General features: G+C 72.7%; 54 protein-coding genes (1 of these 54 running past the window's edge). 24 read left to right on the top strand and 30 right to left on the bottom strand.

Annotation, left to right across the window (positions count from 1 at the left end):
• The 9 genes from AMK19_RS12230 to AMK19_RS12190 all read right to left on the bottom strand — a co-directional run.
• Positions 1-615 carry the 5' portion of an ABC transporter ATP-binding protein gene (locus AMK19_RS12230; RefSeq protein WP_073811007.1) on the bottom strand. It extends 459 nt beyond the left edge of the window, so the window shows 615 of its 1,074 coding nt (coding positions 1-615); the start codon lies at positions 613-615; its stop codon lies off the left edge, out of view.
• Positions 616-679: 64 nt separating this feature from the next.
• Entirely contained in the window at positions 680-1,657 is a 978-nt protein-coding gene (locus AMK19_RS12225; RefSeq protein WP_073811005.1) for an ABC transporter permease, read from the bottom strand.
• Between the two features lie 81 nt (positions 1,658-1,738).
• Complete coding sequence (locus tag AMK19_RS12220; protein WP_158071898.1) at positions 1,739-3,502, bottom strand: ABC transporter substrate-binding protein; 1,764 nt, start codon at positions 3,500-3,502, stop codon at positions 1,739-1,741.
• An 89-nt stretch (positions 3,503-3,591) separates the two neighbouring features.
• On the bottom strand, positions 3,592-4,629 hold the full coding sequence (locus tag AMK19_RS12215) for an ABC transporter permease (protein ID WP_073811003.1): 1,038 nt from the start codon (positions 4,627-4,629) through the stop codon (positions 3,592-3,594).
• A 495-nt stretch (positions 4,630-5,124) separates the two neighbouring features.
• Positions 5,125-6,861 (bottom strand): ABC transporter family substrate-binding protein, encoded by a 1,737-nt coding sequence (locus AMK19_RS12210; protein ID WP_158071897.1) that lies wholly within the window; start codon positions 6,859-6,861, stop codon positions 5,125-5,127.
• 246 nt (positions 6,862-7,107) lie between these two features.
• Positions 7,108-9,366, bottom strand: coding sequence for a peptidoglycan binding domain-containing protein (locus AMK19_RS12205; RefSeq protein ID WP_073811000.1), 2,259 nt, complete (start codon positions 9,364-9,366; stop codon positions 7,108-7,110).
• Positions 9,367-9,653: 287 nt separating this feature from the next.
• On the bottom strand, positions 9,654-10,109 hold the full coding sequence (locus AMK19_RS12200) for a DUF6113 family protein (RefSeq protein WP_198953310.1): 456 nt from the start codon (positions 10,107-10,109) through the stop codon (positions 9,654-9,656).
• On the bottom strand, positions 10,106-11,014 hold the full coding sequence (mshB, locus tag AMK19_RS12195) for an N-acetyl-1-D-myo-inositol-2-amino-2-deoxy-alpha-D-glucopyranoside deacetylase (protein WP_073810998.1): 909 nt from the start codon (positions 11,012-11,014) through the stop codon (positions 10,106-10,108). The genes AMK19_RS12200 and mshB overlap by 4 nt, the downstream gene beginning before the upstream one ends.
• Before the next feature lie 67 nt (positions 11,015-11,081).
• Positions 11,082-11,276, bottom strand: a complete 195-nt coding sequence (locus AMK19_RS12190; RefSeq protein ID WP_073810997.1) for a DUF2304 family protein — start codon at positions 11,274-11,276, stop codon at positions 11,082-11,084.
• Positions 11,277-11,521: 245 nt separating this feature from the next.
• Between AMK19_RS12190 and AMK19_RS12185 the strand changes: the two genes are divergently transcribed.
• The 5 genes from AMK19_RS12185 to AMK19_RS12165 all read left to right on the top strand — a co-directional run bounded on the left by AMK19_RS12185 (position 11,522) and on the right by AMK19_RS12165 (position 17,302).
• The gene (locus AMK19_RS12185) at positions 11,522-13,639 is read left to right on the top strand and encodes a S9 family peptidase (protein WP_073810995.1); all 2,118 of its coding nucleotides are present in this window, start codon (positions 11,522-11,524) and stop codon (positions 13,637-13,639) included.
• Between the two features lie 121 nt (positions 13,640-13,760).
• The gene (locus AMK19_RS12180; RefSeq protein ID WP_073810994.1) at positions 13,761-14,714 is read left to right on the top strand and encodes an ABC transporter ATP-binding protein; all 954 of its coding nucleotides are present in this window, start codon (positions 13,761-13,763) and stop codon (positions 14,712-14,714) included.
• Positions 14,711-15,433 carry an ABC transporter permease gene (locus tag AMK19_RS12175; RefSeq protein ID WP_073810992.1) on the top strand — a complete coding sequence of 241 codons (723 nt, stop codon included), beginning with the start codon at positions 14,711-14,713 and terminating at the stop codon, positions 15,431-15,433. The genes AMK19_RS12180 and AMK19_RS12175 overlap by 4 nt, the downstream gene beginning before the upstream one ends.
• 8 nt (positions 15,434-15,441) lie before the next feature.
• Complete coding sequence (locus AMK19_RS12170) at positions 15,442-16,674, top strand: sensor histidine kinase (protein WP_083646788.1); 1,233 nt, start codon at positions 15,442-15,444, stop codon at positions 16,672-16,674.
• Positions 16,675-16,684: 10 nt separating this feature from the next.
• Positions 16,685-17,302 (top strand): response regulator, encoded by a 618-nt coding sequence (locus AMK19_RS12165; RefSeq protein WP_073810991.1) that lies wholly within the window; start codon positions 16,685-16,687, stop codon positions 17,300-17,302.
• 147 nt (positions 17,303-17,449) lie between these two features.
• On the opposite strand, the gene AMK19_RS12160 is transcribed toward AMK19_RS12165, so the two are convergent.
• Complete coding sequence (locus AMK19_RS12160; RefSeq protein WP_073810989.1) at positions 17,450-18,319, bottom strand: transglutaminase-like domain-containing protein; 870 nt, start codon at positions 18,317-18,319, stop codon at positions 17,450-17,452.
• Positions 18,320-18,370: 51 nt separating this feature from the next.
• The gene (locus AMK19_RS12155; protein ID WP_073810987.1) at positions 18,371-19,375 is read right to left on the bottom strand and encodes a GNAT family N-acetyltransferase; all 1,005 of its coding nucleotides are present in this window, start codon (positions 19,373-19,375) and stop codon (positions 18,371-18,373) included.
• A 127-nt stretch (positions 19,376-19,502) separates the two neighbouring features.
• Between AMK19_RS12155 and fdxA the strand changes: the two genes are divergently transcribed.
• Positions 19,503-19,829 (top strand): ferredoxin, encoded by a 327-nt coding sequence (gene fdxA / locus AMK19_RS12150; protein WP_073810985.1) that lies wholly within the window; start codon positions 19,503-19,505, stop codon positions 19,827-19,829.
• Positions 19,830-19,846: 17 nt separating this feature from the next.
• Positions 19,847-20,992, top strand: a complete 1,146-nt coding sequence (dapC, locus tag AMK19_RS12145) for a succinyldiaminopimelate transaminase (protein ID WP_073810983.1) — start codon at positions 19,847-19,849, stop codon at positions 20,990-20,992.
• Between the two features lie 69 nt (positions 20,993-21,061).
• Here dapC and AMK19_RS38605 read toward each other — a convergent pair whose 3' ends face one another.
• Both AMK19_RS38605 and AMK19_RS12135 read right to left on the bottom strand, forming a co-directional pair.
• On the bottom strand, positions 21,062-21,772 hold the full coding sequence (locus tag AMK19_RS38605) for a hypothetical protein (protein ID WP_073810981.1): 711 nt from the start codon (positions 21,770-21,772) through the stop codon (positions 21,062-21,064).
• Between the two features lie 352 nt (positions 21,773-22,124).
• A complete protein-coding gene (locus AMK19_RS12135; protein WP_073810979.1) occupies positions 22,125-23,078 on the bottom strand; it encodes a hypothetical protein in 954 nt (317 codons plus the stop codon).
• Between the two features lie 159 nt (positions 23,079-23,237).
• Here AMK19_RS12135 and dapE point away from each other — a divergent pair, with 159 nt between their 5' ends.
• Positions 23,238-24,311 carry a succinyl-diaminopimelate desuccinylase gene (gene dapE / locus AMK19_RS12130; protein ID WP_073810977.1) on the top strand — a complete coding sequence of 358 codons (1,074 nt, stop codon included), beginning with the start codon at positions 23,238-23,240 and terminating at the stop codon, positions 24,309-24,311.
• Positions 24,312-24,404: 93 nt separating this feature from the next.
• The gene (locus tag AMK19_RS12125) at positions 24,405-25,187 is read left to right on the top strand and encodes a TIGR00730 family Rossman fold protein (protein ID WP_073810976.1); all 783 of its coding nucleotides are present in this window, start codon (positions 24,405-24,407) and stop codon (positions 25,185-25,187) included.
• A 31-nt stretch (positions 25,188-25,218) separates the two neighbouring features.
• Here AMK19_RS12125 and folP read toward each other — a convergent pair whose 3' ends face one another.
• Positions 25,219-26,031: a dihydropteroate synthase gene (gene folP / locus AMK19_RS12120; protein WP_073811674.1), complete on the bottom strand. Its 813-nt coding sequence runs from the start codon at positions 26,029-26,031 to the stop codon at positions 25,219-25,221.
• Between the two features lie 197 nt (positions 26,032-26,228).
• On the opposite strand from folP, the gene AMK19_RS12115 reads away from it, so the two are divergent.
• Together AMK19_RS12115 and AMK19_RS12110 are read left to right on the top strand one after the other, a co-directional pair.
• Positions 26,229-26,666 carry a DivIVA domain-containing protein gene (locus AMK19_RS12115; RefSeq protein ID WP_073810974.1) on the top strand — a complete coding sequence of 146 codons (438 nt, stop codon included), beginning with the start codon at positions 26,229-26,231 and terminating at the stop codon, positions 26,664-26,666.
• Positions 26,663-27,235 carry a DNA-3-methyladenine glycosylase I gene (locus AMK19_RS12110; protein ID WP_073810972.1) on the top strand — a complete coding sequence of 191 codons (573 nt, stop codon included), beginning with the start codon at positions 26,663-26,665 and terminating at the stop codon, positions 27,233-27,235. Before AMK19_RS12115 ends, AMK19_RS12110 begins: the two co-directional genes overlap by 4 nt.
• A gap of 136 nt (positions 27,236-27,371) precedes the next feature.
• On the opposite strand, the gene AMK19_RS12105 is transcribed toward AMK19_RS12110, so the two are convergent.
• Positions 27,372-28,172 carry an enoyl-CoA hydratase/isomerase family protein gene (locus AMK19_RS12105; protein ID WP_073810971.1) on the bottom strand — a complete coding sequence of 267 codons (801 nt, stop codon included), beginning with the start codon at positions 28,170-28,172 and terminating at the stop codon, positions 27,372-27,374.
• 303 nt (positions 28,173-28,475) lie between these two features.
• Between AMK19_RS12105 and AMK19_RS12100 the strand changes: the two genes are divergently transcribed.
• Positions 28,476-28,643, top strand: coding sequence for a DUF3117 domain-containing protein (locus AMK19_RS12100; protein WP_014137929.1), 168 nt, complete (start codon positions 28,476-28,478; stop codon positions 28,641-28,643).
• 135 nt (positions 28,644-28,778) lie between these two features.
• Here AMK19_RS12100 and AMK19_RS12095 read toward each other — a convergent pair whose 3' ends face one another.
• Positions 28,779-29,456 carry an O-methyltransferase gene (locus tag AMK19_RS12095; RefSeq protein ID WP_380467724.1) on the bottom strand — a complete coding sequence of 226 codons (678 nt, stop codon included), beginning with the start codon at positions 29,454-29,456 and terminating at the stop codon, positions 28,779-28,781.
• Between the two features lie 247 nt (positions 29,457-29,703).
• Here AMK19_RS12095 and sigE point away from each other — a divergent pair, with 247 nt between their 5' ends.
• The 4 genes from sigE (at position 29,704) to AMK19_RS12075 (ending at position 32,651) form a co-directional block, all read left to right on the top strand.
• Complete coding sequence (gene sigE, locus AMK19_RS12090) at positions 29,704-30,411, top strand: RNA polymerase sigma factor SigE (RefSeq protein ID WP_143200207.1); 708 nt, start codon at positions 29,704-29,706, stop codon at positions 30,409-30,411.
• Entirely contained in the window at positions 30,408-31,229 is an 822-nt protein-coding gene (locus tag AMK19_RS12085) for a zf-HC2 domain-containing protein (RefSeq protein ID WP_073810968.1), read from the top strand. The genes sigE and AMK19_RS12085 overlap by 4 nt, the downstream gene beginning before the upstream one ends.
• A 131-nt stretch (positions 31,230-31,360) precedes the next feature.
• A complete protein-coding gene (locus AMK19_RS12080) occupies positions 31,361-31,783 on the top strand; it encodes a sec-independent translocase (RefSeq protein ID WP_073810966.1) in 423 nt (140 codons plus the stop codon).
• A gap of 211 nt (positions 31,784-31,994) precedes the next feature.
• Positions 31,995-32,651, top strand: a complete 657-nt coding sequence (locus tag AMK19_RS12075) for a hypothetical protein (protein WP_073810965.1) — start codon at positions 31,995-31,997, stop codon at positions 32,649-32,651.
• Between the two features lie 71 nt (positions 32,652-32,722).
• Here AMK19_RS12075 and AMK19_RS12070 read toward each other — a convergent pair whose 3' ends face one another.
• From AMK19_RS12070 to AMK19_RS12055, 4 genes are all read right to left on the bottom strand, one after another.
• The gene (locus AMK19_RS12070; RefSeq protein WP_073810963.1) at positions 32,723-33,883 is read right to left on the bottom strand and encodes an Mrp/NBP35 family ATP-binding protein; all 1,161 of its coding nucleotides are present in this window, start codon (positions 33,881-33,883) and stop codon (positions 32,723-32,725) included.
• A gap of 56 nt (positions 33,884-33,939) precedes the next feature.
• On the bottom strand, positions 33,940-34,572 hold the full coding sequence (locus AMK19_RS12065) for a DUF1003 domain-containing protein (RefSeq protein WP_083646717.1): 633 nt from the start codon (positions 34,570-34,572) through the stop codon (positions 33,940-33,942).
• Positions 34,562-35,845, bottom strand: coding sequence for a magnesium transporter MgtE N-terminal domain-containing protein (locus tag AMK19_RS12060; RefSeq protein ID WP_083646716.1), 1,284 nt, complete (start codon positions 35,843-35,845; stop codon positions 34,562-34,564). Before AMK19_RS12060 ends, AMK19_RS12065 begins: the two co-directional genes overlap by 11 nt.
• Positions 35,846-35,959: 114 nt before the next feature.
• Positions 35,960-36,487, bottom strand: a complete 528-nt coding sequence (locus tag AMK19_RS12055) for a hypothetical protein (protein ID WP_073811670.1) — start codon at positions 36,485-36,487, stop codon at positions 35,960-35,962.
• 121 nt (positions 36,488-36,608) lie between these two features.
• On the opposite strand from AMK19_RS12055, the gene AMK19_RS12050 reads away from it, so the two are divergent.
• Positions 36,609-37,529 carry a DMT family transporter gene (locus AMK19_RS12050; protein ID WP_073810960.1) on the top strand — a complete coding sequence of 307 codons (921 nt, stop codon included), beginning with the start codon at positions 36,609-36,611 and terminating at the stop codon, positions 37,527-37,529.
• Positions 37,530-37,548: 19 nt separating this feature from the next.
• Here the strand turns inward: AMK19_RS12050 and corA are convergent, their stop codons facing one another.
• Positions 37,549-38,664: a magnesium/cobalt transporter CorA gene (gene corA / locus AMK19_RS12045; RefSeq protein WP_073810958.1), complete on the bottom strand. Its 1,116-nt coding sequence runs from the start codon at positions 38,662-38,664 to the stop codon at positions 37,549-37,551.
• A 436-nt stretch (positions 38,665-39,100) separates the two neighbouring features.
• On the opposite strand from corA, the gene AMK19_RS12040 reads away from it, so the two are divergent.
• Positions 39,101-39,751 carry a suppressor of fused domain protein gene (locus AMK19_RS12040; RefSeq protein WP_083646714.1) on the top strand — a complete coding sequence of 217 codons (651 nt, stop codon included), beginning with the start codon at positions 39,101-39,103 and terminating at the stop codon, positions 39,749-39,751.
• A gap of 7 nt (positions 39,752-39,758) precedes the next feature.
• Here AMK19_RS12040 and AMK19_RS12035 read toward each other — a convergent pair whose 3' ends face one another.
• The 6 genes from AMK19_RS12035 to AMK19_RS12010 all read right to left on the bottom strand — a co-directional run bounded on the left by AMK19_RS12035 (position 39,759) and on the right by AMK19_RS12010 (position 46,625).
• Positions 39,759-40,379 (bottom strand): MarC family protein, encoded by a 621-nt coding sequence (locus tag AMK19_RS12035; RefSeq protein ID WP_073810957.1) that lies wholly within the window; start codon positions 40,377-40,379, stop codon positions 39,759-39,761.
• A gap of 56 nt (positions 40,380-40,435) precedes the next feature.
• Positions 40,436-41,284 (bottom strand): PHP domain-containing protein, encoded by an 849-nt coding sequence (locus tag AMK19_RS12030; RefSeq protein WP_073810955.1) that lies wholly within the window; start codon positions 41,282-41,284, stop codon positions 40,436-40,438.
• Positions 41,285-41,306: 22 nt separating this feature from the next.
• Complete coding sequence (locus tag AMK19_RS12025; protein WP_043915920.1) at positions 41,307-41,945, bottom strand: DUF6758 family protein; 639 nt, start codon at positions 41,943-41,945, stop codon at positions 41,307-41,309.
• Between the two features lie 246 nt (positions 41,946-42,191).
• Entirely contained in the window at positions 42,192-42,335 is a 144-nt protein-coding gene (locus tag AMK19_RS36490; RefSeq protein WP_167349416.1) for a hypothetical protein, read from the bottom strand.
• Positions 42,336-42,754: 419 nt separating this feature from the next.
• Positions 42,755-43,597, bottom strand: coding sequence for an alpha/beta fold hydrolase (locus AMK19_RS12015; protein WP_073810952.1), 843 nt, complete (start codon positions 43,595-43,597; stop codon positions 42,755-42,757).
• 532 nt (positions 43,598-44,129) lie between these two features.
• Positions 44,130-46,625 carry a DEAD/DEAH box helicase gene (locus AMK19_RS12010; RefSeq protein ID WP_083646713.1) on the bottom strand — a complete coding sequence of 832 codons (2,496 nt, stop codon included), beginning with the start codon at positions 46,623-46,625 and terminating at the stop codon, positions 44,130-44,132.
• 495 nt (positions 46,626-47,120) lie between these two features.
• Between AMK19_RS12010 and AMK19_RS12005 the strand changes: the two genes are divergently transcribed.
• Complete coding sequence (locus tag AMK19_RS12005; RefSeq protein ID WP_073810950.1) at positions 47,121-47,846, top strand: ferritin-like fold-containing protein; 726 nt, start codon at positions 47,121-47,123, stop codon at positions 47,844-47,846.
• Between the two features lie 28 nt (positions 47,847-47,874).
• Here AMK19_RS12005 and AMK19_RS12000 read toward each other — a convergent pair whose 3' ends face one another.
• From AMK19_RS12000 to AMK19_RS11990, 3 genes are all read right to left on the bottom strand, one after another.
• A complete protein-coding gene (locus AMK19_RS12000) occupies positions 47,875-48,147 on the bottom strand; it encodes a hypothetical protein (protein WP_073810949.1) in 273 nt (90 codons plus the stop codon).
• Between the two features lie 121 nt (positions 48,148-48,268).
• Positions 48,269-48,496: a DUF3107 domain-containing protein gene (locus tag AMK19_RS11995; RefSeq protein WP_073810947.1), complete on the bottom strand. Its 228-nt coding sequence runs from the start codon at positions 48,494-48,496 to the stop codon at positions 48,269-48,271.
• A gap of 139 nt (positions 48,497-48,635) precedes the next feature.
• Complete coding sequence (locus AMK19_RS11990; RefSeq protein ID WP_073810945.1) at positions 48,636-49,292, bottom strand: TetR/AcrR family transcriptional regulator; 657 nt, start codon at positions 49,290-49,292, stop codon at positions 48,636-48,638.
• A gap of 227 nt (positions 49,293-49,519) precedes the next feature.
• On the opposite strand from AMK19_RS11990, the gene AMK19_RS11985 reads away from it, so the two are divergent.
• From AMK19_RS11985 to AMK19_RS11965, 5 genes are all read left to right on the top strand, one after another.
• Entirely contained in the window at positions 49,520-50,473 is a 954-nt protein-coding gene (locus AMK19_RS11985; protein WP_073810944.1) for an alpha/beta fold hydrolase, read from the top strand.
• Positions 50,474-50,751: 278 nt separating this feature from the next.
• Complete coding sequence (locus tag AMK19_RS11980; protein WP_158071896.1) at positions 50,752-52,203, top strand: glycosyltransferase; 1,452 nt, start codon at positions 50,752-50,754, stop codon at positions 52,201-52,203.
• A gap of 328 nt (positions 52,204-52,531) precedes the next feature.
• Positions 52,532-53,476, top strand: a complete 945-nt coding sequence (locus AMK19_RS11975; RefSeq protein WP_073810942.1) for an NAD-dependent epimerase/dehydratase family protein — start codon at positions 52,532-52,534, stop codon at positions 53,474-53,476.
• 162 nt (positions 53,477-53,638) lie between these two features.
• The gene (gene moeZ / locus AMK19_RS11970) at positions 53,639-54,817 is read left to right on the top strand and encodes an adenylyltransferase/sulfurtransferase MoeZ (RefSeq protein ID WP_073810941.1); all 1,179 of its coding nucleotides are present in this window, start codon (positions 53,639-53,641) and stop codon (positions 54,815-54,817) included.
• A gap of 175 nt (positions 54,818-54,992) precedes the next feature.
• Positions 54,993-55,931 carry an NAD-dependent epimerase/dehydratase family protein gene (locus tag AMK19_RS11965; protein WP_073810937.1) on the top strand — a complete coding sequence of 313 codons (939 nt, stop codon included), beginning with the start codon at positions 54,993-54,995 and terminating at the stop codon, positions 55,929-55,931.
• Positions 55,932-55,949: the final 18 nt, after the last annotated feature.

Below are 55,949 nucleotides of genomic sequence, written 5' to 3'. Positions count from 1 at the left end.
GGTGACGTCCAGCGCGGTGGTCGGCTCGTCGGCGATGACCAGCTTGGGGTCGCAGACCAGCGACATGGCGATCATGGCGCGCTGGCGCATACCGCCGGAGAACTGGTGCGGGTAGTCGTCGACCCGGGTGGTGGGCTGCGGGATGCCGACCTTGGTCAGCATCTCGATGGCCCGGTCCCGGGCCTCCTTCTTGGAGGCGCCGGTGTGCTTCTGGAAGGTCTCGCCGATCTGCTTGCCGATGGTGTGGTACGGCGACAGCGCGGTCAGCGGGTCCTGGAAGATCATCGACATGGTCTTGCCGCGGAGCTTCTCCAGCTCGCGGTTGGGCGCACCGACCAGTTCCTGCCCGTCCAGCTTGATGGAGCCGGTGATCTGGGTCCGGTCCGGGTTGTGCAGGCCCAGGACGGCCAGGTTGGTCACCGACTTGCCGGAGCCGGACTCACCGACGATGCCGAGGGTGCTGCCCGGCTCCACGTCGAAGGAGAGGTTGTCCACGGCCCGGACCACGCCGTCCTCGGTGCTGAAACGGACCGAGAGGTCGCGGACTGAGAGGAACGGCTTGTCGCCGCCGCTGCCGGCGGGCGAGGCCCCCTCGGGCTTGGCCTGGGTGGTCATGGACTGGGCTCCTCGGTGCGGTACGTGAGGTCGGGACTGCTGGGTCGGCCTGGGGTGCGGCCGGTCAGGCCAGGCGGATGCGCGGGTCGATCAGGGCGTAGACCGCGTCGACGATGATGTTGAAGAAGACGATCAGGGTGGCCGCGACCACGGTGACGCCGACCAGCAGCGACAGGTCGGAGTCGTAGAAGGACTGGATCGCCAGCTGGCCCAGGCCGTGCAGGCCGAAGGTGGTCTCGGTGATGATGGCGCCACCGAGCAGCACACCCAGGTCGATGCCGAAGACGGTGACGATGGTGCCCATCGCGCCGCGCCAGGCGTAGCGCATGAAGACCGAGGTGCCGGACATGCCCTTGGCCCGCGCCGTCCGCACGTAGTCCTCGGACAGCTGCTCGACCATCGAGGACCGGGTCATACGGGTGTAGTTGGCGGTCCAGATCAGCGAGAGCACGATCCACGGCACCAGCAGGCCACTGGCCCAGCCGAGCGGGTCCTCGGTGAACGGGACGTACTTCGGCAGTTCCAGCAGGTTGGTGCTGTAGCAGAGCGCCCACAGGGCGAGCGGGCCGGCCACGTAGATCTGCAGCGAGGAGGCCAGCAGCGAGGCGGCGCTGGCGATCTTGTCGGCGGCCTTGCCCTGCTTGTGGGCGGCCAGCATGCCGGTGCCGATGCCGAAGATCAGGAAGATGACGGCGGAGCCGACGGTCAGCGACAGGGTGGTCGGGAAGCGGTCCGCGAGCAGGCCGCCGACCAGCTCCTTCTTGTCGAAGGAGTAGCCGAAGCACGGGGCGGAGCACTGCACGTTGTTGAAGGTGCCGCCGGTGAAGATGGTGCTCAGCCAGTTCCAGTACTGAGCCAGCGTCGACTGGTCGAAGCCCATCTCGTGCCTGATCATGGCGAGCGTCTCGGGCGTGCAGGTCTTGCCGCAGTAGAGCCGCGCCGGGTCCGCCGGGATCGCAAAGAACAGCGCGTAGGTGACCATGGAGACGATCACCAGAATGACGAGAGCGCCGAGTGATCGGCGGACGAGGAATCGGAGCATCGGACGGGCTCTCCTGATCGGGGAGGGGCACCGGCAGGTCGTGCCGGTGCCCCACCGTGAGCTACTGCTCGGTGATGACTACTACTTGACGTAGATGTTGAGCGGGGACTGCAGGCCGGCCAGGCTGTCGTACTTGACGCCGCCGAGGCCGGAGCCGTACAGGCTCAGCGAGCGCTGGTACACGTCCGGGATCGCGTACGCCTTGTCCTGGAGCTTCTTGTCGATGGCGGCGAAGGCCTTGCCCGCCGCGACCGGGTCGGCGATCTTGGCGGCGGCGTCGATCGCGGCGTTGATCTCCGGGTCGTCCACGTGGCCGTAGTTGGAGGCGCCGTCAGCCATGGCGCGACCGTCCCAGACCGGCTGCAGCGCGGTGTAACCGGTCGGCCAGTCGGCACCCCAGCCACCCCAGTACAGGTCGTACTCGTTGTTGAGCAGACCGATGACGTCGTAGTACGTCTTCGGGTCGATCGGCTTCGGGACGAAGTTGAAGCCGGCCTTGGTCATCGCGTCGCGGATGGCCTCGGTGACCTTCTGCTGCAGCGGGGTGTTGTTGAACGCGTACGTGATGGTGGTGTTCAGCGCGTTCGCGTCGGTCAGGATCTTCTTGGCGGCCTCCGGGTCGCCCTCCGGCTTCTTGTTGATGCCGTAGGCGTCGTACGACTCCCAGCCCATGACGCTCGGGCTCATGTAGGAGGTCGCGTAGTCACCGTAGGAGGAGCCACCCTGCAGCTGACGGGTCTGCTGGTGCGGGAAGGCGCGGACCATGGCCTCGCGGATCTTCTGGTCCTTGATCCGGGTGTTGTTGATGTAGTAGTAGTCCACGTACGGGGTCAGGCCCTGGAGGGTACGCGGCTTCAGCTTCTCGTCGTTCTTCACCTGGTCGATGTACGCCGGGAAGACGGTGTTGTGGAACGAGAAGGCGGTCTTGTCGTCGCCGTTGTCCGCCATGAAGCGCTCGGTGGACTGCTGCGCCTGGACACCGAACGTCATGTGCCACTTGTCCGGGTAGGCGTTCCGGATCGGGTCGGTGGACGCGTCCCAGTTGGGGTTGCGCTCCAGGTCCAGCGAGCGGTCGGTGACGTGCTCGGTGATCTGGTACGGGCCCGAGGAGTACGGCTTCTTGTCGTACTCCTCCTTGGTGTCGTGGGCCTGCGGCACGACGCCGTAGCCGGCCATCGCCAGGGTGAAGTTGGCGTCCGGGTGGACGTCCGCGAAGGTGATGACCACGGTCTTGGCGTCCGGGGTCTGCACCGCGTCCAGGTGCTGGCCCTCGTACGGGCCCTGGTACGCGTCGCGGTACTTGTCGCCCGAGATCCAGCTCTGGATGTAGGTCGGGCCGGACTTGATGAACTTCGCGTAGGTGCGCTCGATCGAGTACTTGACGTCGGCCGAGGTCAGCGCGGAGCCGTCCTGCCACTTCACGCCGTCCTTCAGCGTGAACTTCCAGGTCTTGCCACCGTCGGTGGTGGAGCCGGTGTCGGTGGCGAGGTCACCGACCAGCTTCTGCGAACCGTCGGCCATGGTCTTGTAGCCCGTCAGCTGACGGGTGAAGAGCAGCGAGACCTCGGCGTTGGTGTTGATGTAGATCTGGCCCGGGTCCAGGTGCGAGAAGTCGTCGCGGTCGATCATGTTGACCGTGCCGCCCTTCTTCGCGTTGGGCTCGGCGATGGCCGGACCCTTCGAGTCGTCGGCGGAGCCGATCGTGATCGCGGTGGTCTTGACCGGCTCCTTGGAAGCGCCGGGGGTGCCGCTTCCGTTGGAGTGGCCGCTGGAGCACGCCGTGGTGACGGTCAGGGCCCCGGCCACCAGAACGGCGGCCGCGAGCCGCATCTTGCGAGAGCTCATCTTCATCCTGCCTGGGGTTAGGTGAGTGGAAATCTTCGTGGGTGTGCCCGGGGCCTGGCTTTCCCATCCCCCCGGAGTCTTGGGGTCTGCTAGCGGCTGGTCTTCGGGTCGAAGGCGTCCCGGACGGAGTCGCCCAGCAGGTTGAAGGCCAGAACGAACACCACCATGGCGAGACCGGGGAACAGCAGGAAGGTGACGTCGGTCCGGAGGTAGCTCGCGGCGTCGGCGATCATGCGGCCCCAGTCCGGGGTCGGCTCGGAGACGCCCACACCCAGGTAGGACAGACCCGCCTCGGCGGTGACGAAGGCCGGCAGCGCGAGGGTGGACTGCACCAGGATCGGCGTCCACAGGTTGGGCAGGATCTCCTTGAAGATGATCCGCATCGGCGAAGCGCCGGTGACCTTGGCGGCCTCGATGAACTCGCGCTCACGCAGCGAGAGGGAGACACCGCGCAGGATGCGGGCCAGACCCATCCAGCCGAGCAGCGACAGCACGATGGTGACGGCCACGAACGGCAGCCACTCCGGGATCTTCTCGTTGGGGGCGACCAGCAGGCTGGTGACCACCGGCATGGTGGCGATCAGGAAGATCTGCGACGGGAACGACATCAGGACGTCGATGACCCGGCCGATGAAGTAGTCGATCTTCCCGCCGAGGTAGCCGGCCGCGATGCCGAGCGCGACACCGATCACGGTGGTCAGCACCGAGGTGGCGACGGCGATGATCAGCGAGGTGCGGATGCCGTAGACCAGCTGCGTCAGGATGTCGCGGCCGAGGCCCGGCTCCAGGCCGAACCAGAAGTCGCCGCTCATGCCGCCGTTGGGGGCCACCGGAAGACCGGAGTCGGTCAGCAGCGTCGGGTCGTTCTGGCCGTAGTGGGTCTGCGGGTCCTTGCCGTAGATCATCGAGATGACCGGCGCGAGGACCGCCACGAGGACGAAGAACAGCACGACACCGGCGCTCACCACGCCCGTGCGGTCGCGGAGGAAGCGGCGCCACATCAGCTTCCCGGGAGAGAGGCCGCGGAAGCCGGAATCGGTGGGCGCGTCGGCGGGGGCGTTGTCCGCGAGGTCCGACGTGGACCCGGGGGTGTCCCCGCCCGTCGTGGCCCCAGTAGGCGTCGTCATGGTGCTAAAGCTCCCGACCGTGGTCCGTGCAGAAGCAAGGAGTAAGAACTTGGATGAATGGACTCTTGCAAGTCGTTTATCGAACGTCAAGAGTTCCTCAGTTGTCGGCGGCCCATTTCCAACTTCGTGCTGGAATGTCAACCACTTCGTAGTTCCTGAACTCTTGACAGCCTCCGGTCGAGACGGTCAAAACCGGACAAACGTGATCAAGGCTCGTTCACGTGTCCGTAACGATGAACTGTCAGGTCCGCTATCAGGACGGCTACTTCGGCGAGGCGACCGCACGACGCGCGTAGACCGCGTGTCCGTTTTGAGGCTCTTCAGGGGAAATGAGGTCGGCAATTGAGTGTCCGATTATCGGACACCTCCGTTTTCGGGCATGCCGGAGCGAATTCATGGGTAGGGGGCACCCAATTCGGGCGGCGGGCACGCCGCCGGCCGTCTGGCAATTTCCCGCCATTGGCGGGACTTCGCCGTGCGGGCGTTGCTGAAGCGTTACTTCAGTAGGCCGATGTTCTCGTAGACGAGGTCGCCGAGCCCGGGTGCGCCGAGGTTGGCGATGTTCTTGCGGACGCCGTAAATGGCAGGCCGCTGGTACAGCGGAACCAGTCCCGCCACCTCCCACGCCTCGGCGTCGGCCCGGTTGAGCGCCGTCGTCTCGTCGTCGGCGGTGTCGGCCTTGGCGGCGTCCGCCATCGCCCGGTCGAGCACCTTGCTGCCGACCTGCGACCAGTTGGTGCCGGAGTCCTGCTGGAAGGTGCTGATCGAGTTGGAGACCGGGAAGGGGGTGCCCATCAACGCGAACGCGGTCAGGTCGAAGTCGTGCTTGTTCACGAAGCTGTCGAAGAAGTCGCCGGCCGGCACGGTCTGCACCGTGACCTTCACCCCGACCTGTCCCAGCATCCGGGTGACCAGCGCGCTCTCGTTGGCGGCCAGGTTGTTGTCGGCCGGCGCGACGAACCGCAGCGCCAGCTCCTTGCCGTCCTTGGTGCGGACGCCCGAGGGCCCGAGCTTCCAGCCCAGCGAGTCGAGGGACGCCTTCGCGGCGTCGGGGTCGAAGCGGCTCAGGCCGTTCGAGTTGTCCTGGTAGCCGTGCTGGGACGGCACCAGGAAGTGGTTGTTCATCGGGACGTACGGCCAGTCCAGGCCGGTCAGGTCGGTCCGGGTGATCTCGGCCCGGTCGATCGCCATGATCAGCGCCTGACGGACCTTCGGGTCGCCGAGCAGCGGGCTGCGGCCGTTCAGCACCAGGTGCCGCAGGTTCGGCCCGCCGGCCCGGCGGGCCTCGCCGTCCGCAGTGGAGTTGATGGTCCGGTAGCCCTCGACGTTGGGCCCGTTGTTGTAGTAGTCGACCTCGCCGGCGGCGAACGCCTGCGGCATCTTCCCGGTGTCCAGCGCCTTGAAGACGATCCGGTCCAGCAGCGGCCGGTCGCCCCACCAGTCCGGGTCGGCGACCACCGTGACGGTGCGGGCCGCCGGGTCCATCCGCTCCACCTTGAACGGGCCGGCGGTGACCGGGAAGCGGCCCTTGAAGGAGGTGTTGAACAGCTCCGGGGTGGCGATGTACTTCGCCGGCAGCAGCGGAGCGTTGCCGGCGTTGTTGAACATCGCCTGCCACTCCGCGTACGGCTCCCGGAAGGTCATCACGGCCTGGTGGTCGTCCTGGCCGCGGACCACGCTCTCCACCTGGTCGAAGCCGTTGGTGGAGGCGGTCCGGTACGCCGGGTCCTGGCCGCTCAGCGCCTGCCACTCCGCCTGCAGGTCGCGCCAGGTGATCGGGGTGCCGTCGGACCAGTGGGCCTTCGGGTTGAGCGTCCACACCACGGTCTGCTTGCCTTGGCGGAGCTCGCTCTTCACGTCGGTCAGGTAGGCCGGGTTCGGGGACTGCGTGCCACCCGCGTCGGAGCGCCAGAAGGTCGGCAGCAGCGCCTTGATCACGTCGATGGTGGAGGCCTCGGAACCGTCCGCCTGGAGCGGGTTCCACTGGCCGGAGTACTGGTCGATCGCCCAGTTCAGGGTGCCGCCCTGGCGCAGTGCCGTGCGCGGCTTCGCGTTCAGCGCCTGCTGGGTCATCCGGGGTGCCTCGCCGCCGGTCGCCGCCGCCGGGCTCCCGTCCGAACCACCGCCCGAACCGCCGGAGCCGGCGCAGGAGCACAGCGCGAAGGACAGCGCTGCCACCGACGCGGTCAGGGCGAGGAGGTGGCGGCTACGTGGAACGGTGGGTCTCGGCACGCGGCACATCTTGCGTACCGGTACATCAGCTTGTCGACCAGCGGCCGATCAAGTCTTGATAACGCGTCGCGGCACCCGGTGCCGCGGACCGGTTTGTCCCGTTCTGTGACGCCATTGGCGAGGACTCGCCAGCAGACCGAAGGCCGGGGCTCCGCGTGCGGAGCCCCGGCCGGGTACGGGTGCTGACGATAAATCAGGCGATCGGGCCGGTGGGCCCGATGAGCCGGGGCAGGCCGGTCGGGCCGGTCAGGCCGGGAACTTGTACGCCCGGTCCTTGCCCGTCTTGGCGATACTCTGGCCGATCGCGTCCGCCACGTCCTGCGCGGTGATCGCCGTCGGCTGGCCGTTCTTGGTGGTCTTCACCTTGTCGAAGGTGGTGCCGACGGACGTGGCCAGAACGTCCAGGTCCCACTTCAGGGTGACCGTGCCGGACGCGTCCGGGGCCAGCACCAGGGCCTTCGCCGCGGTCTTGCCGCCGAAGGTGAACTGCACCGGCTTGGCGCCGGGGCCCGCGCTGATGATGACGTTGCCGTTCAGCACCTGCTTGCCGAGGGTGCTCGCGGCCGCCTTCAGGGCGTCCTCGCCGACCTTCGGCTGGGCGTCCGTCAGCGGCAGCGTCACCTCGGCGTCCGGCTTGCCGGCCGCGCGGTCCCGGTAGGCCTGCTCGACCTTGTCGGCGGCCGAGGAGGAGTCCAGCCCCTGCCCGGCCTTGCCCGGCACCACCTCGGTGCTGGTCTCGGTGAAGCGGACGTAGCCCTCCTGCAGGCCCTGCCCGGACTTCGCGGCCAGGTCGTCCAGCGCCGCCTTCAGCTTCGCCTTGTCCACCCGCACCTGCGGCTCGACGGCCTTGCCGCCGCCGGTCAGCGAGGAGAGCACCTCGACCGGGTTGTAGCTGTGCTTGGTCAGGCCGTCCACGGTCGCCGTGGTGTCGAAGCTCAGACCGGCGCTGGCCGGGTCCAGAGTCACCGACTGCTCGCCGATCTTCAGCCGCAGCGGCTGCAGCCCGGCCTTGCCGACCGAACCGTCCAGCGCCGTCACCGCCTGGTCGCGGGAGTCGCCGCCGATGTCCGTGCCGAGCACCGTGGTGCCCTTCGGGATGTCGGACTGGTTCATCATCAGGCCCGCGCCGTACGCCGCCGCGCCCAGGAAGATCACGCCGCCGACGCCCGTCACCATCAGCTTCTTGAGGCGGCCGCCGCCGCGCTTGGCGGCCTTCGGCGCGGGCTCGTCGTCGTCCTCCTCCACCGGCGGCGGCGGGTCGTTCGGGACCGCGCGCTTGGGCGTCGCCGCCCGCGGGCCGCCGGGGAACGGCTGGGCCTCGGGCAGGTCGGCGAAACGGCCGCCGCCGTTGCCGTTGCCGGCCGCCGGGCGGGGGCGGTCGGCAGCATCCTGGCCCGGGGTCTGACGCTGCGGCGGCTGCGCGGCGTTCAGGAACAGCTGGGTGGTCGGCGGGTCAGCGGCTATCGCACCGCCCGCGGGCGGCTCCTCGCCGGTGATCGGGTCGAAGCCGCCGATCTGGGTGTCCTCCGGCTCCGCGCCCGGGGCGCCGGCGGCCGGCTGGGCCGCGAACGGGCCCTGGCCGCCCGGGAACGGGGCGCCCTGGCCGGCCGGCGCGCCGCCGCGCTGCGGACGGGCCGCGCCCGGGGCCTGGGGCGTGAACGGGTCCTGGGCGCCGTTGAACGGTGCGCCCTGCGGGTGCTGGTGCGGCGCGGCGCCCTGCGGCTGCGCGGCGAACGGGTCCTGAGCGGCCATCGGCTGCTGCTGTCCGGCCTGCTGCGGCTGCTGCGGCTGCTGCTCGGCCGCCGCGAACGGGTCCTGACCCGCCATTGCCTGCTGCTGCCCGGGCAGCGGCATCTGCTGGGTCTGCTGCGACAGCTGCTCGGCGACGAACGGGTCGGCCGGGGCGAACGGCGAGGCGGGCGCCCCGGACGGGCGCGGCGCGGCAGCCTGCGGGCGCTCGGCCGGGCCGCCCGCCGGGCCGCCCGCCATCGGGGCCGCGGGGGCGGTCCGCTCGGCCGGCGCGGGTGCCGCGCCGGGCTCCTGACGGCTCTTCTGCCGGGGCTTGAACCACTCGCCGGTGGACTCCGACTCGGAGGCCTTCGGCGCGGCCGGCTCCTGCCACTCCGGCGGCAGGTTCGGCGGGGTGGCCGCGGCGCGGCCCTGGCCGGCGTCCATCACGCCGAGCACCGGGTCGCCGGCCCCACCGCGGTGGCGCGGACCGGCCGGCTCGGCGGCCTTCTCGTCCTTGACCTTGCTCTGCACCACGACCGGCGGGATCGGCCGGGACCCGGGGATGTTGATCCGCACCCGGGTGGTCAGCGTGGTCTCCGTCTTCGGCACCTCGGCCTCGTCGGCGCGCGGGCCGGGAGCGGTCCGTGCGGCGGCGGCCGGGTCCGGAAGCCCACCGGGCAGGCCGGTGCCGTACGGCGGGGTGCCCGACGGATACGCGTCGGGTGCGCCGCGGCGGGGCTGCGGGTGGGCGTTGTCAGATTCGCGGCTGCTCAATGCTGCTCTGCTCCGGGTTCGCGGCCGGGCCGGCTGGGCCGTCCGCTGCGTATGGGGCGGGTCGGGCCGCCGTACGGCGGCGTGCGGGCCGAACGGCCCCGGGGACATCAGCTGTTCACATGTCGGCTGCGGCAACGCCCCGTCACGCGAGTGGTGCCGAAGGTACCGTCCTGCCCACGAGGGCCGGACGGTGGGGGTGGCCCGCCGAGGCACCACCATACCGACTGCGAATCCGCCCCGTCGGACGACCGGAGGATCCCAATGGTCCGAATCCCCCCGGTATGGGGCTAGCGGTCGCCGTCCTTGACAGTCCGTCGGGGCTCCGGCGCCGGTACGCCGAACAGGAACCCGGAGCGGGTCGGCAGGGTCGCGCACACCACGCCGAGCATCGAGCCGCCGAACAGGTAGGCGTACGCGCTCGCGGTCGCGGCAAGCACCACGTCGCCCTCCGGACGGGGCGCCAGCAGCACCGCCAGCACCACGAACCAGCCGGCCAGCGGCACGCCCGCGCCGAGCTTGGTGCCGGTCACCCGCAGGCCGCCGTAGAACAGGCCGAGGCAGGCCAGCAGGGCCAGCAGCACGCCCACCGGCGGCCACAGGGCCTGCACGAAAGCTCCGCAGGCGGAGAGCGCCGCGCCCAGCAGGAACAGCACCGCGTAGAGGCCGATCCGGACGCCGCGCGGCGGGAGCGGCTCGGCCAGGCGGTCCTCGCGGCTGCCGAGGAAGGGGTGCAGGAACTTCACCGGGCCACCCCGGTCGCCACTCCGGCGAACAGGTCGCTCTCCGGGCCGCCAGGGCCGCCAGGGCCGAGCGCGCCGTGGACCAGCTCGTAGTACTCCGTGGCCAGCAGCGGCTGGCCCAGGTCGTTGCTGAGCGCGAAGTGCTGCCCGTCCACCACGATCTGGGTCGCGTGCGCCCGCATCGCGGCGGCCTTCGCACCGGCGTGCGCGGCGTTGTCGAGCGCCGTGGTGACCACCCGGTCGTCCACCACGCCGGGGATCTGGTCGACCGGCGCGGCGCCCTTGAACGGGGCCTCGGCGGCCGTCCGGCGCAGCCCGGCCTCGATCACCGAGCGGGGCATCCGGTTGTAGTAGACCTTGGCGACCTGCCAGGGCTCGCCGAGCTCCGGGCGGAAGGCCGGGTCGGCGGCCAGCCGGTAGCCGCGCAGCGCCACCCGGTGCGCCTGGATGTGGTCGGGGTGGCCGTAGCCGCCCTGCTCGTCGTACGTCACCAGCACCTGCGGGCGGACCTCGCGGATCACCGCGACCAGGTGGCCGGCCGCCTCGTCCACGTCGGCCTGCCAGAAGCAGGACGGGTCGTGGTTGTCCCGCACGCCCATCATCCCGGAGTCCCGGTAGCGGCCCGCGCCGCCCAGGAAGCGATGGTCGGTGACCCCCAACTCGCGCATCGCGGAGGCCAGTTCGCCGATCCGGTGGGCGCCGAGGGTGTTGTCCCGGTCCTGCGCCAGGTGGGCGAGCTCCGGCGGGATCACCTCACCGCCCTCGCCCAGGGTGCAGGTCACCAGCGTGACCCGGACGCCCTCGGCGGCGTACCGCGCCATGGTGGAGCCGTTGTTGATCGACTCGTCGTCGGGGTGGGCGTGCACCAGCAGCAGCCCGCGCTCGTCGGCCGGGGGTACGGAGGTCATGCCCGGCAGCTTACGGCCTGCCCGGAGCGGACTCCCCGGACAGGCCGTGGCGGCACGCGGGCGGCGCTCAGAGCCTCAGGCTGTTGATCATCCCGGCCAGGTTGGCCGTCACCTCCTGGATCGACGGCGCGACCGAGCTGGACGCCAAATAGAAGCCCAGCAGGGTGCACACCAGCGCGTGGCCGAGTTTCAGGCCGGACCGGCGGACCAGGAGCCAGACCACGAACAGCATCAGGACAGCGACGGAGACGGACAAAGCCATGACGGCTCACACCCTTCCTCGGGTGCGCCGCCCCCGGGGGAGGGGCAGCGGGCGAACGATGGTCAACAGATACCCGATCGGTGACCGGAGGGTGACGTTCCGTGAGCCTCCCCGGGGTGTCGCGACGGCCTCGTTCGGGTACAGCGCCCCCGGTCAGGGGCGGTCCGAACGGCCGTACGTCGCGGTTCGGGACGGCTGCGCCGTACGAGTGAGGGGCCGGCCGGGCAGGGCTTAGTCTCGGCGCCATGACCACCGAGAAGCCGCACGACACCTTCCCCCGGCAGTACGCGCGCACCAACCGGTTCACCACCGGCGCGCCCCGGTCGTTCACCGTCTCCCCGGACGGCGCCCGGGTGCTGTTCCTGCGCTCCCGCGGCGTCGACGCGCCCGCCAACCTGCTGTGGAGCCTGGACGTCGCGACCGGTGTCGAGACCGTGCTCGCCGACCCGGCGGTGCTGCTCGGCGGCGGCGCCGAGGAGCTGTCCGCCGCCGAGAAGGCCCGCCGTGAACGCAGCCGGGAGACCTCCGCCGGAATCGTCGGCTACGCCCTGGACGCCGCCGGGCGTGCCGCGGTGTTCGTCCTCTCCGGCCGGCTGTTCGCGGTCGACGTGGAGACCGGCGAGGCGCGTGAACTTCCCTCCGCCGCACCGCTGTTGGACCCGCGGCCGAGCCCGGACGGCAGCCACGTCGGCTATGCCACGCCGGGTGGCGAGCTGCGGGTGACCGCCCTCGACGGCAGCGGCGACCGGCTGCTCGCCGGGCCCGACGGCGAGAACGTGACCTGGGGGCAGGCCGAGTTCGTCGCGCAGGAGGAGATGGGCCGCGACCGCGGCCACTGGTGGGCCCCCGACGGCAGCGCGCTGCTCGCCGCCCGGGTCGACGACACGCCGGTGCGCCGCTGGTGGATCGCCGACCCCGCCAACCCCCAGCGACCGCCGGTCGAGATCGCCTACCCCGCGGCCGGCACCCCCAACGCCGAGGTCGGCCTCTGGCTGCTCGGCCTGGACGGCACCCGCACCGAGATCCGCTGGGACCGCGCCGCCTACCCGTACCTGGCCCGCGTGCACTGGTCGGCCGGCGGCCTGCCGCTGCTCCAGGTGCAGGCCCGTGACCAGCGCGAACAGCTGGTGCTTGAGGTCGAGCCGAGCACCGGCGCGACCACCGTGCTGCTCGCCGAGCGGGACGAGGACTGGCTGGAGCTGTTCGACGGCGTCCCGGTGCGGCGCACCGACGGGCAGCTGGTGCGGATCGCCGACCAGGACGGCGTCCGGGTCCTGATGATCGGCGAACAGGCCGTCACCGACGCCGAGTTGCACGTCCGCGCGGTGCTCGGGGTGGACGCCGAGCAGGTGCTGTTCTCGGCCTCCTGCGGCGCCGCCGAGTTCGAGCGCCGCGCGCCCGGCTGGCTCGGCGTCTTCGCGTACGGCCCGGACGGCGTGCGAGAGCTCGGCGACGGCGCGCTCGGCGCAGTGCGCGGCGGCGGCACCACCGTGCTCACCACCGCCGACCCGCTCCGCCCCGGCACCGTCGTCCAGGTGCTGCGGGACGGCGCCGAACCGCTGGTGATCGCCTCCCACGCGGCCACCCCGCTGCTGACCGCCCGCCCGCTGTTCCGGTTCGCCGGCGAGCGGCGGATCCCCTGCGCGGTGCTGCTTCCCACCGGCTACGACCCGGACACCGACGGGCAGTTGCCGGTGCTGATGGACCCGTACGGCGGCCCGCACGGGCAGCGCGTGGTGCAGGCCCACAACCCGCACCTGACCTCGCAGTGGTTCGCCGACCAGGGCTTCGCGGTGATCGTCGCCGACGGGCGCGGCACCCCCGGGCACAGCCCCGCCTGGGAGAAGTCCATCAACCGGCGCACCGCCGAGATCACCGTCACCGACCAGGTCGACGCGCTGCACGCGCTCGCCGAGGAGTTCCCGCTCGACCTCGGCCGGGTCGCCATCCGCGGCTGGTCCTACGGCGGCTACCTGGCCGCCGCCGCCGTGCTCCGCGAACCCGACGTGTTCCACGCCGCGGTGGCCGGCGCGCCCGTCACCGAGCACGACCTGTACGACACCCACTACACCGAGCGCTACTACGGCGACCCCGCGGTGGAGCCGGAGGCGTACCAGGCCAACTCCGTGGTGGCGCTGGCGCCTTCGCTGCGCCGACCGCTGATGATCGTGCACGGCCTGGCCGACGACAACGTCGTCGTCGCGCACAGCCTGCGGCTGTCCACCGCGCTGCTCGCCGCCGGCCGCCCGCACACCGTGCTGCCGCTGTCCGGGGTCACCCACATGACGCCGCAGGAGGACGTCGCCGAGAACCTGCTGCTGCTCCAGGTGCGCTTCCTGAAGGACGCCCTGGGCATGGCGTAACGGGTGCGCCCGTGACATCCGTCATGCGGACGTCACGACGGTGCACACTGCCGCCGACACCCCCGTTCCGAGGAGTCTTGAGGAGTCGCAGAGAAACGGCTCCGAAGGGACTGAGAGACAGATGGGTACGGGAACGGGGGAGGTCGCGGCCTTCCGGAACGTCAGCAAGAACTACGGCCGGGTGAAGGCGGTGAACGGGCTCGACCTGGTCCTGCGGCCGGGCGAGACCGTCGCCCTGCTCGGCCCGAACGGCGCCGGCAAGTCCAGCAGCCTCGACCTGCTGCTCGGCCTGCGCGAACCCGACAGCGGCACCGTCGAACTGTTCGGCGGCGCCCCGCGCGACGCGATCACCTCCGGCCGGGTCGGCGCGATGCTGCAGAGCGGCGGCCTGATGAGCGACGTCAAGGTCCGCGAACTGGTCACCCTCGCCTGCAAGGTGCACCCCAAGGGCCACACGCCCGACGAGGTGCTGACGACCGCCGGCATCACCGAGATCGCCGACCGCCGCGTCGACAAGCTCTCCGGCGGCCAGGAACAGCGCGTCCGGTTCGCCCTCGCGGTGGCCGGCGCCAACGACCTGATCGTGCTGGACGAGCCCACCACCGGCATGGACGTCTCCGTCCGCCGACAGTTCTGGGACGCCATGCGCGCCCAGGCCGCCGCCGGCCGCACCGTGCTGTTCGCCACCCACTACCTGGAGGAGGCGGACTCCATCGCCGACCGCGTCCTCGTCCTGCACAAGGGCCGACTGATCGCCGACGGCACCTCCGCCGAGATCAAGGCCAAGGCCGGCGCCCGCCGGATCGGCTTCGAACTGCACCCCTCCGACGGCGGCCGGCTCGACGAGGCCCTGCTGCGCTCCCTGCCCGGCACCGTCGGACTCGACATCGGCACCCGCACCGACGGCGTGCACACGGTCCGGATCCGCTCCACCGACGCCGACGCGGGCGTCGCCGCGCTCTACAAGGCCGGCCTGTACCCGCGCGGGCTGGAGGTCACCAGCCTCGGCCTGGAGCAGGCCTTCCTGACCATCACCGGCGAGCAGGACAAGGACGACGAGGAGAGCGCGCGATGACCACCCTGATCAAGCTGGAGATCCTGCGCACCCTGCGCAACAAGCGGTACCTGATGTTCACCGTCCTCTACCCGGCCCTGCTGTACGTGTTCTTCATCAGCGCCTACGGCAGCGGCGGCACAGTGGCCGGCGGCGTCTCCGTCAAGTCGTACTTCATGGTCTCGATGGCCACCTTCGGCGCGGTCGGCGCCGTCCTCACCGGCTCCGCGCAGCGGATCTCGCTGGAGCGCAAGAGCGGCTGGACCCGCCAACTGCGGCTCACCGCACTGCCCGGCCACGCCTACACCATCGGCAAGATCGCCGCCTGCGCCGTCACCACGCTGCCCGCCATCGCCGTGGTCTTCGCGATCGGCGCGATCGAGGGCGTCGACCTCACCGCCGTCCAGTGGCTCGGCCTGGCCGCCGCCCTGTGGCTCGGCAGCTTCGTGTTCGCCGCGCTCGGCGTCGCCCTCGGCTACGCCGCCCAGCCGGACGCCGTCCAGCCCGCCGTGATGATCGTCTACATGCTGATGGCGCTGTTCGGCGGCACCTGGTTCCCGGTCAGCGACTCGCTGAAGACCTACGCCCGGTTCAACCCCGTCTACGACTACAACCAGCTGGCCACGTTCATCCACGGCCAGGCCGTCGCGACCTCCGCCGTCCTCGCCCTCGCCGGCTTCCTGGCGCTGTTCGCCGCCGCCGCGGCCTACCTGTACCGCAAGGACGCGCAGCAGGCATGATGGCCCGCATGCAGACCACCGGCCCGGCCCGCCGCCCCGACCAGTACGGGGAGGACGGGCCGGACGGCCGTTGGACCACGTACCCGGGCGCGCCCGTGGAGACCCGCCGGCAACTGCTCGCCAAGCTCGCCTGGACTTCCGTCTGGGCGGTCTACCTGGCCTACCCCGTCCAGGACCTGGCGACCGGTCAGCACACCCCCGCGGCGACCACCGCCGGCGCCGTCCTGCTGGCCGTCTTCCTCACCGCCTACCTGTCCCTGGTGGTGATCCGCCACCACCCGGGCGTCCGGCAGACCAAGCGCTACCTGCCGCTCGGCCTGATGGCCGCGATCGCCGTCGGCACCTCGTACGCCCTCGGCGAGGCCTGGCTGACCCTGTTCACGTATACCTCGGTGTGCGTCGCGGTCCTGCTGCCCGGACGGCTCGGCCCCATCGGCGTCCTCGCCACCACCGGCCTGTTCGCCGCGGTCGGGATCACCAGCCACGCCGACCTCGGGACCTTGGTCAGCATCGGCCTGCCCTGCGTGCTGGCCGGACTCGCCATGCTCGGCATGCAACGACTCGTCGCCACCATGCGGGAGTTGCGCGAAGCCCGGACCGCCGTCGCCCACCTCGCCGCCTCCGAGGAACGGCTGCGCCTCGCCCGCGACCTGCACGACCTGCTCGGCCACTCGCTCTCGCTGATCGCCATCAAGAGCGAACTCACCGGCCGCCTCATGGATGCCGGGAAGGCCACCGAGGCCCGCGCCCAGGTCGCCGACATCGAACAGGTCGCCCGGCAGTCCCTCACCGACGTCCGGGAAGCCGTCAGCGGCTTCCGCCGCCCCACCCTGGCCGTCGAACTCGCCGCCGCTCGCACCGCGTTGAGCGCCAGCCAGATCGAACTCGACGCCGACCCCCGGCTGCTCGACGAACGCCCCGGCCTCGGCACCGACGAATCCGTCGCCCTCGCCTGGGCCCTGCGCGAAGCCGTCACCAACATCGTCCGGCACGGCGTCGGCGCCACCCGCTGCACCGTCCACCTCGACGAGACCTGGGAGGACGACGGCCGCCACGCCGTCCTGGACATCGTCGACAACGGCCCCGGACCCGGCAAGTCCCTCCCCGGCAACGGCCTCTCCGGCCTGCGCGAACGCCTCGAACAGGTCGGCGGCCGCCTCGACGCCGGCCCCGCCGACCGCGGCAAGGGCTTCCGCCTGCGCGCCCTCGTCCCGCTGCGACCCGGCCCCACCGGGGAATAGGCTGCGCCCCGTGACGGACGGACAGGTACGCGTACTCCTCGCCGAGGACCAGGGCATGGTGCGGGAGGCGCTCGCCGCGCTGCTCTCGCTGGAGGACGACCTCGACGTCGTCGCACAGGTCGCCCGCGGGGACGCGGTGGCGGCGGCGGTGGTCGACTCCCGGATCGACGTGGCGGTGCTCGACATCGAGATGCCCGGCATGACCGGCATCGACGCCTGCGCGGAGATCCGCCGTGTCCGGCCGCAGACCAAGGTCGTCATCGCCACCACCTTCGGCCGGCCCGGCTACCTGCGCCGCGCGATGGAGTCCGGCGCGGACGCGTTCCTGGTCAAGGACGCGCCGGCCGCGGAGCTCGCCGACGCGATCCGGCGGGTGCTGCGCGGCGAGAAGGTCATCGACCCGAAACTGGCCGCGGCGGCCCTCTCGGAAGGGCCCAACCCGCTCACCGCCCGCGAACGCGACGTCCTGGCGGCAGCGGCGGACGGCGCGGTCAACGCGGACATCGCGGCCCGGCTGCACCTCTCCGAGGGGACGGTGCGGAACTACCTGTCGATGGCGATCCAGAAGACCTCGGCGCGCAACCGCGCCGAGGCGGTGCGGGTCGCGAGAGAAAAAGGTTGGCTGTAGGAGAACAACCAGGGGCGCGGGGAACCGCGCGAAGCGGAAGGCGCCCCACCGCAAGATCGCGACGCAGGACAATGACCTGCACGTGATCGCGACCTTGCGGACGTGGTGTGCGCTGGTCGCGCAGTTCCCCGCGCCCCTGGCGGTGCTTCAGTTCAGCCGGTGCCGCGAGGCTTTCGCTTCCTGGCGGACGCGCCTCGCGCTGTCCGGGTCGAAGGCGTCGAGGATTTCCGCGTACGCGTCCATCTCCGCGGCGCCGCCCAGGAAATCGCCGGTCTTGACGAGCAACTCGGCGCGTTCGAGGCGGAGTTGGGCGGGGTGGCGGGGGAAGAGGAGGGCGAGTTCGGTGGCCCAGAGCTGGGTGCGGGCGTGTTCGGGGCGTTCGGCGGCCCAGTGGCGGATGTTGGCGAGCACGCGCAGCACGGTGTCGAGGGGCTGGGCGGGGGTGAGCAGGTCGGGGGTGAAGCGGCCGCCGGCCGCGGCGACCAGGCGTTCGATGTCGGGGACGTCGAGGATGCGGCCGCCGTGGAAGGGGTCGGCGAGGACGTAGTCGTCGCCGCTCGCGGGGCCGCCGACGGCGACGATGAAGTGGCCGGGCAGGGCGATGCCGTGGACGGTCAGGCCGGCTCGGGCGGCGACCGCGGACCAGACCAGGGAGAGCATGATCGGCAGCCCGCGGCGGCGCCGGAGGACCTCCGGGAGCAGGGAGGATTCGAGCCGCAGGTAGTCGGACTGGCGGCCGTGGAAGCGTTCCCGGCCGCCGAGCACCGCCGCGAGCAGCGCGGCGGTCTCCTCGGGGCTGCTCGGGCGGCGTTCGGCGACGGCCTGGCGGATGGCGGCGGCGTGCCGGTCCAGGGCGGTCCGGCAGGCGCTCAGGACGGCGTCCAGGTCGGGCGGTTCGGCGCTGTCGCCGGGGTCGCCGAGGGTGTGCTCGGCGGCGGCGAGCAGGCACAGCAGCACCGGGTCGGGGTCTTCGGCCCGGGCTTCGTCTCGGAAGCGGATTCTGCTCTGCTCGGTCACTGCGGCCTTCGGTTCGGCAGCGGGGTCGTGGCTCGGTTCTGGTGGTGCACGCTACCGCTGGGAGAGGCGGGCGTAGTGGTAAGTGTGACTGGTCGTGAAGCCCTGCCGGTCGTAGAGCGCCTGTGCGCCGTGGTTGTCGGCCTCGACCTGCAGGTAGGCGCCGGTGGCGCCCTCCTCGGCGGCGCGGGCGGCGAGCACGGCCATCACGGTGGTGGCCAGGCCGCGGCGGCGGGCGGCCGGGACGACCTCGACGGCGGAGAGTCCGGCCCAGGCGCCGTCCACGACGATGCGGCCGATGGCCAGCGGGGTGCCGTCGGGGCCGGGCACGTGGGCGAGCCAGACCGAGGGGCCGCCGTGCAGGACGGCGCTCGCGGCGGACTCCAGGGCCGGGTCGTCGCCCACGCGGCGGTACAGCGAGAGCCAGTCGCGGTCGGCGGTGCGGGAGAGCCGGACCTGCCGCCAGCTGTCCGGGGCGGCCGCCCCGGTCAGTGCGCCGAGCGGGGCGGTGCGGACCGTGGTCGGGGCCAAGTGCTCGCCCAGGCCGTCGAGTTCGGGTGCCGAGGAACCCTCGACCACTTCGATGTGGGCGGGCAGGCCGCGGGCCGCGTACCAGTCGCGGACGGCGTCCAGCGCCTCGTCCAGCGGCAGGCCCGGGTCGCCGAGCGCCTGCACCGAGTTGGCGCGCCGGGTGAAGCCGGCCGAGGCGCGCAACAGCCAGTCGCCGAGCGGCTGCTGTTCGATCGCGGGCCAGCCGCGGCCGGCGGTGCGCTGGAGTTCGGCGGGGGTGGCCCCGGGCACCGGGACGTTCCGGGCCGGGAACGGCGGAACCGGCTTGCCGGCGACCACCAGTTCGGACCCGAAGTGCGCCGACACGCCGCCGCGGGATTCCACCGTCAACCCGTCGTCGTCCCAGGAAGTGAGCACGCCGATCACATCGCGGAACACCGGCCGTCCGTCCGCCACGCCGTCAACACGCCGTACCGAGACGCGTCTTCCCACGTCAGACGGGTCTATCCGGACCTCCGGACGGTCCCTGAGCGGCTTTCCGCCGACCATCAAGCACACCTCCTGTGCATTTGCGTCCCCCGACCCGCGATACTAGGTGCGGGCATCGACGACGCCGCGCGCACCGCGCGACCGAGTAAACAGTAGGGCGGCAGCCCTTCCGAGGAGGAACGACAGCGTGACCTACGTCATCGCGCAGCCTTGTGTCGACGTGAAGGACAAGGCGTGCATCGAGGAGTGCCCCGTCGACTGCATCTACGAGGGCCAGCGCTCGCTCTACATCCACCCGGACGAGTGCGTGGACTGCGGTGCGTGTGAGCCGGTGTGCCCCGTCGAGGCGATCTTCTACGAGGACGACACTCCGGAGGAGTGGAAGGACTACTACAAGGCGAACGTCGAGTTCTTCGACGATCTGGGCTCGCCCGGCGGTGCCTCCAAGCTCGGCCTGATCGAGCGTGACCACCCGTTCATCTCGGCCCTGCCCCCGCAGAACGCCGACCACTGATCGGTGGCATCCACGCTGTGAGCACCAACGACAGCACGCACGCGCCGTTCCCGGGCCACCCGGGGGCGGCGCGCCGCGTATCCGACCGCCTGCCGGTCTTCCCGTGGGACAAGCTCGAGCCGTACAAGCGCACCGCCGAGAGCCACCCGGACGGGCTGTGCGACTTCTCCGTCGGCACCCCCGTCGACCCGGTGCCGGAGCTGATCCAGCAGGCCCTGGCCGCGCACACCGACACGCCCGGCTACCCGACCGTGTGGGGCCCGCTCGCCCTGCGCGAGTCGATCGCCGGCTGGCTGAACCGCCGGATGGGCGCCGAGATCGGCCCCGAGGCGGTGCTGCCCACCGTCGGCTCCAAGGAGCTGGTGGCGTGGCTGCCCGGCCAGCTCGGCCTCGGCCCCGGCGACCAGGTCGCCTACCCGAAGCTCGCCTACCCCACCTACGAGGTCGGCGCGCTGCTCTGCGGCGCCGAGCCGGTCGCCTACGACGACATCGACGAGCTGGACGGCAGCAAGGTCCGGCTGCTCTGGCTCAACTCGCCGTCCAATCCGACCGGACGGGTGCTCGGCGCGGACGAGCTGCGCCGCGCCGTCGCGTGGGCCCGGGAGCACCGGGTGCTGCTGGTCAGCGACGAGTGCTACCTCGAACTCGGCTGGGAGGCCGAGCCGGTGTCGGTGCTGAACCCGTCGGTGTGCGGCGGCGCCCACGAGGGGCTGCTGGCCGTCCACTCGCTCTCCAAGCGCTCCAACCTCGCCGGGTACCGGGCCTCGTTCGTGGCCGGTGACGCGGTGGTGGTCCGCGAGCTGCTGGAGATCCGCAAGCACGGCGGCATGATCGTGCCCGCGCCGGTGCAGGCCGCCACCGCGGTGGCGCTCGCCGACGACGCGCACGTCGCCGAGCAGCGGGAGCGGTACGCGAAGCGGCGCGGTGCGCTGCGGGCCGCGCTGGAGGCGTACGGGTTCCGGATCGAGCACTCCGAGGCGAGCCTGTACCTGTGGGCGACCCAGGACAAGCCGTGCTGGGAGACCGTGGCCGAACTCGCCGAGCTGGGCATCCTGGTGGCCCCCGGCGACTTCTACGGCCCGGCGGGCGACCGCTTCGTGCGGGTGGCGTTCACCGCCACCGACGAGCGGGTGGCCGCCGCCGTGGAGCGCCTCAAGCGCTGACGCGCGGGTATGCGGAAGGGGCGGAGCCGGTCGGCTCCGCCCCTTCCGCGTGTGGGCGTGCGGTGGCGATCAGCCGATCGGCAGGCCGCCGCCCAGCAGGCCGCCCAGCGGGGTGCCGGCGAGCAGGCCGCCCAGCGGGCTGCTGCCGCCGCCGAGCGAGGGCATCGCGCCCAGGCGGTTGGCGGACTCGTGCTCGGCCAGGCCGGCCACGGCGCCGGTGACGGGCAGCGACTTGGCGGCGGCGAGGACCGGGTCGAGCTTCTCGGCGACGGGCAGGCTGTGCGCCAGCCGGTCCACCGGCAGGCCCTTGGCCACGGTCTGCATCGGGGTGGCGGTGGCCTTCTGGGCGGCCGGGAGGACCTTGTCGGTGACCGTGGGGCCGACCTTCTGCTCGACGGTCGGGACGACCCGGTCGGACAGCGTGCCGAGCGCACCGGTCAGCTCGCCCGCCTTGGCGGCCGGGCCGAGGTGGCCGAGCGCGTCGTCGGTGGACGGCAGGGTGTGCGCGACGGTGCTGCCGGCCGCGTCGCCGGCCGCAGGGCCGCCCGCCGCGAGGGCCGCGCTGCCGGTGGTGCCGACCATCTGGCCGAGCTCGTGGGTCGCCCCCTGCACCGTGTCGCCCGAGTTGGGGACGTTGGCCAGCTTGGTCACGCCCGCGCCCAGGTCGGTCTGCGGGACCACCTCGGTGGCGGAGGCGGCACCGGCGGCCGCGAGCGGCGCCGCGGTGGCGGCGACGATCAGCGCGGCCTGGGCGATCCGGCGCGTGAGGGGGAGGGACATGGTGCTCCTAAGAGGTGAGGTCTACGGTCCGCCGGGCGGACGGCCGGGACAGCTGTCCGGCTCGCCCCACGGGCGACGTGTATGACCGCAAGAGCACCGGGAAGGTTTCGGCCGGTCAAGGTCAAGGGTTGGCAAAGATCGGACGATCCGCTTTCCGGCAAACCGTGCGGATCGTCCACGATCGACGTGCTGAAGAATCGTCACTTCCCTTGGCGGGGAAGGAATTCGCCGGGCGCCGGACGGGCCGGCGTGTCGGCTCTCGGCCGAGTGCCGTGCCGTCAGCGGGAGTTGACGCGAATCACCCGGTGGGCCGTCACCCGCGCATCTGTGCGTCAACGCACGGTCGGTGCCGTCACTTCTTCTTCGCCGGGGCGCCCAGCGTCACCAGCACCCGGTCCGCCGGGGCGTTCGGCAGCGGCTTCCAGCCGTCGTTGGGGCGGTCCACCCGCCACACCTTGCCGTCGTAGGCGACCTGCCCGATGCCCAGGTCCGCCGCCCGCGCCACCGACCACTGGGCCAGCGCCCAGCCGGTCTGCTGGGTGCCGCCCGCGCCCGCCGTGCTCGCGGTCGGCTGCGGGGTGAACGCCAGCACCTCGCGCGGGTCCTTGGGCGCCCGGTCGGCGCCCGCCACCGTCACCGCCTTGCCGAACTCGCGGCGCACCCGCTCCGAGACGCCGGTGGCCGGCGGGGCCGCCGCGTCCGGCTGCGGCAGCTCGTGCACCACGCAGTTCAGCGACGCCGGCTCACGGCCCATCAGCACGGTCGCCAGCAGCGTCGCGTTGTTCTCGTGCTTGGCGTACGCCTGCGGGTAGCCGCTGCGCTGCACCTGCTGGGCGGCGTCGGTCAGCGGCATCTGCGCGTAGCCGTTCACCTTCACCAGGGCGTCCAGGAACTTGTTGGTGGCGTACACCGGGTCCATGATCTGGTCGACCGTGCCCCAGCCCTGCGAGGGGCGCTGCTGGAACAGGCCCACCGAGTCCCGGTCGCCGCCCTCCAGGTTGCGCAGCTTGGACTCCTGTATGGCGGTGGCCAGTGCGATCGTCACCGCCCGCTCGGGCAGGCCGCGGGACATCGCCACCGCCGTGATGGTCGCCGCGTTCGCCGCCGCGCCCAGTTCCAGCTTGCCGGAGCCCGCTGCGGTGGCGACCTTGCACCCCTCCTCCGGGACGCTGATCTTGTCCCGGTTCAGCCACACCACCAGGCCGCCGACCACCGACAGCGCCAGCAGCCCGACCAGGATTCGCCACCACGGCCGCCGACGGCGCTCGGACGCGCCACCCCCCGGGTACTCGGCGTCTGTGGCCACGGTCGCCCCTCTCCTCGTCGTCCCTCGTCGTCCTGTCGCGGCGGTCCGAATCGGGTCCGCGCCGTTCGCGGACACCGTAACCGCTCGGACGGTCGTACGGGTCCGTGCGGTTGCGTGCCCCGCTGCCGGGCCGTCCGGCCGCTCGGTAGGGTGGCGGCCATGAGCAGCCCGAACGAGCCCCTCGACCTGACCCTCGACGGCGGGACGCTGACCGCCCGCCTCGTCGACTTCCCGTCCGTCAGCGGCGAGGAGACCGCTCTCGCCGACGCGGTCGAGGCCGCGCTCCGGGCCTACCCGCACCTCACCGTCGACCGGTTCGGCAACAACGTGGTCGCCCGCACCCACCTCGGCCGGGCCCAGCGGGTGGTGCTCGCCGGCCACCTGGACACCGTCCCGATCGCCGACAACGTGCCCTCGCACGTCGAGGGCGACCTGCTCTACGGCTGCGGCACGTCCGACATGAAGTCCGGCGTCGCGGTCCAACTCCGGCTCGCCGCCACGGTGGTGGATCCCAACCACGACGTCACCTACGTCTTCTACGACAACGAGGAGGTGGAGGCCGAACGCAACGGCCTCGGCCACCTCTTCGCCACCCACCCCGACTGGTTGGCCGGCGACTTCGCCGTCCTGATGGAGCCCAGCGGCGCCGTCGTCGAGGGCGGCTGCCAGGGCAGCCTGCGCGCCGACATCACGCTCACCGGCGTCCGCGCCCACGCCGCCCGCAGCTGGCTCGGCGACAACGCCATCCACAAGGCCGCCGAGGTGCTCCGCCGGCTCGTCGAGTACACGCCGCGACGGGTCGTCATCGACGGCCTGGAGTACCGCGAGGGCCTGAACGCCACCCGCATCGACGGCGGCGTCGCCGGCAACGTCATTCCCGACGAGTGCCGGATCCACGTCGCCTTCCGGTTCGCCCCCGACCGCAGCCTGGAGCAGGCCGAGGCCCACCTGCGGGAGGTCTTCGAGGGCTACCAGGTCGACATCGTGGACGCCTCCCCGGCCGCGCTGCCCGGCCTCTCCCAGCCCGCCGCCCAGGACTTCCTGGCCGCCGTCGGCGGCGAGCCCCGGGCCAAGTTCGGCTGGACCGACGTCGCCCGGTTCTCCGCGCACGGCGTCCCCGCCGTCAACTACGGCCCCGGCGACCCGAACCTGGCCCACAAGCGCGAGGAGCACTGCTCGCTGACCGCGATCGCCGACGTCGAGGCGCGACTGCGGGCCTGGCTCACCAAGTAGCTTGTCGGAGCGGCATGTCCGCGCCCGGTGGTGTCGCACAGCCGTTTTCCGTTGTTCCTCGGAAAGTTGCCTTGTCAGGCGTAGGGTTTCGTCATGACAGCCAACGGAGAAGGACACGTCCGCAGGACCAAGAAGCCGTGGCCCGAGAAGCGCAAGGGCCCGGTGCTGCTCCGGCGGGACCAGGTCGAGACGGAGACGACGGACCAGCGGCTGCTGGACACCACCGGGCCGACCGACTGGTTGCACACCGACCCGTGGCGGGTGCTGCGGATCACCTCGGAGTTCGTCGAAGGCTTCGGCGCGCTCGCCAAACTCCCCACCGCCATCAGCGTGTTCGGCTCCGCCCGGACCGCGGTCGGCTCGCCCGAGTACGAGGCCGGCGTGGAGATCGGCCGGGCCCTCGCCGAGGCCGGCTACGCGGTGATCACCGGCGGCGGCCCCGGCGCGATGGAAGCCGCCAACAAGGGCGCCACCGAGGCCGGCGGGCTGAGCGTCGGCCTCGGCATCGAGCTGCCCTTCGAGCAGGGCCTCAACGAGTACGTCGACCTGGGCCTGAACTTCCGCTACTTCTTCGTCCGCAAGACGATGTTCGTGAAGTACTCCCAGGGCTTCGTGGTGCTCCCCGGCGGACTCGGCACCCTGGACGAGCTGTTCGAGGCGCTCACCCTGGTGCAGACCCGGAAGGTCACCCGCTTCCCGGTCATCCTGTTCGGCAGCGCCTACTGGGGCGGGCTGGTGGAGTGGCTGAAGAACACCCTGGTCGCAGAGGGCAAGGCCGGCCCGCAGGACCTCGACCTGTTCCACGTCACCGACGACGTCGCCGACGTGCTCAAGGTCCTGGAGGACGCCCGCAAGCCGCAGGGGACGGAAGCGTAGCCGCCCCCGACGGCCCGGGCCGGCCCGCCGGTCAGGCCAGCCCCCGGCGGGCGACCGCCGGGGGACGGGTGCCGCGGATCGACGCCACCATGTCCAGCACCTGACGGGTCTCCGCGACCTGGTGCACCCGGTAGACCTGCGCGCCCAGCCAGGCCGAGACGGCGGTGGTGGCCAGCGTGCCGAGCAGGCGCTCGTCCACCGGCTTGTCCAGCGTCTCGCCGACGAAGTCCTTGTTCGACAGCGACACCAGCACCGGGAACCCGGTCGCCGTCATCTCCGGCAGCCGACGGGTCGCCTCCAGCGAGTGCCGGGTGTTCTTCCCGAAGTCGTGGCCCGGGTCGATGATCAACCCGTCGCGGCGCACGCCCAGTTCGAGCGCCCGCTCGGCCAACCCGACGGTCACCGCCAGGATGTCCGCCATCACGTCCTCGTACCCCACCCGGTGCGGACGCGTCCGCGGCTCCGCGCCGCCCGCGTGCGTGCACACCAGGCCCGCGCCGTACCGGGCCGCGACCTCCGCGAGCTTCGGGTCGAAACCGCCCCACGCGTCGTTCAGCAGATCCGCGCCCACCTCGCAGACCGCCTCGCCGACCTCGTGCCGCCAGGTGTCCACGCTGATCACCGCGTCCGGGTGGCGCTTGCGCAGCTCCGCCACGAACGGCACCGTGCGCCGCAACTCCTCCTCGACGGTGACCTCTTCGCCCGGGCCGGCCTTCACCCCGCCGATGTCCAGGATCGCCGCGCCCTCCGCCATCGCCCGGTCCGCGGCGGCGAACGCGGCCTCGTCGGCGAAGGTCGCCCCCCGGTCGAAGAACGAGTCCGGAGTGCGGTTGACGATCGCCATCACGAGCAGCTCGTCCGGACCGAACTCCCGCGTGCCGAGGCGTAGTGCCACCGGTGTCTCCTCCTCAGCGCTCCCGGGTGCAATGATGGGCCCCGGCCTGTACGGGACCATGATCCCACCTGATCCCGCCAGAGGGCCGAAGCCGACGGGAATTGCCGGGGACGACCGGGCGACCGGGGACTGACGGAGGACAGCTCGTGTTCTGGGTGATCGTGGTTGCGATGGCCGTGGTCGTCGGTGGCGCCGCACTGGTGGCGCTGGGCGGCGGCGGATCCCTTCCGGAGGCGGAGCACGACCGCGTCACCGCCCGCCTCCCGCAGGACCGCCCGCTCAGCCGCACCGACGTCGACGACCTGCGCCTGCCGATGGCGCTGCGCGGCTACCGGATGGACGAGGTCGACGACGTCCTCGACCGGCTCGGCGCGGAACTCGCCCTCCGCGACGCGAGGATCGCCGAACTGGAGGCGGTCGGCGCGGTGCGCGGCTCGGTCGAGGCGACGGGCGCGGCCGGCGGGGAGCCGCTGCCGGGGCTGGAGTCGTTCACGGCGGTGCTGGAGAAGAAGCCCTCCGTCGAGGACTCCTCCGAGGACTCCTCCGAAGGCTCCTCGGACGCCGAGAAGAGCGACCACTCGTGACCACCGGCGCGGTGCTCGGCGGGGACGGGCTGCTGCGGTGCGGGTGGGGCGACTCGGCGGACGACTACCGGATCTACCACGACACCGAGTGGGGCCGCCCGGTCCACGGGGACCAGGCCCTGTTCGAACGCATCTCGCTGGAGGCGTTCCAGTCCGGGCTGTCCTGGATCACCATCCTGCGCCGACGCGAAGGCTTCCGGGCGGCGTTCCGGGACTTCTCGATCGAGCAGGTCGCGGAGTTCGGGGACGCCGACGTGGAGCGGCTGCTGGCCGACACCGGGATCATCCGGAACCGGGCGAAGATCCTGGCCACAATCGCCAACGCACGGGCGGCACTTGAGCTCGGCCCCGGCGAACTGGACACCCTGGTCTGGAACCACGCGGGCGACCCGACCCGGCCCGCGCCCCGGACGCTCGCAGAGGTCCCGGCGGTGACGGCGGAGTCCACCGCGCTGTCGAAGGCCCTGAAGAAGAACGGCTTCCGCTTCGTCGGCCCGACGACCGCCTACGCACTGATGCAGGCATGCGGCCTGGTGAACGACCACCTGGCCGACTGCCACGCGCGGTAGGCCGCCCGAGCAGCCACGGCTCGCCGTCCACGGACCTACCGAGAGTGCCGTTCCCCTTCGCGCACTTCCCCGCGCCCCTGGCTTCGCCAGGAGTGCGGGGTGAGAATGGCGTGAAGGGAGCTCCACCCCTTGGGAGTTACTTGCCGACGAAGGCGGGCTTCTGCTTTGCCACGAAGGCGTCCACGGCGATCCGGTGGTCCTCGCTGTTGCCGGCCATGGTCTGCAACTCCTCCTCCTTGTCGAGGAGTTCGGTCAGCGAGTGGGACGCGCCGTAGGCCAGGGACTCCTTGATCGCGCCGTAGGCGACGGTGGGGCCGTCGGCGAGGGTGAGGGCGAACCGGTGGGCGGTGGTGGCGAGTTCGGCGGCGGGGACGACCCGGGTGGCGAGGCCCAGCGCCAGCGCCTCTTCGGCGCGGACGGTGCGGGGGAGCATGAGGAGCTCGGTGGCGCGGGCGTGGCCGACCAGGCGGGGGAGGGTCCAGGAGGCGCCGGAGTCGGTGGTGAGGGCGACGCCGGCAAAAGAGGTGTTGAAGCCGGCGGTGTCGGCGACGATCCGGAAGTCGCAGGCGAAGGCGAGCGAGGCGCCGGCGCCGGCGGCGATGCCGTTGACGGCGGCGACGGTGGGCTTGCGCATCCCGGCGAGGGCGCGGACCAGCGGGTTGTAGTGCTCGGCGACGGTGCGCAGGGCGCTCTCGCCGGTCTCCTGCTGGTGGTGGAGCAGTCCGAGGTGCTCCTTGAGGTCCTGGCCGACGCAGAAGGCCTTCTCGCCGGCGCCGGTGAGCAGCACGGCCCGGACGTCGGGGTCGGTGGCGGCGGTGGTGACGGCGTCCCGGAGGGCGACCTTGGTGGCGACGTCGAGGGCGTTCATGGCGTCGGCGCGGTCGATGGTGAGGACGGCGAGGGCGCCGTCGCGGTGGTAGCGCACGGTGTCGGACATCGGTGAGGGCTCCCGGGTCGCGGTGGGCTGGCGGTGGGCTGTCGTGGGCACAGCATGCCGGAGTGCGGCCGGGTGGGGGAGTGTGAGGTGGCGCACCTCCGGAAGGCGTGTCGGAGTGCGACGGGATGCGGCTTTCGGCTGGTAATCGCTGCCTTGATGCAGGTTCGGGAGGCTTGGCGCAGAGAGTGATGTTGGTCATCGAGCGGTCGCATGCGGGATAATGGCTTCCGATCAATGCGTTCGATACCGGCGGTGGACGGACTGCCGGTGCGTACCTGAACGGTTGCAGGAAGGGGAACGAGCATGGCGGCCATGAAGCCGCGGACGGGTGACGGCCCGCTGGAGGTAACCAAGGAGGGGCGGGGCATCATCATGCGCGTTCCGCTCGAAGGGGGCGGGCGCCTGGTGGTCGAGCTGACGCCGGACGAGGCCGATGCTCTGGGCGAGGCGCTGAAGAAGGCCTGCGGCTGACTCAGGCAGGTACTGCCACTCGCACATCCCGGGCGCTCCGGGAGTGTTCGACGGGCCCGGTCCCCCGGTTCGCGGGGAGCGGGCCCGTTCCGCTGCCCGCGAACCGGGGGACCGGGCCCCGGCGGCGGCCCGTGCTCAGCGTTTGACCGCGCAGAGCAGGCCGTCGCTGACCGGCAGCAGCGCGGGCAGCAGGCTGTCGCCCTGCTCGCGGATGTCGGCGACCAGGTCGCGCACGGCGCGGGTCTGCGGGTCGTCGAGTTCGGGTTCGGCGAGCCGGCCCTCCTGGAAGACGCCCTCGAAGCAGACCACGCCGCGCGGCCGGAGCAGCCGCATCGCCTCGGTGAGGTGGAAACCGGAGTCGGCCGGGTCGCCGTCGCAGAACACCAGGTCGTACTGGCCGTCGGCGAGTCGCGGCAGCACGTCGCGGGCCCGGCCGGGGATGAAGCGGGCCCGGTTGGCGGCGAACCCGGCGGCCAGGTAGGCCTCGCGGGCGTACTGCTGGCGGACGGGTTCGGAGTCGACGGTGGTGAGCACGCCGTCGGGCCGCATGCCGCGCAGCAGGTAGACGCCGGACACGCCGGTGCCGGTGCCGATCTCGACCACCGCCTTGGCGTCGAGCGCGGCGGCCAGCAGGCGCAGGGCCGCGCCGCCGCTGGGGCCGATCGCGCGTATGCCGGTGCGGGCCGACTGGGCCCGGGCGTAGGTCAGCACCGCGTCCTCGCCGATGTAGGTGTCGGCGAGGGCCACTCGCTGGGGCCCGAACTCGGTGATGGCTGCCTCTTCCGGAGCGCCGATGTCGATGGAAGTCGACAAATTCCAGCGACAGACTACTGGCCGTCCGGGAACCGCGTTCGACGGCTGGCCGTTGAGTTGTCGTGGGTGGCCGGACCACCTGCGGCGGCCGCTGTTCGACCGCTCTTATCCGGGCTTGACGTGTGAGGTGGATATGGTGGTGGCTCTGCTGGGCAGAAGAGCCGACCGAGGAGGTGTGGCCGAGGGCGACGTCCCTGTGCAGCGGCACTCCCGCGGCACCACGTCGGCCCGTACGCCGAAGCCCGTGATGAACCAGTCTGTGCACTCCCCCCTGGACAAGTCGGCCGCAGCCGACGACTCGGTGGCCGAGACCACCGGCACGCTCGCGTCCTTCGCGGAGGGGCCCGACGCGCAGAGCTGGACGCCGCCCAGCTGGGAAGAGATCGTCGAGGCGCACAGCGCCCGGGTCTACCGCCTGGCGTACCGGCTGACGGGCAATCAGCACGACGCGGAGGACCTCACGCAGGAGGTCTTCGTCCGGGTGTTCCGCTCGCTGTCCACCTACACCCCCGGCACGTTCGAGGGCTGGCTGCACCGGATCACCACCAACCTGTTCCTGGACATGGTCCGCCGCCGCCAGCGGATCCGCTTCGACGCCCTCGCCGAGGACGCGGCGGAGCGCCTGGCCAGCCGTGAGCCCAGCCCCGCCCAGCACTTCAGCGACACCCACTTCGACGCGGACGTGCAGCAGGCGCTGGACACCCTCGCCCCGGAGTTCCGTGCCGCCGTGGTGCTGTGCGACATCGAGGGCCTCTCGTACGAGGAGATCGCCGCCACCCTCGGGGTGAAGCTCGGCACCGTCCGCAGCCGGATCCACCGCGGCCGCTCGCACCTGCGCGCCGCCCTCAAGCACCGGGCGCCGAACGCCGCCGCGGGCCGTTCGCGCCGGGGCGGCTCCGCCGACCCCGTGCCGGTCGGCGCCGAACCGGCCGGTAGCGACCGGAGGGGGTCATGAGCGATCACGCCCCCGAGCGCGCGGACGCCAACGGCCGCTCGCGCTGGGCGTCGCTGCGCCGTGCCGAGCAGACCCCGGCGGGGTCCGAGCTGCGGCCCGTGGCGGTCCGTCCGGTCGAGCCGGCAGCCGAGGAGCACCACCACCTCGGCGACCGCCTCACCGCCTTCCTGGACGGCGAACTCGGCCACGACGCCCGCGAGCGGGTGCAGGCCCACCTGGCGACCTGCCCGGAGTGCCTGGCCGAGGCGGAGGGCGCCCGCGCGGTCAAGCGGACGCTCAGCAGCGCCGTGATGCCCGGCCCGTCCGCGGGGCTGATGGCCCGGCTGATGGCCGTGGCCGCGCTGCCGGAGGACGATTCGGACCCTGAAGGGCCGTCGGGTGCCGTGTTCGGCGGCAGCCGGCTCACCGGCGGCTCCTTCGGCCGGGGCGCGGGCTTCGGCGGCGGCGCGCTGGGCGCCGACGCCCCGATACCCGGGATCGACCCGCGGGCCGGCCTGTTCGGCTCCCGCCCGTCCGCCGTGGCGCGTCCGCTGGCTGCGCTCGCCGAACTTCCGACCCCCCGCCAGGCCCCCGCACGGGGGCGTCGGCTGGTGTTCGCCGCCGCCGGGGCGTTCTCGGTCGCGGCGGTCACCCTCGGCGGCCTCACCGCAGGTCAGTCCGGTCCGAACCGGCCCACCAGCGTCACCCCGGTCGGCGGGGCGATCGTCCCCGTCAACGCGCAGCAGCAGGCCGACATCCCGGACTATCCGATGCGCGCCCGCCTGCAGTCCAGCCCGCAGCCGTCGCCCAGCGGTGACCCGCGGCAGTTGCTGCGCTAGCCTGCCTTCACCGGCACGTCGTCGATGCCGGTCACCCGGGTGGTCTTTACCACGGATTCACCTCCGGGAGACCGGGAAACGGCCGCCCGCGTTTACCCTTGGTTCAGCGTTGTCGGGTGCTGGGAGTTCAGGTGTTCGGAGACATAGGCGGACTCGAGGTCCTGACCATCGTGATCATGGCCATTGTGATCTTCGGTCCGGACAAGCTCCCGAAGCTGATCCAGGACACCATGGGCTTCATTCGCAAGATCCGCTCCTTCGCGGACAACGCGAAGGAGGACATCCGCAGCGAGCTCGGACCGGATTTCCAGAACTTCGACTTCGAGGACCTCAACCCGAAGACCTTCGTCCGCAAGCAGCTGCTCGGCGACGGCGAGGACCCGCTCGGACTGAAGGACCTCAAGGACAGCGTCGACATCAAGTCCGCGCTGAACGGCGAGCCCACCCGCACTCCGACCGCCTCGGTCGACTTCTCCAAGCCGGCCGCCCCGGCGAGCAGCGGCCCGGCCCTCTCGGCCGGCGAGCGTCCCCCGTTCGACCCGGACGCCACCTGACCGACCGGCCCCCCGCACGACCCCGACGCCCCGCCCGGCAGGCGGGGCGTCGTCGTTCGCGCCGCTATCGTGTCCTCTACCTCCCCGGAGGCGGGCGCTGTGCGGTCCGTCACGCCAGGCCGTGTCCGGCCCGGTTCTTCCGGACGGAGGGGCCGCGGTGCGCCACCATGGAGCCCGCCCGTGGCAGGAGCACAGCCGAGGAGGCCCCGCAGTGGACGCCACGCAAACGACCGCAGACCCCGCCGCCACGCGTCGGCCCGCCGCCGACCCCCTCGCCGCCTACCGCGCCGCCGACTTCCCCTGGTACGGCCTCGACGAGGGCTGGACCGGCCGCCGCTGGCTCGGCCAGGTCGGCAACGGCCAGAACCCGCGCCCCACGCCGTCCGACACCCCCGACTACGGCACCCTCGGCCACGGCGACGAACCCGCCCGCGGGCCCGAACCCCGCGACACCCGGCGCTTCGCGGTGGTGGTCACGGTGGCCCGCCGCGAGGTACGCCGCAGCGCCGACAACACCGGCATCCTGGAAGCCACCTCCGCGTCCTCCGCCGCCTGGCTGGCCGGCGCCGGCCTGCTCGCCGCCACCTGGCCCGGCAACCTCGACCGCACCCTGCGCCAGCACTGGCTCGACCAGCAGTCCACCCTCGCCTGGGACTTGGCCGACGACCTCGAAGGCCCCGCCTGGTCCTCCCTCACCCTCCCCGTCAACGGCGTCCCGCAGCCCTTCCGCTACCGCGAGTCCGAGTACGGCTGGGTCCTGGCCGGCGAGGCCCCCGGCGTCCTCATCGGCGCCTACGGCCGCTCCGTCTCCGCGTACGGCATCGGCTTCACCACCGTCCCCGACCTGGAGACCTACGACGGCCGCTAGGGTCTGGCGGCTCCGGAAACGTGAACGGCCCCGGGCGGGTGCCCGGGGCCGTTCGTCGTGCTGAGGATCCGTCAGAACTTGTTCTTCGGGGTCAGGCCCAGGGAGAGGCCGGACAGGCCGCGCTGGCGGCCGGAGAGCTTGCCGGCGATGGTGCGCAGGGCGGCGCCGGCGGGGGAGTCGGGGTTGGAGAGGACGACCGGGCGGCCGTCGTCGCCGCCCTCGCGGAGGCGGACGTCGATCGGAATGGAGCCCAGGACGGGGACGGTCGCGCCGACCGAGCGGGTGAGGGCGTCCGCGACGGTCTGGCCGCCGCCGGTGCCGAAGACGTCGATCATCTCGTCGCAGTGCGGGCAGGGCATGCCCGACATGTTCTCGATGACGCCGACGATCTTCTGGTGCGTCTGCAGGGCGATGGTGCCCGCCCGCTCGGCGACCTCGGCGGCCGCCATCTGCGGGGTGGTGACGATCAGGATCTCGGCGTTCGGGACGAGCTGCGCGACCGAGATCGCGATGTCGCCGGTGCCGGGCGGCAGGTCCAGCAGCAGGACGTCCAGGTCGCCCCAGTACACGTCCGCGAGGAACTGCTGCAGCGCGCGGTGCAGCATCGGGCCGCGCCACACCACCGGGGCGTTGCCCGGGGTGAACATGCCGATCGAGATGACCTTCACGCCGTGCGCCGCCGGCGGCATGATCATGTCCTGCACCTGGGTGGGCCGGCCCTCGACGCCCAGCATGCGGGGCACGCTGTGGCCGTAGATGTCGGCGTCCACCACGGCGACCTTCAGCCCGTCCGCGGCCAGCGCCGCCGCCAGGTTGACCGTCACCGAGGACTTGCCGACGCCGCCCTTGCCGGACGCCACCGCGTACACCCGGGTCAGCGTGCCCGGCTTCGCGAACGGGATCTCCCGCTCCGGGGCGCCGCCGCGCAGCAGCTGGGAGAGCTCGCGGCGCTGCTCGTCGCTCATCACGTCGAGCTCGACGGAGACTGCGGTGACGCCGGGAACCGCGGACACCGCGTCGGTGACCCGCTGGGTGATCGTCTCGCGCATCGGACAGCCCGAGACGGTGAGGTACACCGCGACCTTCACCGCGCCGCCGTCGCCGATCTCGACGGATTTCACCATGCCGATCTCGGTGATCGGACGGTTGATCTCCGGGTCGTGGACGGTCGCCAGGGCATCCTGGACGGACTGCTCCGTCACCCCGGCCGCCACCTCTGTCTCGTTGGCCATGTGTTGATGGTACGGCGCTGCGCCCCGCCCCCGACTCGCCGGTAGCGTGCCGCGGGTCACAACGGGTCGGCGGGCTCCCGGCGTTCCTCGATCTCCCGGAGCAGCGACTGCAGTTCGGACCGGATGCTGCTCAGTTCAGAAGTGATGAAGGCGCGCGTGGCGACCTCGCCGAGGCCCTGGCGCAGGGCGGCGACCTCGCGGGTCAGGTACTCGGTGTCGGCGATGTTGCGGTCGCTGCGGGCCCGGTCCTGCTCCATGTTGACGCGGTCGCGGTCGTCCTGGCGGTTCTGCGCGAGCAGGATCAGCGGGGCCGCGTACGAGGCCTGCAGCGACAGCACCAGGGTGAGGAAGATGAACGGGTAGCTGTCGAAGCGGGCCGAGGTCGGGAGCAGGGTGTTCCAGGCCACCCAGACGATGATCACCACCGTCATCCAGACGATGAACCGTCCGGTGCCCAGGAAGCGGGCGATCCGTTCGGACAGCTTGCCGAACGCCTCCGGGTCCCACTCCGGCAGCCTCATCAGGCCGGGGCGGCCGGTGCGCGGCTGGTCCAGCCGGGTCCGCGAGGCCGGGGGCAGGCCCGGCCGCTCCTCGCGGCGGACGCGCTGCTTGCGGCTGCGCAGCTCCCGCAGCTCGCCCTGGATCCGCTGGCCCGGCGAGTCGTGCTGGCGCTTGCGGTCACTGTCCATCGGACACCTCGTGGGGGGGAATGCCGTGCGCCGAGCCCTCGCGCCAGTCGTCCGGCAGCAGGTGGTCCAGCACGTCGTCCACGGTGACCGCGCCCAGCAGGTGGTCGTCCTCGTCGACCACGGGCGCCGCCACCAGGTTGTACGTGGCCAGGTAGGAGGTGATCAGCGGCAGCGGCGTGTTCGGCGGCAGCGGGTCGAGGTCGTCGTCCACGATCGAGCCGACCAGCGTGTACGGGGGTTCGCGCAGCAGCCGCTGGAAGTGCACGGTGCCCAGGTAGGTGCCGGTCGGGGTCTCGTTCGGCGGGCGGCACACGTACACCTGCGCGGCCAGCGCCGGCTTGGTGTCGGAGACCCGCACCCGGGCCAGCGCCTCCGCGACCGAGGCGTCCGGTTCCAGGACGATCGGCTCGGTGGTCATCAGACCGCCCGCGGTGTCCTCCTCGTAGGACAGCAGCCGGCGCATCTCCGCCGCCTCGGCCGGCTCCATCAGGCGCAGCAGCCGCTCGGCGTCCTCCTCGGGCAGCTCGGAGAGCAGGTCGGCGGCGTCGTCCGGGTCCATGGTCTCCAGGATGTCGGCGGCCCGTTCCTCCTTGAGCTTGCCGATGATCTCCACCTGGTCGTCCTCGGGGAGCTCCTCCAGGACGTCCGCCAGCCGGTCGTCGTCGAGGGCCGCCGCGACCTCCGCGCGGCGCTTCGCCGACAGGTGGTGCATGACGTTCGCCAGGTCGGCGGCGCGCAGCTGCTCGAACGTCGCGAGCAGGTTGGCCGCGCCCTGGCCCTCCTCGGCGAGCGAGAAACCGGTGACGGCGGACCAGTCGAGCAGCACCTGCTCGCCCTTGGCCTTGCGGAGCCGGGACGCCGGCCTGCCGAGCTGGACGAAGACCTTGTCGATCTCCCACTCGCGCAGGCGGGTCTGCACCATCGCGACGTCCAGCACCGTCACCTCGTCGGAGGTCTTGGTGCGGGTGACGGTGCGGTCGAGCAACTCGGCGAGGACGAGGGTCTCGGACGGGCGCTGCTCGAAACGACGCATGTTCAGCAGGCCGGTGGAGAGCACCTGGCCGGACTCCAGGCTGGTCACCCTGGTCATCGGGAGGAAGATCCGGCGGCGGCCGATCACCTCCACCACCAGCCCGAGAACCTTGGGCGGGCTGCCGCCCAGCCGCAACGAGACCACGACGTCGCGGACCCGGCCGACCTGATCGCCGTTCGGGTCGAAGACCGCGACCCCGGAGAGGTGGGAGATGAACACCCGGCTGCTTGGGCCCGCCAATTCGACTCCCTCGGAGGAAACGGACATAGCCACCCAAATCTAGCGGGTGACTGCGCGACGAGGGCGAGTCGGGGCGGCAGGTCATCGGGGTGCCGCGAGCTTTCCGGCGGGCGTCTACCGCTTCTTCTTGAAGAGGAGCTTGGGGAGGCCGGCCGGGATCGGCTTGCGGGTGGTGGCCGGGCTGGGCATGGGGGCGGCGGTGAGGGCGGTGTCGGGGTGGGGCGTGAGGGGGCCGGTGGGTTCGAGGCGGAGGATGCGGCACTCGCGGGCCCAGCGGTCGCCGATGGTGTCGGTGTCGGGGGCGTTGAGGCGCTTGCCCTTGAGCTCCTCGACGGCGCCGTCCCAGGCGGGGCTGCCGGGGGCGACGGCGGTGACCGCGGCGGTGAAGGCGACGAGGCGGCCGCCCTTGTCCTTGCTGCGCAGGGTGAGGGCGGCGGTGGCGCCGGCGGCGAGGCCGTGCAGGGGCTGTTCGGCGCCGTCGCCGACGACGATCACGGCGCCGTCGTGCCAGGCGTGCCAGAGCGGGCGGGCGTGCGGCTGTCCGGCGGGCTGCACCCAGAGCAGTCCGGACTTCTTGGCGGCTTCCTCCACCACGGCCCGGTCCAGGAAGTCTGCCGCGCTCGCGGTCGTCGTACGCTCCATGCCGCACAGCGTACGGCCTGCCCGGTGGGCGGACGGTCCCATCCCCCGGGACGACAGTTCCATGACGGCCGGACAGCCCTTACGGTGTATCCGCCCGTCCGTCGTCCGCAGAGGGAGAACCGTGCCCGCCGTCACCACGACCGCCCCCGCCGCGCCCGCGGCGGTCGATCAGCGAGGGGCGCTGCCGCGCACCGACCTGCTGCTGCTGGCGGTGTCGATCGCGGGCATCTCGCTGTCCGCGCCACTGATCAGCGCGACGGCCGCGCCCGCGCTGGCGATCGCGTTCTGGCGCAACGGCATGTCGGTGGCGGTGCTGGGCCCGTACGCGCTGTGGCGGCACCGGGCCGAGCTGCGCGCGATCTCCCGCCGGGCGCTGGTGCTGGCGATGGCGGCGGGCGTGCTGCTGGCGCTGCACTTCGCGCTGTGGATGCCGAGCCTGCGGATGACGTCGGTGGCGTCGGCGACCGCGCTGGTGACGACCACTCCGCTGTGGACGATCGTGCTGATGCGGCTGTTCGGGGTGCGCGCGCCGCGGCTGGTGTGGCTGGGCGTCGGGCTGGCGTTCGCGGGCGTGCTGGTGCTGACCGGCGTCGACCTGTCGGTCTCGCCGCGCGCCCTGCTCGGGGACGGGCTGGCGCTGGGCGCGGGCGCGGCCGCAGCCGGGTACATGCTGCTGGGCGCGGAGGTGCGGCGCACCGTGTCGACCACCGCGTACACCCTGGTCTGCTACGCGACCTGCGCGGTGGCGCTGCTGGCGGGGTGTCTGCTGACGGGCACGCGGCTGGCGGGCTGGCCGGCCGGGGCGTGGTGGCAGATCTTCCTGCTGATGGTGACGGCGCAGCTGCTCGGACACTCGCTGAGCAACCGGGTGGTGCGCACCCTCGGCCCGTCGATCACCTCGACGGCGATCCTGCTGGAGACCCCGGGTGCGGCGCTGATCGCGGCGGTGTGGCTGGGCCAGTGGCCGCCGGTCGTCGCCTACCCGGCGGTCGGGCTGATCCTGGTGGGCCTGGTCCTGGTGGCCCGGGCGGAGCGCCGCTGACGCTCCGCCCGTCCGGGCCCTACAGCCAGCCGTTGCGGCGGAAGCCCCGGTACATGCCGATGCAGATCAGGGCGATCACGCCGAGCACGGTCGGATAGCCGTACGTCCACTGGAGCTCCGGCATGTGTTCGAAGTTCATGCCGTAGACGCCGGTGATCATGGTGGGGACGGCGAAGATCGCCGCCCACGCGGTGATCTTGCGCATGTCCTCGTTCTGGGCGACCGAGACCTGCGCCAGGTTGGCCTGGAGCAGCGAGTTGAGCAGCTCGTCGAAGCCCTGCGCCTGCTCGCTGACCCGGGCCAGGTGGTCGGCGACGTCCCGGAAGTACTTCTGCATCTCCGGGTCGACCAGCCGGGCGACGGGCTCGGCGAGCTGGAGCATCGGCCGCAGCAGCGGGGTGACGGCGCGCTTGAACTCCAGCACCTCGCGCTTGAGCTGGTAGACCCGGCCGACGTCGGCGCCGCTGCCGCCGCGGTTGGCGAAGACGCCGTACTCGATCTCGTCCACGTCGTTCTGCAGCCGCTCGGCGACCAGCAGGTAGTTGTCGACGACGTGGTCGGCGATCGCGTGCAGCACCGCGGCCGGGCCCTTGGCGAGCAGGCCGGTGCCCTCCGAGTCGGCCTCCAGCCGCAGGCGCAGGGCGCGCAGCGAGGAGTGCGCGCCGTGTCGGACGGTGATCACGAAGTCCGGGCCGGCGAACGCCATCAGCTCGCCGGTCTCGATCACCTCGCTGGTCGGGGTGAGCTGCTCGTGCTCGACGTAGCGGACGGTCTTGAACACCGCGAAGAGCATGTTGTCGTATCGCTCGACCTTGGGGCGCTGGTGCGCGTGCACCGCGTCCTCCACCGCGAGCGGGTGCAGGCCGAAGCGCTGCGCGATGCCCTCGAACTCGGCGCCGGTGGGCTCGTGCAGGCCGATCCAGCTGAACGAACCGGGCCCGGTCTGGTGGGCCGCCTTCACCTGGCGGGCGGCCTCGCGCGGGCTGCAGCTTTCACCGGTGCGCCGGCCCTGCTGGTAGACGGCGCAGTCCACCACCGCGGACGGCGTGTCGCCGGGGGGAAGGCCGAGATCGTCACCGGTCCGTCGGCGGGCAGGACGGACGACGGCGGCGCGCAGGTTGTTGATCATCGACATGGCGCGGACTCCTTGGGCCGGACCGGCGCGCGCCTCGGCAGGGCGGGGCGAACGCGACGGCGGGAAACACCGGTGGACACGCCGGGGCCGATGATGCGTCAGAAAGCCGTTGCTGGGCGGGTTTCGACGGCTCGACCCCGGGGAAGGTGCTCTCCCGGCCGGACGCCACGCTGCGTGCGAGCCCAGGTCAGCCGTGCAGGCGGCGGGCCGGGGTGGGCCGGAGAGAGCTGCCGGTACTGCATGGTCGACTGCTGTCCACCGTGACCACCTCCTCCACGCCGGGGCCCGCGCGGGGGCCGTCGCGGCCTTGGTGCGTATTCACAAGGCCGACCGCTCACATTAACAGCTCTTCCCCGTGTCGAGCCCCGGAGTTCGGGGTACGCCGGGTAAAGGTCGCGCCAAGGCTTGCCCGCGCACCGCGCGCTAAGGTCGCGGCATGGCGCACGACTTCCCGCTCTTCGGCGACTTCTCCGATCCCGACGCCGGCCACGGCTCCGGCCCGACCCGGCAGACCGTCCTGGCCGCCGTCGAGGCCCGGCTGATCACCACCTTCGGCGAGCCCTCCGGCCGCGCCGCCGTCACCTTCGTCGGCGCGGACCGGATCGAGGTGCTGCGCTTCGGCCCCGACGCCGAGGGCCTGGTCCGCTACGCGACGCTCGGCATGTCCGCCGCCCCGATGGCCGACCCGTCCTCGGCGGTCGCCGACCCGGTGCGCGGTCCGCGCGCCGAGCTGGTGCTGACCGTCCGCGGCGGGCAGGACGAGGTGCACCGGGCGCTGGTGGTGTTCGCCGCCAGCCCGCAGGTGGAGGGCCTGGTGGTGGCCCCCGGCGGATCGCTCGACCTGGGCTCCCCGCTGTGGACCGGTGCGCCGTTCACCTCGGTGCTGGCCGCCGAGCCCGGCGGTTTGGTCGAGGACCTCGAACTCCCGTCCCCCGCCGAGGCGGTGCGCTTCCTGCCGCTGCTGCCGATGACGCCCAACGAGGCCGCGTTCAAGCGCGTCCAGGGCGCGGCCGCGCTGGAGGAGCGCTGGCTGAAGCACGGCACCGACCTGCGCGACCCGAACCGCCGGGGCGTCCCGCTGGACTGAGAGCCGGTCAATGCGGGTGGCCCTCGATGAAGCCGAACACCCCGTTGGCCACCAGCTGCGCCGCGATCGCCGACAGCAGCAGGCCGGACAGCCGGGTGATCAGCACCACGCCGCCCTCCTTGATCACCCGGATGATCGCCAGCGAGAACCGCATGGTCAGCCAGAGCACGAGGTGCATCAGCACGATCGCCGCCCAGAGCGCCGCGTGCTGCGTCCCGGTCTGCGCCTGCTGCACGGCCAGGATCACCGCGACGATCGCCCCCGGCCCGGCCAGCAGCGGAGTGCCGAGCGGGACCAGGGCGACATTGACGTCCTTGGTCTGTTTCGGCTCCTCGATCCGGCCGGTCAGCAGGTCCAGCGCGATCAGCAGCAGGAGGATCCCGCCGGAGACCTGCAGTGCCGGGATCGACACGTGCAGGTAGTCCAGGATCTGGTGCCCGAACAGTCCGAAACAGGTGATCACCCCGAGTGCCACCAGTGCGGCCTGCCAGGCCATTCGACGTTGCACGCGATGCGCCCGCCCGGAGGTGAGCGCCAGGAAGATCGGCATGATGCCCGGCGGATCCATGATCACGAAAAGCGTGACGAACAGTGAGCCGAAGACCTTGCCGTCGATGACGGTGCCCATGGCGGGCAATTGTGCGCGCCCGGATCGTTCGGGTGCGATGGGACGCGCCGGGGGTTTCATCCGGCGACGGGCGCGGCTCCGGTCGCCTGCGACACCAGTGCTTCGTACACCGCCCGGTCGGTGGTGTGCTCGCCCAGCCGGACGGTCTTCCGGCTGCCGTGGTAGTCGCTGGAGCCCGTCACCAGCAGACCCAACTCGGCTGCCAGAGCGCGGAGTCGGGCCCGGGTCGGGTCGTCGTGGTCGGTGTGGTCGACCTCCAGCCCGGCCAGCCCGGCCGCCGCGAGATCGGCGATCACCTCGTCGGACACCGTCTGCCCGCGCTTGACCGCTCCGGGGTGAGCGAAGACCGGTACGCCCCCCGCCGCCCGCACAAGCCGTACCGCCAGCACCGGGTCGGTCTCGTGCTTGCGGACGTCCGCCCGCCCCCCGTTGGCCAGCCACTCCGGCGTGAACGCGTCCGAGACGCTCGCCACCACGCCGGCCTCCACGAGCGCGGACGCGATGTGCGGACGGCCCACCGAACCGTCCCCGGCGATCCGCTCCACCTGCGCCCAGTCGATCGGCGCGCCCAGCTCCCGGCAGCGCTCCACGATCGCCCGCCCGCGCCGGAAGCGGTCGTTGCGCACCAGCTCCCGCTCCGCCGCGAAGGCCGGCTCCGCCGGGTCGAACAGGTACGCCAGCAGGTGCATGCTGATTCCGCCCACCTGGCAGGAGAGTTCGGCGCCCGGCACCAGGGTCAGCCCCGTCCCGGCCACCGCCGCCGTCGCCTCGGCGTACCCGGCCACCGTGTCGTGGTCGGTCAGCGCCACCACGTCCAGGCCCGCGGCCACCGCGTTGGCGACCAGTTCGGCGGGGGAGTCGGTGCCGTCCGAGGCATTGCTGTGGGCGTGCAGATCGATACGCATGCCGCCCAGGATAGGGAGCGGGTCAGCCCAGCAGGCGGGGGGAGAGCGCCCCGCAGGGCAGCAGGCCGAGCTCGGCGCCCGCGTCGCGCAGATCGGTCAGCACCAGCTCGTCGTGCATCAGCAGCGCGGACTGCTCGGGCCAGGCGATCGCCCACAGCCACAGGCCGCGCGCCTCGCCGACGTACACCGCCCGGTCGTCCGGCGCACCCGGGACGTGGAACATCGGGGTCGGTCGGCCGGCCGCCATCAGCTTGGCGTCCGCGGGCTTGTACAGCGCCACCGACTCGCCCGGGTCCGGCCCGTCCAGCCCCGCGTAACGGGCGCCCAGGCCGATGCCCAACTCCTCGGCCACCAGCACCAGTTCGCCGAATCCGCCGAGCGGGGCGGGCCCGGAGCAGGCGACGGCGGTGGCGCGGGCCCCCGACAGGTCGTCACCGGCGTGCGCGATCCCGGTGAACAGCCAGCCGACCGGCAGCGGCCAGGGCATCCACACCGGCACCTGCGAGCGGTTCACTGCGACGTTCAGGGCCTCGACACTGGGGGGCAGCACCGGCTGCATCGGGTGCACGGCACCGTGCCGGTCGCACTGCCAGGTGTCGGAGAAGAGACCGGGGGCGCGCACCCGACCGGCACACCGCGGACAGCTTGGCTCGCCCCTCATAACCGACAACGGTCCTCCCTCCGGACTGCTGCGTCAAGGACGATCACCCGTAAGGAGTCCGCCACCAGCCGCCCCGGCAACGGCCCGGGTCCGGCAGGGTGATGTCCCGGGCGGCCGGGCGCCAAACCCCCGCAGGTCGCGGCCCCCGAACACACTGACGCCCCGCCTCCCAGGGGTCTCCTGCGGTGACGGGGCGTCAGTTGGGTATCGGAACGTCGGACGGCTCGGCGGCTCGTCCGCGTTCGGTCACACGGCCTTGCACGGACGGATGTACAGGCGTTCGCCGGTTTGCGCGGCGGTCTTCAGGTACTCGGAGACGGTCGCCGCATCGGCGATCAGCCGATCGGTCTCCGCTCCGGCGTGATCCAGGCGAAGGATCTCGAAACGCATGGGCCTCTCCCTTCCCGTCCTCGGGCTCCGAGGCGGACTCGGCCGGCGGTAGGCCATCGCGCGATGGCCTGCCGGCACTGGCTGGGTCGGACGTCCGGCAGGTGCAGTCACCTGTCGCTCCCCCCACTCTCAAGCAGGACTTCTTCAGCGGCACTTACGGTGCGGCAAGCGGAGCGAGGCGACTCTGCCTCGATGACTCACTGTGCCGCGACCCTGCTACCCGGCGGTTGCCCGCGGGTAGATCCGTCGTTTCGACGGCCGGAGGAGGGTGCGGCCGTCGTACGGTTCTGATTCCGGACTGAATCAAATATTACCCGAGCTAACGATCCTTGTCGCGCGAAAACGGGGGCCGACTTCTGATCAACCGTCAGAAGGCCCGCCGATGGCCCCGATCCGTCGGGAAAACGGCGCGTCGGACGCTACGCGGACCAGAACGCGGCCAGCGCCGCCGCCGTCTCGGCCGGACGTTCCGCGTTCGGGGAGTGCCCCGAGCCCGCCACCACGGTGCGCAGCGCGCCCAGGCGCTCCGCCATCCGCGACTGCTCCGGCACCGGCCAGGCGTAGTCCCGCTCGCCCGACAGCACCAGCGTCCGCAGACCCACCGCCGCCAACTCGTCCACCCGGTCCGGGGCCGCCACCAGGTGGGCCGCCGCGGCCTTCAGCGCCTGCGGCAGGTTCGCCAGCCAACGGCGGTGCAGGAACTCCGCGATCTCCGGCTCCAGCGGCGGCACCCGCTCGCCCTCCAGCTGCCGCATCACCTGCCAGATCGACTCCAGGTCCATCGACTCCAGCGCGTCCAGCAGCAGCGCCGTACGCGCCGCCTCCGCCGGGTCGATCGACCCCGGACCCGTCGACATCAGCGTCAACGACTGCCACGGCAGTGCGCCGGACACCGACAGCACCGCCTCCCGCACCACCTGGCCGCCGAACGAGTGCCCCACCAGGTGCAGCGGCCCCTCCACGCCGAGCTCGGCGGACAGCGCCCGGACGTCCGCGCCCAGCGCCCGCACCGTGTACGCCTCCGGGTCCTCCGGGCCGCCCGACTCGTACTGACCTCGCTGGTCCACCGCGACCGTCCGGAACCCGGCCTCCGCCAGCGGCTCCAGCAACGCGATGAAGTCCTCCTTGCTCCCGGTGAACCCCGGCACCAGCAACGCCGTCCCCCGTGCCGCCCCCACCGGCTCCCCCCACAACGCCGCCAGCCCACCCACCCGGACCGCCCGCACACACCCCGGCAGCTTCAAGAACGGCGGCGTACTCATCTCTCCGTACCTCCCGGAAGATCACCCGACAATCGGGGCCACCCTATGCAGCCAAGATCCGCCCGGTGCGCGCGGAGCGGACGAAACGCCAGGAGCGGGGGAGAGCCGCGCTGCGAGGGCCTCATTCGTCTGGGCGGGGAGGCCGCAGGAGACGCGGCGGGGCGGGGCGGCGGAACGTGCCGCAGCACTGCCGCCGGGGACGGCGGAGCAGTCGACGCGCTGAAACGCCTGGGCAGCGCTGCCCAGGCCGCGAGCTGTACGGCCGGGGCCGGGGGCCGGTGAGGCTTCGGGGCCCGGGCAGACCTGTCGCTGGCGCGGGCCGGCGGGGCGGGCGAAACGACGGAGGGCGAGGGAGCCGCCCTGCGAGTCACCACCTGAGCGGGTATGCGGCGGCTGCGGGGGCCCAGGCGGAGTGCTGGAACGCGTGGGCGGGGTGTCGTGGCTGCGGGCGGTACGGGGCTGGGCGGGAATGCCGCCGGGGAGGGCGCGACCTGGTGACGGTCGGGCCCTCCCCGGCGGGTGGGTGGTGCGGTTACTTCTCGACGGCCTTGCGGGTCCGGCGCGGGGCCGGGATCTCCTCGCCCGCGGCCGGCGCGGCGGCGGCCTTCTTGGTGGCCCGCTTGCGCGGGGCCGGGGTGGCCTCGTCGGCGACGACCTCGGCAGCGGCGGCCTTCTTGGTCGCGCGCTTGCGCGGCGCCGGGGCCTCCTCCGCCGGGGTTTCGACGGCCTTCTTGGCAGTGCGCTTGCGCGGGGCCGGGGTGGCCTCGTCGGCGACGACCTCGGCAGCGGCGGCCTTCCTGGTCGCGCGCTTACGGGGCGCCGGGATCTCCTCCGCCGGGGTTTCGACGGCGGCGACGGCCTTCTTGGTGGCCCGCTTGCGCGGAGCCGGCGCGACGGCCTCCTCCGCGACGACCTCGGCAGCGGCGGCCTTCTTGGTCGCGCGCTTACGGGGCGCCGGGGCCTCCTCCGCCGGGGTTTCGACGGCGGTGACGGCCTTCTTGGTGGCCCGCTTGCGCGGAGCCGGCGCGACGGCCTCCTCCGCGACGACCTCGGCAACCGCAGCCTTCTTGGCGGCGCGCTTGCGCGGGGCGGGAGCCTCCACGGTCTCCACGGTCACCTCGGTGACCGGCGCGGCCGCAGCCTTGCGGGTGCGCTTGCGCGGGGTCTCGGCGACCGGCTCCACGACCGCCGGGGCGGCCGTCTCGACGACGATCTCGGCGACCGTCTCCACCACGGGGGCGGCGGCGCTGCGGGTGCGCTTGCGCGGGGTGCGGGCGGCGGGGGCCTCCGCGACCGGGGCCTCGACGACCACCGGCGCGGCCTCGACGACCGTCTCGACGACAGGCGCGGCGGCGTTGCGGGTGCGCTTGCGCGGGGTGCGCGCGGCCGGAGTCTCCGCGACCGGGGCCTCGACGGCCACCGGCGCGACCTCGACCACCGGCGTGGCCGGGGCGGTCTCCACCACGGCCGTCTCGACCACGGCCGGGGCGGCGGCCGAGTTGCGGCGGTTGCGGTTGCGGCGGCGCGAGCTGCGGCCCTCGCCGGGCGCGGGCTGCTCGGCGGCGGGCACCGCGGGGGTGGTCGGCGCAGCGGCGGTGTCGGGCGCGGCCGAGCCGCCGCCGCGGGTACGGCGACGCTCCCGGTTGCGGCGCGGACGCTCGGCCGGAGCCGGCGCCTCGGGGGCGGCAGCGCCGCGTCCACCGCGACCGCCACCGCCACCGGTGCGGGCCGGGCGCTGGCCGCGGCCGCCGGTCTCGCCGAGGTCCTCGACCTCTTCGGCGGCCAGGCCGGCCCGGGTGCGCTCGGAGCGGGGCAGGATGCCCTTGGTGCCGGGCGTGATGCGGAGCAGCTCGTACAGGTGCGGGGAGGTGGAGTAGGTCTCCTCCGGGTCGTTGAACGGCAGGTCCAGCGCCTTGTTGATGAGCTGCCAGCGCGGGATGTCGTCCCAGTCGACCAGGGTGACGGCGGTGCCCGAGGCGCCGGCCCGGCCGGTGCGGCCGATCCGGTGCAGGTAGGTCTTCTCGTCGTCGGTGCACTGGTAGTTGATGACGTGCGTGACGCCCTCGACGTCGATGCCACGGGCGGCGACGTCGGTGCAGACCAGGACGTCGACCTTGCCGTTGCGGAAGGCGCGCAGCGCCTGCTCGCGGGCACCCTGGCCGAGGTCGCCGTGCACCGCGCCGGCCGCGAAGCCGCGGCTGGTGAGCTGGTCGGCGACGTCGGCGGCGGTGCGCTTGGTGCGGCAGAAGATCATCGCCAGGCCGCGGCCCTCGGCCTGCAGGATCCGGGAGACCATCTCGACCTTGTCGAGCGAGTGGGCACGGAAGATGTGCTGCTCGATGTTGGCGACGGTGGCGCCGGTGTCGTCCGGCGCGGCGGCCCGGATGTGGGTGGGCTGGCTCATGTACCGGCGGGCCAGCGAGATGACCTGGCCGGGCATGGTGGCGGAGAAGAGCAGGGTCTGCCGCTTGGCGGGCAGCATCGTGATGATCTTCTCGACGTCGGGCAGGAAGCCGAGGTCGAGCATCTCGTCGGCCTCGTCCAGCACCAGCGCACGGACCTGGGACAGGTCGAGCTTGCGCTGGCCGGCCAGGTCGAGCAGACGGCCGGGGGTGCCGACGACGATGTCGACGCCCTTCTTCAGGGCCTCGACCTGCGGCTCGTAGGCGCGGCCGCCGTACACGGCGAGGACGCGGACGTTGCGGACCTTGCCGGCGGTCTGCAGGTCGTTGGTGACCTGGGTGCACAGCTCGCGGGTGGGGACCACGATGAGCGCCTGCGGGCTCTCGGTGAGCTGGTCGGCGGTGGCCCGGCCGGCGGCGACGTCGGCCTTGACCACGGCCCGCTCGATCAGCGGGAGGCCGAAGCCGAGGGTCTTGCCGGTGCCGGTCTTGGCCTGGCCGATGACGTCGTGGCCGGTCAGCGCGACCGGCAGGGTCATCTCCTGGATCGGGAAGGGGTGGACGATCCCGACGGCCTCCAAGGCCTCGGCGGTCTCCGGGAGGATCCCGAGGTCCCGGAACGTCATCTTGGTGGGTTCGGCGGTGGTGGACAGGGTGCTGCCTCTTCCGTGTGGAGGGGCCGAGTTCGAGCGCGTCCTGCCGTGCCCGCGCTGCCCGGTGAGGGGCGCGTCGGGCGGGCGGCGCGGGGGAGGGCGTCCCGTTTGACGGGGTCGTGCGGCCCGGCGCGTCCTGGCGCCGTCCGCGGCGGCCCTCGCTCGGCCTGATGCGGTGCCTGGGCCCGAGGCTCGGGCCAGGTCGGAGCCGATCGGGTCTCCGACCGGGCATCCGCGTACGTGAGCGCCGGGGGCGGTGCACCGGGCGGCGGAACGCCACCGGGTACGACTGCGCGGCCTGCCGATGAACGGACGGGCCGCGCGGGTTCACACCTGGCCTCGCTACCTACCATACAGTCAAGCGACGACTCGAACACGTGACGGCGAATACTCCGACCGGCCGCGCCAGGGTGGCGGGACGTCTGCGGACGGTCCTCGCACCGGTCGGGACCACTAAGGTCAGGTGCCATGGAGACTCAGGAACCCGCTGACGGGATCACCGACTCGATCGGGCCCTGGACGGCCCGGGCCGCCGACCCGCAGTACCGCGCGGCGGTGCTCGACCTGCTGGGCGCGCTCGCGTACGGGGAGTTGAGCGCCTTCGAGCGGCTCGCCGAGGACGCCAAGTTCGCGCCCGGCATCGCGGAGAAGGCCGCGCTGGCCCGGATGGCCTCCGCCGAGTTCCAGCACTACCAGCTGCTGCACGACCGGCTGGCCGAGGTGGGCGCCGACCCGGTCGCCGTGATGGAGCCGTTCGTCGAGCCGCTGGAGGCCTTCCACCGGATGACCGCCCCCGCCGACTGGCTGGAGGGCCTGGTCAAGGCGTACGTCGGCGACGCCATCGCGACCGACTTCTACCGCGAGGTGGCCGTCCGGCTGGACGACGACACCCGGGACCTGGTGCTGCGCGTGATGGCCGACACCGGGCACGCCGAGTTCGCGGTGGACCGGGTGCGGCAGGCGATCGAGGAGGACCCGCGGGTCGGCGGCCGGCTCGCGCTGTGGGGCCGGCGGCTGATGGGCGAGGCGCTCAGCCAGGCGCAGCGGGTGGTCGCCGAGCGCGACGCGTTGTCCAACCTGCTGGTCGGCGGCGCGCACGTGCGCGGCTTCGACCTCGTCGAGGTCGGCAAGATGTTCAACCGGATCACCGAGACCCACACCAAGCGGATGGCGGCGCTCGGCCTGGCGTCCTGACGCTCAGAACGCTCAAGCGCTCAAACGCTCAGGCGTGACGGTGCCGGCCGCCGCGGCGGGGCGCGAGGTCCGGCCGGGCCGGCACCGACACCAGCAGCGCCGCCACCACGGCGGACACCGCCAGCTGCACCGCCGGGACGTGCCCGTCCAGCACGTAGTGGGTGAGCCGACCGGACAGCACGGCCGACACCAGGGCGGCACCCACCGGCAGGGAACGCGTCGGGAACAGCTCCGGCCGCGCCAGCAGGGCGCCGAACCCGACGACGAGGCCGATCAGGACGAACGCGGACGTCTCCCACACAGCTGTCTCCCCGGGTAGTGCGGCGCTGCGGCACCCACCGCCTACCCGCCCGGACCCGCCGGTACACAGCGCGACGCCCCGTCCCCCCGGCTGGGGGAACGGGGCGCCGGTGGCGTGCGTGTCAGAGCGTGCCGAAGCCGACCTTGCGGACGGACGGCTCGCCGATCTCGACGTACGCGAGGCGCTCCGCCGGGACCAGCACCTTGCGGCCGTGCTCGTCGGACAGGGTGAACAGCTTGGAGCTGCCGTCCAGGGCCTTGGCGACCGCGTCCGCGACCTCTTCGGCAGTTTGCGCGCTCTCCAGGACGATCTCCCGGCTCGCGTTCTGCACGCCGATCTTGACCTCCACGGCTTCCGTCCCTCCGGTAGCAGCCCGCGCGCTCGAACCGCCGTTCGCGGGTGGCGCGCCGTACGGGCTTCACCTTAAGGCAGCCGAGCGGCTGGGAGGGGAAGCTCCCGGGTCGGTCCGCTCAGGGCCGAATCGGCGGTCACTCGCCGGCGGCGCCGGAGCCGTCCAGGATCGGGTGCATCGGGAAGCCCTTCAGACCGCGCCAGGCCAGGCTGGCGATCAGCCGGATCGCCTCGTCGCGAGGGACCTCGGACTCCTGGGACAGCCAGTACCGGGCGGTGATCTGGGCCATGCCGCAGACGCCGACCGCGAGCAGCTTGGCCTCCGCCGCCGGCAGGTCGGTGTCCTCGGCGATCACCTTGGAGACCAGGGTGGCGCTCAGGTCGGTGGCCCGCTCGACCCGCTCGCGCACGGCCGGTTCGTTGGTCAGGTCCGACTCGAAGACCAGCCGGAACGCGCCGGACTCGCTGGAGACGTAGTGGAAGTACGCCTCCATGGTCGCGGCGACGCGCTGCTTGTTGTCGTTGGTCGCCTCCAGCGCCGCCCGGGTGCCGTCGACCAGGGCGTCGCAGTGCTTGTCCAGCAGCGCGAGGTACAGCTCCAGCTTCCCCGGGAAGTGCTGGTACAGCACCGGCTTGCTGACACCGGCCCGCTCGGCGATGTCGTCCATGGCGGCCGCGTGGTAGCCCTGGGCGACGAACACCTCCTGGGCCGCTCCGAGCAGTTGTTCACGGCGGGCGCTTCGCGGCAGGCGGGCACCGCGCGGACGCTCCTGCGCCTCCTGGATGGCCGTCACGGCGCTCCTCACTTCACGGTCTGCGATGGGCTGGCAAGGCATTGATTCTACTTTTCGGTAACCCGCACGCGCGCGGGTGAAGCCGAGTAAAGCGCACCACCACCCTTGTCGGGAGCCCACAATACGGCCCGGACCAGGACTGTCCACAGGTCGAGACGGACCCGGGACCGGGTCGGGACGGGCCGAATCGCACCGGTGGCGGGCCGTCCTCACTACCATCGTGCTCCATGAGCGCCGCCCAGCACCCTCTCGCCGCCCTGGAGCCCTACCGCACCGTCGAGGTGCCGGGGGCGGCCGTGGCCGTCAGCCGCCACTCCGAACCCCGCGAAGGACTGCCGCCCGCCCTGTTCGTGCACGGGCTCGGAGGCTCCGGCGACAACTGGCTGGAGCTGCTCGGCGAGCTCTCCGAGGACGTCGACGGCGAGGCGGTCGACCTGCCCGGATTCGGCTGGTCCGCGCCGCCGCTGGACGGCAACCTGAGCATCTCCGGCCACGTTCGGGCCGTCATCGGCTACCTGGAGGAGACCGGCCGCGGACCGGTCCACCTGTTCGGCAACTCGCTCGGCGGCGCGGTCTCCGTCCGGCTCGCCGCGCTCCGCCCCGACCTGGTGCGCAGCCTCACCCTGATCTCCCCGGCGCTGCCCGAGCTGCCCCCGCAGCGCACCGCCTGGCCCACCGGGATGCTCGCCGTCCCCGGCGTCGCCGAACTGGTCCGCCGCCGCAGCGCCGGCAGCGACCCGGAGAGCGTCACCGCGGAACTGCTGCGCCTGGTCTACGCCGACCCCGAGAACATCCCCGCGCACCGCCGCGCCCGGGCCGTCGCCGAGTACCGGCGCCGCACCGCGCTGCCGTACGCGCTGCAGGCGATGGTCGGCTCGGCGCGCGGCATCGTCAGCGCCTACACCGAGCGCGGCGAGCAGTCGCTGTGGCGGCAGGCCCGGCAGATCGAGGTGCCGGTGCTGCTGGTGTACGGGCTCAAGGACAAGCTGGTCTCCTACCGCTCCGCCCGGCGGGCCTGCGCCGCGTTCCGGGACGCCCGACTGCTGGTGCTCCCCGAGTCCGGACACGTGGCGATGCTGGAGCACCCCGAGCCGGTCGCCCGCGCGGTGCGCGAACTGCTCGCCGAAGCCGAAGCCGAAGCCGAAGCCGAAGCCGAAGCCGGGGCCGACGCCGGGCGCTGACCGCGCCCGCGCACCGGGCGCGAGCGGCGAAAACGCGACGGAGACCTGCGAGGTCACGGCCGTTCACTCGATCAGGTGGCAAGCCGGGCCGGGCCCCCAGGGGTTCCGGCCCGGCGCTCTACCGTCGTGTTGTCGGACCGAACAGGTGTGGGGGGCGAGACGGCGAAGGCGGCGGACGCGGGGGAGCGGACGCCGGCCGGACGACCGTCGAGCACGGACGCAACTCCCTGTGTCGTAGGGCCGGAACCCCGTCGAAACGCTCGTGCTCAGGAGGCGTCGTGCGCATAGCTCTGCTCACCGAGAGCGGTCATACCGGTGCGCAGCGTGGCGAAGGCGGCTGGTGCGGCCGCCTGGTCGACGGCCTGCCCGAGCACGAGTTCCGGCTCTACCGGCTGCTCCCCGCCGACCGGCCCGCCCCGCCCGCCGGGGTGGGCGGCCTGCGCGGCGTCCACGAACTGCCCATGGGGGGCCGCCGCCCGGCCGGGCGCGGACCCGCCGCGCTACGCCGCCGCGGGTACCTGAAGGCGTACGAGGAACTGGTGCGCGCCCTGGTGATGCCCGGCGAACAGGACGGGTTCGGGTCCGCGCTGTACCGGCTGGCCGCGCTCGGGCGGGGCGACGACGCGCTGCCCGCGTTCCTCGGCTCCGGCCACGCCCACCGGGTGCTGGAGCGGATCTGGCAGACGCCCGGCGCCGACACCGCCGCCGGCGAGCCGCAGGTCTGCGACGTGCTGGTCGCCGCCGACCTGTTGGAACAGTGCCTGCGGCCGCTGTCCGCGCCCTGGTACGGCACCGGCCCGGCCGGGCTCGGCGGCACCGACCTGTGCCACGTGGTCGGCGGCGGGCCGGCCGCGCTGCCCGCGCTGGTCGCCCGCGAACTGCACGGCGTCCCGTTCGTGGTCACCGGGAACGGCCCACACCTGCTCGCGCGGGACGGCGGCCACCGCGCCGCCCGTTACCGCGGGCCGGTGCGCGCGCTGCTGCTGTCGTTCCTCCGGCAGCTCGCCGAGGAGACCCGCCGGCACGCCGCCGCGCCCACCCCCGGCCGACGTCGCCATGAGGACGCGCCCGCCGACGAACCCGGGGTGCCCACCCTGGTCTGGGCCGGCGCGCTGGAACCCGGGCACGACCCCGAACTGATGCTGCACGCCTTCGCGCTGGTCCGCGCCGAACTGCCCGACGCCCGGCTGGCCATGTACGGCGAGGAGGGCGCGCCCGGCTACCTGGCGCACTGCGAGGCGGTCGCGGGGCGGCTCGGCATCGCCGACGCCGTCGAGTTCGCCGGCCGGCCGGAGAGCCCGGCCGCGGCCTGGGCGTCCGGCAGCGCCGTGGTGTTCGGCGCGCACGACCGGCACGCCCCGCGACTGCTCGCCGACGCCATGCTCAGCGGTCGCGCCGTGGTCGCCACCGAGACCGGTGCGGCCCGCGAGGTGCTCGGCCCCGCCGGGCTGCTGGTGCCGCCGCGCAACCCGCGCGCCCTCGCCGGGGCCTGCCTGGCGCTGCTGCGCGACCCCGAACGGCGGGCCCGGCTGGGCGGCGCCGGTCGGCTGAGGGCGCAGGAACGCTTCGGCGTCGAGCCCACGGTGGGCGCGTTCCGCGAGATCTACCTCGAACTCGCCTCCCGCTACCCGGCCTTCCCGGCCCGGCCCGGCGCCCCTGCGCAGCCGTTCGCCCGCCCCGCCGAATACTGGGTGGCCGCCGCGCGGCCCGCGCTCGCGGAGGCGGTGTGAGGAGGCCTCCGTCTGCTCCTGAACTCGCTTGCAGCAGACGGGAGTTCAGTCGGCGGTGGGCTGCCCCGGCGGTGCGGGTGCCGAAGCGGCGGACGGTGTTCGCCGGGGCTGCTTCGGCACTGCGTGGGCCGGGCTGCCGGTGTTCGCCGGGCCGTCCGCGTCGGTCGGTGCGGTCCGGGCGGCTGCCGGGAAGCGAGGCGGACGTCGCGCCGAAGGCCGTGGCCGGTGCCGGCGAGCTCTCGCCGGCGGGCAGCGGCGGTTGTTCCGACTTGTCGATCAGTTCTCGTTGCCCGGCCGGTGCCGGGCCTGATGGAAGGACTTGGGCCCGATGAGGGTGCTGTTGCTGGGAGCCGACGGGTTCATCGGCCGGCGGGTTGCCGACCGGCTGCTGGCGGAGGAAGGGCTCCAGGTGACCGTGCTGGGCCGGGGCGATTCCGCCGACATCAGGTTCGACCTGGCTGCGGGGAGTCCGGGCGCGCTGGCCCGGTTCCTGGACGCCGTCGCCCCGCAGGTGGTGATCAACTGCGCGGGAGCCACCTACGGGACGTCCCGGGCGCTGATCCGGGCGAACACACTGGCGGTGGCGACGGTCTGCGAGGCGATCCGGCGCAGCCGGGAACCCGCCAGGCTGGTGCACGTCGGCTCGGCCGCCGAGTACGGTCCGGCGCAGCCCGGCGGGCCGATCCCGGAGAACGCGGAGCCGCGTCCGGTCGGGCCGTACGGGGTGTCGAAGCTGGCGGGTACCGAGCTGGTGCTGAGCTCGGGGCTGGACGCGCTGGTGCTGCGGGTGTTCGACGTGGTCGGGCCGGGCTCGCCGACGGCCTCGCTGTTCGGGCGGCTGGCCGAGGGCCTGCGGCGGGCGTTGGAGCAGGAGGAGGGACAGGTCCGGATGCCGGACCTGTCCGGCTACCGGGACTTCGTGGACGTCCGGGACGTCGCCCGGGCGATCCAGGCGGCGGCGGTGTCCGCGGCCACCGGGGTGATCAACATCGGCAGCGGCCACGCGGTGCGGGCCCGGGAGGCGGCGCACCTGCTGGTCCGGGCGTCCGGCTTCGAGGGGACGATCAGCGAGGACGCCCGGCAGGTGGTGCTGCCCGCGCAGCAGGCGGTCGCGGACGGGGTCAGGGCGGTCGAGGCGCGGGCCGCCGCCGAGCCGGTGCAGTGGCGGCAGGCGGACGTCCGGACCGCCCGGGACCGTCTCGGATGGCGGACACAGGTGCCGCTGGAGGAGTCCCTCGGGGACGTCTGGCTGGAGACCGCCTGCCGGGTCTGATCCGTCCGGCCGGGGCCTGACCAGGGGGTTCGGCCTGGGGGCGCGATGTCTCGCCATCCGGCGTCGCGCATCTCAGCAAGTGGACCTGCTGTCTTGGAATACCCCCGGCACGTGACACTGTTGGCGTAGTCGAACGAGAAACTGACGACCATCGGAGTCCCCGTGTCGCTGCCACCCCTGGTCGAGCCCGCCGCCGAGCTCACCGTCGAAGAGGTCCGCCGGTACTCCCGCCACCTGATCATCCCCGATGTGGGCATGGACGGGCAGAAGCGGCTCAAGAACGCCAAGGTGCTCTGTGTCGGCGCCGGCGGCCTCGGCTCGCCGGCCCTGATGTACATGGCCGCCGCCGGTGTCGGCACGCTCGGCATCGTCGAGTTCGACACCGTCGACGAGTCGAACCTGCAGCGCCAGATCATCCACGGCCAGTCCGACATCGGCCGTTCCAAGGCCCAGTCCGCGCGCGACTCCGTCAAGGAGATCAACCCGCTGGTCGACGTGGTGCTGCACGAGGAGCGCCTCGACAACGACAACGTGATGGAGATCTTCTCCGGCTACGACCTGATCGTCGACGGCACCGACAACTTCGCCACCCGGTACCTGGTGAACGACGCCGCGGTGCTGCTCGGCAAGCCGTACGTGTGGGGCTCGATCTACCGCTTCGACGGCCAGGCCAGCGTGTTCTGGGCCGAGCACGGCCCGTGCTACCGCTGCCTGTACCCGGAGGCCCCGCCGCCGGGCATGGTCCCGTCCTGCGCCGAGGGCGGCGTGCTCGGCGTGCTGTGCGCCTCGATCGGCTCGATCCAGGTCAACGAGGCCATCAAGCTGCTGGCCGGCATCGGCGAGCCGCTGGTCGGCCGTCTGATGATCTACGACGCCCTGGAGATGCAGTACCGCTCGGTGAAGGTCCGCAAGGACCCGAACTGCGCGGTGTGCGGCGAGAACCCGACCGTCACCGAGCTGATCGACTACGAGTCGTTCTGCGGTGTCGTCTCGGAGGAGGCCTCGGCCGCCGCCATCGGCTCCACGATCACCTCCAAGCAGCTCAAGGAGTGGATCGACAACGACGAGCCGATCGACATCATCGACGTCCGCGAGATCAACGAGTACGAGATCGTCAGCATCCCGGGCGCCCGCCTGATCCCGAAGAACGAGTTCCTGATGGGCAACGCCCTGCAGGACCTTCCCCAGGACAAGCGGATCGTGCTGCACTGCAAGACCGGTGTCCGCTCGGCCGAGGTGCTGGCCGTGCTCAAGGCCGCGGGCTTCGCGGACGCGGTGCACCTGGGCGGCGGCGTGATCGGCTGGGTCAACCAGATCGAGCCCGAGAAGCCCGTCTACTGATCGGCTGCTGATCGATCGCTGATCGGCCGCTGATCGGCCGCTGAAGGATCGTCAACCGCCCGACCAGGGGATTCCCCCGGTCGGGCGGTTTTGCGTCACCATCGGTGCGGAAAAGCACACCTGCGTCGGTTGTGGCGCAGGTGTTCGAGACGGTTCCGAGGGGCGGGGGAGTCCGATGGGCAAGCACGTGGTGGTCGGCGCGGGGCCGGTGGGATCGGCCACCGCCCGGCTGCTCGCCGAGCGCGGCGAGGAGGTCGTGGTGGTCACCCGCACCGCCGCCTCCGCCGTCCCGCTGGAGGGCGTCCGGCGCCGGCAGCTGGACGCGTCGGACGCGCAGGTGCTCGGCGAGGCCGTCGAGGGCGCGGAGGTGCTCTACAACTGCGCCAACCCGCCGTACCACCGCTGGCCCGAGGTCTGGCCACCACTGGCCGCCGCGCTGCTGACCGCCGCCGAGCGCAGCGGCGCGGTGCTGGCCACCGTCTCCAACCTGTACGGCTACGGCGCGGTGGACGGGCCGATGAGCCCCGAGACACCACTGCGGCCGGTCGATCCCAAGGGCGAGGTGCGGGCCACGATGTGGCGCGACGCGCTGGCCGCGCACCGGGCCGGGCGGGTGCGGGCCACCGAGGTGCGGGGCTCCGACTACCTGGCGGCGAACGCCGCCGGCGTGTTCGACGGCCGGGCGTTCTCCCGTGCGCTGGCCGGCCGCACCGTGCAGGTCCTCGGCGACCCGGACGCCCCGCACAGCTGGACGGCCCCGCAGGACGTCGCCCGCCTGCTGGCCGCCGTCGGCACCGACGAGCGCGCCTGGGGCCGGGCCTGGCACGTGCCGAGCAACCCGCCGCGCAGCCAGCGGCAGGTGATCGCCGAGCTGTGCGCGGCCGCCGACCGGCCCGCCGCCAAGGTCGCCCGCATCCCGGGCCCGGTGCTCGCCCTGCTCGGCCTGGCCAACCCGACGATCCGCTCCGCCCGGGGGACGGCCTACCAGTTCGAGCGCCCGTTCGTGATCGACGACACCGCCACCCGTGAGACCTTCGGCCTGGTGCCGACGCCCTGGGAGGAGATGCTCGCCCAGGTCGTCGCCGCGTACCCGAAGGGCCAGGACGGGCCCTAGGCTCTGTCTCGTAATTGA

This window comes from Kitasatospora sp. CB01950 (genome assembly GCF_001905465.1).
Taxonomy (GTDB): Bacteria; Actinomycetota; Actinomycetes; order Streptomycetales; family Streptomycetaceae; genus Kitasatospora.
Note: the sequence above shows the minus strand (reverse complement) of the source record. Positions and strands in the feature narration are given on the sequence as shown.

Coding starts and splice junctions, on each gene's coding strand:
- AMK19_RS12225 (WP_073811005.1), bottom strand. CDS start 1,657: ATGCTCCGATTCCTCGTCCGCCGATCACTCGGCGCTCTCGTCATTCTG.
- AMK19_RS12220 (WP_158071898.1), bottom strand. CDS start 3,502: ATGAGCTCTCGCAAGATGCGGCTCGCGGCCGCCGTTCTGGTGGCCGGG.
- AMK19_RS12215 (WP_073811003.1), bottom strand. CDS start 4,629: ATGACGACGCCTACTGGGGCCACGACGGGCGGGGACACCCCCGGGTCC.
- mshB (WP_073810998.1), bottom strand. CDS start 11,014: ATGACCTCCGTACCCCCGGCCGACGAGCGCGGGCTGCTGCTGGTGCAC.
- AMK19_RS12190 (WP_073810997.1), bottom strand. CDS start 11,276: ATGGCTTTGTCCGTCTCCGTCGCTGTCCTGATGCTGTTCGTGGTCTGG.
- AMK19_RS12185 (WP_073810995.1), top strand. CDS start 11,522: ATGACCACCGAGAAGCCGCACGACACCTTCCCCCGGCAGTACGCGCGC.
- AMK19_RS12180 (WP_073810994.1), top strand. CDS start 13,761: ATGGGTACGGGAACGGGGGAGGTCGCGGCCTTCCGGAACGTCAGCAAG.
- AMK19_RS12175 (WP_073810992.1), top strand. CDS start 14,711: ATGACCACCCTGATCAAGCTGGAGATCCTGCGCACCCTGCGCAACAAG.
- AMK19_RS12170 (WP_083646788.1), top strand. CDS start 15,442: ATGCAGACCACCGGCCCGGCCCGCCGCCCCGACCAGTACGGGGAGGAC.
- AMK19_RS12155 (WP_073810987.1), bottom strand. CDS start 19,375: ATGGTCGGCGGAAAGCCGCTCAGGGACCGTCCGGAGGTCCGGATAGAC.
- AMK19_RS38605 (WP_073810981.1), bottom strand. CDS start 21,772: ATGTCCCTCCCCCTCACGCGCCGGATCGCCCAGGCCGCGCTGATCGTC.
- dapE (WP_073810977.1), top strand. CDS start 23,238: ATGAGCAGCCCGAACGAGCCCCTCGACCTGACCCTCGACGGCGGGACG.
- AMK19_RS12125 (WP_073810976.1), top strand. CDS start 24,405: ATGACAGCCAACGGAGAAGGACACGTCCGCAGGACCAAGAAGCCGTGG.
- folP (WP_073811674.1), bottom strand. CDS start 26,031: ATGGCGATCGTCAACCGCACTCCGGACTCGTTCTTCGACCGGGGGGCG.
- AMK19_RS12105 (WP_073810971.1), bottom strand. CDS start 28,172: ATGTCCGACACCGTGCGCTACCACCGCGACGGCGCCCTCGCCGTCCTC.
- AMK19_RS12100 (WP_014137929.1), top strand. CDS start 28,476: ATGGCGGCCATGAAGCCGCGGACGGGTGACGGCCCGCTGGAGGTAACC.
- sigE (WP_143200207.1), top strand. CDS start 29,704: ATGAACCAGTCTGTGCACTCCCCCCTGGACAAGTCGGCCGCAGCCGAC.
- AMK19_RS12085 (WP_073810968.1), top strand. CDS start 30,408: ATGAGCGATCACGCCCCCGAGCGCGCGGACGCCAACGGCCGCTCGCGC.
- AMK19_RS12070 (WP_073810963.1), bottom strand. CDS start 33,883: ATGGCCAACGAGACAGAGGTGGCGGCCGGGGTGACGGAGCAGTCCGTC.
- AMK19_RS12065 (WP_083646717.1), bottom strand. CDS start 34,572: ATGGACAGTGACCGCAAGCGCCAGCACGACTCGCCGGGCCAGCGGATC.
- AMK19_RS12055 (WP_073811670.1), bottom strand. CDS start 36,487: ATGGAGCGTACGACGACCGCGAGCGCGGCAGACTTCCTGGACCGGGCC.
- corA (WP_073810958.1), bottom strand. CDS start 38,664: ATGTCGATGATCAACAACCTGCGCGCCGCCGTCGTCCGTCCTGCCCGC.
- AMK19_RS12040 (WP_083646714.1), top strand. CDS start 39,101: ATGGCGCACGACTTCCCGCTCTTCGGCGACTTCTCCGATCCCGACGCC.
- AMK19_RS12035 (WP_073810957.1), bottom strand. CDS start 40,379: ATGGGCACCGTCATCGACGGCAAGGTCTTCGGCTCACTGTTCGTCACG.
- AMK19_RS12030 (WP_073810955.1), bottom strand. CDS start 41,284: ATGCGTATCGATCTGCACGCCCACAGCAATGCCTCGGACGGCACCGAC.
- AMK19_RS12025 (WP_043915920.1), bottom strand. CDS start 41,945: ATGAGGGGCGAGCCAAGCTGTCCGCGGTGTGCCGGTCGGGTGCGCGCC.
- AMK19_RS36490 (WP_167349416.1), bottom strand. CDS start 42,335: ATGCGTTTCGAGATCCTTCGCCTGGATCACGCCGGAGCGGAGACCGAT.
- AMK19_RS12015 (WP_073810952.1), bottom strand. CDS start 43,597: ATGAGTACGCCGCCGTTCTTGAAGCTGCCGGGGTGTGTGCGGGCGGTC.
- AMK19_RS12010 (WP_083646713.1), bottom strand. CDS start 46,625: ATGACGTTCCGGGACCTCGGGATCCTCCCGGAGACCGCCGAGGCCTTG.
- AMK19_RS12005 (WP_073810950.1), top strand. CDS start 47,121: ATGGAGACTCAGGAACCCGCTGACGGGATCACCGACTCGATCGGGCCC.
- AMK19_RS11985 (WP_073810944.1), top strand. CDS start 49,520: ATGAGCGCCGCCCAGCACCCTCTCGCCGCCCTGGAGCCCTACCGCACC.
- AMK19_RS11975 (WP_073810942.1), top strand. CDS start 52,532: ATGAGGGTGCTGTTGCTGGGAGCCGACGGGTTCATCGGCCGGCGGGTT.
- AMK19_RS11965 (WP_073810937.1), top strand. CDS start 54,993: ATGGGCAAGCACGTGGTGGTCGGCGCGGGGCCGGTGGGATCGGCCACC.